The sequence below is a fragment of the Pseudogracilibacillus auburnensis genome (genome assembly GCF_003201975.1).
In the GTDB taxonomy this organism is placed as follows: domain Bacteria; phylum Bacillota; class Bacilli; order Bacillales; family Amphibacillaceae; genus Pseudogracilibacillus; species Pseudogracilibacillus auburnensis.
Map to the genome: position 1 here is coordinate 57,672 of NZ_QJJQ01000002.1, position 57,671 is coordinate 115,342.

Sequence of the window (57,671 nt, forward strand, 5' to 3'; positions counted from 1 at the left end):
ATCGTCGGTTGCACAACACCTTGAATATTTTCTTTCACCGTTTTTATATACTTTTTCGTCTCTTTTTCAGGATCAATTTCAAGCGCATAAAGATGATCGGCAATTTTTGTCGTCTCTCCCCCAACTTTTCTCTCAAAGATATGACCGATATTATGAGCGGGATCCGTAGAGATAAGCAATGTTTTATATCCTTTTTGCGCTGATTGAAGTGCCAAAGCAGCAGAAGATGTCGATTTTCCGACTCCACCCTTTCCCCCAACAAAAATAATTTTTTTATGTAATATTTCCATTGTTTTCACCTCTTTTCTAATGACCTAACAACATCTGAAACCTGTCAGTGGAGATTTTTCCATTCCCATTCGTAAATGCCAATCATGAAATTCTTCCATCATATATGGATATAATTCTAACGTATAATAGAAGACTGGATTTGGAATACCAATCATTTCGGAGTAAAGTAACAAGAGAAATAAATCATCTTCATCACGAAGCTCCCTAGCGATCTCCCCTTTATGTGGTAAACTAATGACATCTTCATAAAATTTGATCCATTTTTTAACTCGGTCTAACATACCGGGAAATCCCTCCATTTCATCTAAAAACTTTATCCAGTTTTGATTTTATATATCATCAAGACATCGTAACGTTTATTTTGCACATCAATATGCAAACGCTTATTTAAGGTGCTACATTATTCAACCGTTACGATTGTTCAAATTACTAAATATTATATTATGTAAATAAAGGGGATCCGTTGTAGCAATTCTACTACAATGTCAGATCCCCTTTCACGTTCTATCAATTAAGGTAATGTTTTATCTTGGTCAATAGTGTTGTTTTTATTTTCAGTTAACGCTTTAAATGCAGTCAACACAATCCAAATGGCAAACACAAAGATAATCGCACCGAAAACGAATAATAAAGTATCTGGATTTGAACCATACCATGCCCATTGCTGTAATACTTGCTGTCCTAGAGCAATCATCGTCGTTCCAAGGACGAAAAACATCGGAATTAATACAACTGCATAATTTCTACCTAACCGTCGTAGCCATACGGCAATAAGTAACAAACTAATCGCAGCTAATAACTGGTTTGCCGTTCCGAAAAGCGGCCAAAGGACATAACCACCGGAACCGAATCCATTAGGACCTTCAGGTAAAAGAGCAAGCGCCGCACTTGAAAGTACTGCAACCGAAGTAGCCACATGTTTTTTCTCTAATGCTGGAACTTTATATTCCATTCCTAGCTCCGCAATAATATAGCGCATTAAACGAACTGCTGAGTCTAATGTCGTTGCAGCGAAACTTACGACAATAATCGAAACAATCGTAGTTGCTATATCGGTTGGAATCATCAGCCCTTCTGCAAGTGTCGCTGCCCCTTGTACAAAGACACCAAGACCCGAACTACTTGCATCAGCAAAACTACTATATGTTGCTAAGAAATCTTCTTTAGAAGAGAAGAAAGTAACAACCGCTAAAATGGAAATGAGCGCTAATATTCCTTCCCCTACTGCCCCTAAGTATCCGACAAATCTTGCATCTGTCTCTTTATTTAATTGCTTAGACGAAGTACCGGATGAAACGAGTCCATGGAATCCTGATATCGCTCCACAAGCGATCGTAATAAAGAGTAGCGGAAACCAAGAAACATCATTCACTGCATTTGTTGTCGGTGCAGTAATACTAGGGTTCGTAAATAATAAACCTAAATATAAGATTCCTAGTCCAACAACTAATTGGTGTGAATTAATAAAATCACGTGGTTGCAATAATTTCCAAACGGGAAGAGTGGATGCGATATAGACATAAACCATTAAGATGACGATCCAAATAAAGAAAGCGGTACCAACTGTGGACAGTCCAAATAAACCAGTCCCATCTTCCCCACCCATATAGCGTACTAAGTCAATTTGTAAAAATCCAAATTTACTAGCCGCAATGGCCGCACCATACATGATGGCGAGCGCAATTAAGGATGGCACAAGCATTTTTTTCTGACGTTTATATACTGCAACTCCAATCCAAACCGCAAGTGGTATTTGGATAAATACTGGAAATACACTTGCTGGGAACGTTATAAATAAATTTGCAATCACCCAAGCAAATACGGCGTTAACCATTAAAACGAGAATAAGGATAATAAAAAGAAATAAGATCTTTGCCCGCTGTCCAATTAACTTATCTGCAATCGTACCTACTGATTGTCCTTTATTACGTACAGACAATACTAATGTCCCAAAATCATGCACCCCAGCTGCAAAAACGGTTCCTAAAATAACCCATAAAAGTGCAGGTAACCATCCCCAATATACTGCGATGGCTGGTCCTAAAATAGGTGCTGCTCCTGCAACCGAAGTAAAGTGGTGCCCCCATAAAACAAATTTATTCGTTGGAACAAAGTCTACCCCATCTTCATATTTATGTGCTGGTGTGACATAGTTAGGATCAAGTCTGAAGATTTTTTCCGCAACGAATTTGGAATAGTATCGATAACCTAACGCAAGAATCACAATTCCAATGAGTGCAACTACAATACCGTTCAATGTATTTCCCCCTTTAGTTTTTTACTAGACTGAATAGCTAGTTTTCTAAATTGATAGAATATATTAACAATATTGTAACAATTATGAGTTTATTTTACAACAACATTTTCAATTATTTTACAATTTTTTGAATAATTCTTCTTATATTTCCGTTTTCCCCCAACTCTTAAACATATGTTAAGCAATCGAAAAATAGTGTGGAAAAAGGGTTAACAGGTCCCTCTTTCATAACGTCACTTTGCCGGAGAGGACCCGGCACTTCAACAACAACATGGACAATATGTCATGGATCGTCAATGGCTATAACCTAAGCTTTGCCGTTTTCTTGATTACTCCTTCTCGGATTGCAGATCAGTTCGGACGCAAACGTCTATTCCTTATTGGTACATTGTTTTTCATCGTCACTTCGATTCTGTGCGGCGTGTCTACTTCTGTAGAAGCAATGATATTCTTCCGTGTCTTGCAAGGCTTGTCTGCTGGCATTGTTGTTCCGGTAACCATTCCTTTGGCGACGGACCTGTTCCCAAAGGAAAAACATGTCATGATCCTCGGCATTTGGGCCGCAATCCCCAGTTTGGCTGCTGCCAGTGGTCCCACCTTAGGAGGTATTCTTACGGATTCCATTGGTTGGGAAGCTATCTTCTTCGTGAATGTGCCAATCGGGATCCTTGTCATTTGTCTCACGATTCCATTGATCAAAGAATCATTCGACCCTTCTGCGGACCGGAAGATTGATTGGTTGGGCATATTGACTCTCTTAGTCGCGATGTTTTGTCTTACATATGGATTGATAAATGCGAATGACTGAAGATGGGATTCGGCGAAACTCATTAGTTTCATGGTCGTTTTTCTCGTTTTCATCATTCTGTTCTTCATCGTGGAGTTCCACACGACCGATCCAATGTTGCCCTTGTGGCTGCTGCGCATTCTTCCCTTCAATGGGGCGGGTGTTGCATTTTTGAAATCGAGATAATCTTGTAACGAACGGACATGCCCCTCAGTTGCCGTTTTATTGAAGGAATTCAACAACAAATGTTACGGGCTTTCCGCATGATCATCCGAATACCTCCTATTTTTTCATGCATTAATGGGAATACGAAGTTTAGGGGAAATGCTATGTTTGCGGGGGGAAAATGAGGAGCTTCACAAAAAAACGTACAAATTGTACGTTTTTTTGTCCACCCATTTATTTTATTCCTGCTAATAACGTTTCAAATTGTGATAATTTTTCTTCAAAAACATGTAATGCGTCTAAAACTGGTTGTTTGGAGGTCATATCAACTCCAGCTTTTTTCAATACTTCAATTGGAAAATCACTACTACCTGCTTTTAAAAATTCTTTGTATCGATTCACTGCTGCATCTTTTTCCGTTAAGATTTGATTTGCAAGAGAAGTTGCTGCAGAATAACCTGTCGCGTATTGGTATACATAATAATTGTAATAAAAATGTGGAATACGTGCCCATTCAAGTCCTATTTCTTCATCGATCGTTATATTATTTCCAAAATATTTTTTATTCAAATCATAATACATCTCCGTAAAGCTATCGGCAGTTAGTGGTTCACCGTTTTGTGAACGTACGTGGATTTCATGTTCAAATTCAGCAAACATTGTCTGCCGAAAAACAGTTGTACGTAAACCTTCTAAGAAATGATTTAAAATATATAGTCTTTCTTTTTCATCTTCTAAATGATTTAATAAGTATTCGCTTAAAAGAGCTTCATTACAAGTGGAAGCAACTTCAGCAACGAAAATGGAATAATTACCATAGCGATATGGTTGGTGCTTTCTCGTATAATAACTATGAAGTGAATGTCCGAGTTCATGTGTTAATGTATACATATCATTCACTTTATTTTGCCAATTAAGTAAAATAAACGGGTTTGTTCCATATGCACCAGATGAATATGCCCCACTTCGTTTTCCTTTGTTTTCAACCACATCGATCCAGCGACTTTCAAATCCTTCAGCGACAATATTAGTATATTCTTCACCTAGTGGTGCTAAACTTTTTAACACATAATCTTTCGCATCCTCATATGTAACTTTCATATCAACACCTTCAACGAGCGGTGTGTACAAATCATACATATGCAAATCATCTACTTGTAATATTTTCTTGCGAAGATCTGTATACCGATGTAATAAAGGCAATTTCTCATTAATCGCATCAACCAAATTGTCGTATACAGTTTCAGGAATATTATTCGTATCAAGCGCTGAATGTCTAGCTGATTGGTAGTTTCTCACTTTTGCATAAAAATTATCTTTTTTCACATTTCCATTTAATGTCGAGGCAAATGTGTTTTTAAACTGACCAAATGTTTCGTACATCGCCTTAAAAGCCGCTTTTCTGACAGAACGATCTTTTGATTCCAAAAAGCGAATATAACGTCCATGTGTTAGTTCCACTTCTTCGCCCTTTTCATCTTTAATAAACGGGAATGTTAAATCGGCATTATTAAGCATACCAAATGTTTGACTGGGTGTGGATAATGCTTCAGAGGCCTCAGATAAGAGCATTTCCTCTTTTTCACTTAAAATATGTTCCTTTTGCCTTACAATCTCTTCCAACGTCTTTTTATATCGTTGTAATTCAGCTTTTTCTTCTAGGAAAGCTGTCAAGGTTGCTTCATCAATTTTTAAAATTTCTGGAACGATATAGCTCATATTGCTAGAAGCAATGGTTAAAATGGATTCTGCTTTTTGATTCATTGCCTGATAAAAAGAGTTTGTCGTATCCTCATCATAGCGCATATGGGAATATGCATACAATTTACCAAGACGTTCTGACATTTCATCTTGAGTTTTAAATAGTTGGTAAAGCGTATCCGCAGACTCTCCTAATTTGTTTTGGAATTCTTTTATTTTTGGTATATCAGTGCTTAATTTGTCGAATTCTTCTTCCCATAATTCATCTGATGCAAAAATCGTTTCCAACTCCCAAGTTAACTCCTTAGGAACTTCCTCACGCTTTGGAATTTCTTTCGTCATTTCCGCCATCTTTTTTCCTCCTTTTTAATTAACTCTTTCTTATTATAGTGACTTTACTAAAATTCATTCTTGCCTTTGATTATACATGAATCTATTCAAAAGTTCATTGTCACCAATTATTGCCTCATCTATTCTCTTATAACAATGGATCGCTTTTCGCTTTATATAATGATGTTTTCTTATTTCATGGATTATCTTTATTTCTTTCAATAAGTTTAAATACTCTACAATTGGGTTAGCTTGCATAGACAAAAGCGGAAAATGATCGCTTTGATACGTAAATGGTCGTAAAAACTTTTTAGCTTCGCTTAATGTAAATGATTTTCCGCGTGGTTGTAAGTGTAAAAAATCAATGATGAATCGACTTTGCCAGTTCCATAACGGCACGTTCATTCGTTGTTGAGAAGGGATTGGAAGATACACAATTGATGGGAGAGTCTCATGATGAAGGCCTTTATCATATAGCCAATAGCGCCATTTTAATTCTTTTCCATAGGCTTGACTCCTTTTTAGTCTAAATTTACTTTTTTCTTTTTTCCATATAGTGAATAAATTTCGAGGATAAAATGGATCCATTGAAAAAAGACTTTTAAAATGTAATTGATGTAGTTTTCTAAAAGTAATCTTGGCGATGGCTCTTTTTGTACTTGCTGGATACACATCGTTAATGATGGAAAATTCTTTCGATTGTGGACAAAAATAAAAAAGCATTGTTGGAAGGTTAGGGGAAAATTGGTGAACAAACTGAAGAGTAAAACCATTGATTTGGAGATGGGTATAGGAGATGCGCTTGAACTGATTCGCTCCTAAGATCCAAATCGGCGTGATGTTTGCCTGTTGATACCCTATATTTCTTTTTTTTATTTCAGCTAACGAGATCGTGACACATTGAAATTCAATAGCAATTTTTCGCTTACCAATTTCCATCAGCAAATCGGGTCGCTGATTAATTTCTGGAATATGTACTTCAAGTTGCACGTTTTCGTACTGATGGCGTAGCCAATGAAACAACAATAACTTCCCTCGTTGATGATACGCACTTTCTCCTCCTTGATAAGAACAGTTTGTCTTCTTTTTATGGGCAAAGTGTGGAATGACTTTTGGTCCTGCTCTTACAATGACGTTATTTTTACATTCAGGACAGAAAAACTGTTTCTGGCGCATGTGCTCGATTTGATGTTCTGGTAGTATTGCAAGCGTAACAAAATCACCTTCTTTTGTTATAGCACGCAACATGTATAAGAATTCCCCCTTTTATTGTAGTTCTACTTAAGTGAAAAGACATTCATTTTTGCGAATGTCTTTTCATCTACCAACAATTATACTGAAAAATGTCCTCTCATTTGAGAAAATACATTGTTTTCAAAAATCACTTTTCCATATTCATCTAATACATGATAAGTTACATCAGACTCTGTGCTATATTCTAATATTTGACTTAAGATATCCTCTTGATATTCAAATAATTTCGGTGCAAGCTCAACGTAAATATAGTATTTGTTCTCATAAAAATAAAGTACTGTTATTAAGTCTGATTCATAATTACCTTGAAAGTAATGACTTAGTTGGATAACATCTTCTAAATCATGAAAGTTAGCTGTCATCCATAAACTAGAATCGTCATCTACTTCTTCATCATCGACTGCTTCATTTTTTCCAAACTTTTCTTCAATAATACTTTTAGCCTTTTCATTTATCGTAATATCAATGGTATCATCAATTTCATCAATAGAGTCAATAGGAGTGCCACCTTTAGATATTTGAGCTTTTGTTACGATAATTTCTAGCCCTTTTTCCAATGCTTGCACTTGAATCCATAATGGTCCTTCAACAGAAAAGTCCTCTTTATAATTAACTTCATCCATCATTTGCCAAAATAGCTGCTCGCTCCGTTCACGATTATACCAAATTTCTTCTCGTTCAAAGCCACGATCCTCGATATCTACATAAGAGATATAAAATTTAACCGTGTTTTCATTAATTCTTTCTATTTCCATCAAATACCTCTCCCTTCAATTAGAATAACTTAAAGCTCTGTTAAGCACCTTAAAAGAATGAGGTGGAAGAGATTACTCCAACAGTACATCATTATTCCATTAAACTCATTGTATGTTATTTATTTTATTTTGAAAATATTAATGCCTATATTTAGTGTATGAATATTAATATACTATTTTACCTTACTTTTTTCAATATTTCACCACTTTATTTCAATAAAATTCAGGAGATACGGTTATTTAATATAAAAATCGCAAACCGAAAAAAATATTGGTTTGCGATTTTTAAGAAAGTACAATCATAGTCAACGGACTAATTGACCATTTTTTGTGCTTCACGTAATTGAAATGTACGTACCGTTCTTGGTAAGAAACGGCGGATTTCATCTTCATTGTAGCCAACTTGTAGCCTTTTTTCATCAAGAATAATTGGACGGCGTAAAAGCCCTGGGTTTTTTTGAATTAATTCAAAGAGATCTTTTAAAGGTAATTGTTCGATATTAACATCTAATTTTTGGAAAACCTTTGATCTAGTTGAAATAATCTCATCTGTACCATCTTCAGTCATCCGTAAAATTTCTTTTATCTCGTCTAGCGACAATGGTTCAGAAAATATATTCCGCTCTTTATAACCTATATCATGTTCTTCTAACCATGCCTTTGCTTTGCGGCAAGATGTACAACTTGGCGAGGTATAGAGTGTTACCATGTAACTTCACTCCTCATTTCTACTAAAATATATCGAATATTGAACTTCTTAGTTCTATCCAACTAAGATTCCCGTACAATATGAACAGCGGGCTCACTCCGTAGTCCTTACGGTGAATATGATTACTCCATTTACGTAGTCATTAAGCTATGGAAGTAATAAACAATGTGATAGTCATCACATTGTAAAATACCTTAACAATTAAGAACCTGTAATTAACGCCCCTTGAAACGCATTACATATAAGGTATTTTTTTATTAAATAAGAATTACTTTAAATAAACTTTCAATATAAATTATACTATATTTGTCAAGTAAAAGGTAGAGCCTTTCGAATTTTTTTATTTGCTTTCACGAAATGTCATAATTCTGTTACAAACTGTAGCTACATACATATATACTACCCATTATCATCATTTATAAACATAAATTTACATTTATTTCCCGTTATTTTCATTCACAAAATGGACATATTTTCATATGTTCATTCTATTTTTAAGTAAGTGAGCGAATTTCATAATAGCTTTTTTACCAATACCTCTTATTTTCTCACCATTTATTGTTTACGTTCATACTTTTCTTGCTTTCACAAAAATCGTAGTATATCATTTACTTATGTTTATACAAGGTATTAAACGTTTATTTGTACCTTTTTTAAAGGATTAAATGGACTTTTTGAAAGTAGATGAATATTGGAGTGAATGAATGGTGAAAACGATATTTTCTGGCATCCAGCCAAGTGGAACACTAACGCTCGGAAATTACTTAGGCGCGATGAGGCAGTTTGTACAATTACAAGAAGAACATCATTGTTACTTTTGTATTGTTGACCAACATGCGATAACTGTTCCACAAGATCCCAAAACATTAAAGCAAAATATTAGATCACTCGCCGCCCTTTATGTTGCTTCTGGAATTGATCCTGAAAAGGCGACTTTGTTTATTCAATCAGAAGTTCCAGCACATACGGAATTAGGTTGGATGTTACAATCGATTGCCTATATGGGCGAATTAGAACGAATGACACAATTTAAAGATAAGTCAGAAGGTAGAAAAGCTGTTTCTTCCGCATTGTTTACTTACCCTACCTTAATGGCAGCGGATATTTTATTATACCAAGCAAATATTGTACCAGTTGGTGACGACCAAACACAGCATTTAGAATTAACACGTGATGTTGCTGAACGATTTAATAAACGATTTGGGGAAACGTTCGTCATTCCTGAAATTCGAATTCCCGACGTTGGAGCACGAATTATGTCTTTACAAGACCCCGTGAAAAAAATGAGCAAATCAGACGAAAATGCACGTGGGTATATTTCAATGCTCGATACACCGAAGCAAATGGAAAAGAAAATTAAAAGTGCTGTCACCGATTCAGAAGGTATTGTAAAATTTGATAAAGAAAATAAACCTGGAGTGTCAAATCTAATGACGATTTATGCTAGTTGCACTGGTGAGTCCATTGAAACAATGGAAAAGAACTTTTCAAATAAGGGGTATGGAGATTTTAAATCAGCAGTTGCTGACGCAGTTTTAGAAACAATTGAACCGATTCAAAATAGATATAATGAACTAATCGATTCCAAAGAGCTCGATGATATTTTAACAAAAGGTGCCGAAAAGGCAAATAAAGTTGCATTAAAAACACTTCAAAAAGCGAAGAAGAAAATGGGTCTTCTTCGCTAATAATAATAGAAGGGTGTCCAAAGGCGCGAAAGCAGGAAATATTTCATACTTACAAGCCTTAGACACCCTTCAAACACTTTTACATGTTTGTTCAAGTTCCATTGTTCCCTTTTTAAAAGTTCGAACAGTCATTTTCAATTGTTTTTGTTAACTTCTTTTTAATGAGATTTATTTTTATTTTCCACTTGTTCCATTTCCCAAAACTTTTCTAAAAATGGATTTCCTTTCACTAGCTGGGCACATAATCTTTCATGTCCCTCAGTCCACCCGTCTTTTATATCATCATATAATATATCCCATATTTCTTTAATACTTGATTGATACGTCGTATATGTCAGTTTTTTATTATCCCATTCTGAAAGCCAGTAAAGCATTTCATTTACATTATTCGTTTCCCTTAACTGCTCCATCGCGATCATTAATAACTTTTTTAGTTGCCTTTCTCTTCTTGTTAATCCGTACATATATTGTTTATCCATTGACATTAAGGAGTCTTTACGATCATCATTCTTCGATATCATGTCAAAATTTAGTTGTTTCGTCTTTTTACATAATTCAAACACTTGTTGTTCCTGCCTTGGGATTAGTCTACTTTTCCGGACTGGAATATGATACCCAATAGTATCAAAGACAAGTATTCCTCTCCCATCCGTTACGATACAAGCGTAATCAAGCACTTCACGTGTGTGACCCTTTCTCATATATGCTCGCTTATGTATTTGATCTAAAAGAGTTGAAGGCAAATCATATAAACTATTTTCAATTGTATTGTAAAGACATTCTGATATGTATAAAACTGGCACTTGTTCAAGAATTTCTATTTGGTCTTTTTTACGCCATTCATGATAATGACATACATTATACCCTTCTTCCTCTCCTTCGAACCAGTTTACCCAGACATCATAAAGATACAACATTGTTATTCCCTCACTTTAAATTACTATTTATGTAACATTATGACCACCATCTGGTAAAAATATTCGAGTTATCATGATCGTCACAATTTTTCAGGGAATCGCTGAATGGCAATCATCATAAGTAAAAAACCTATTGGTAAAAAATAACATTCAATTCTGCCTTTTATAAAAATAAAATATTCCATCCATGAAATACCAGCGGGTAAAAAGTTCATATAAGCGATAATCGTAACGCCACCTGATACAGCTAGTCCAAATCCAATTAAAAATAGAAGGATATATCCCATACTATTCACTCCATAACTTGTCCACCAATTTTATATCACTGAGGGGCAGAGCCAAAAAACATATTCCACCCTCTGCTTGTCCATTCCTCTATTTATTGAATGTTTATTCGTGATTCAGCTAAAATATGCTCTACTAGTCGGAATAGTGGCTGTTAGTGATAAAAAAATGGATAGGAGGAAAATTGCCGGGAAATTAATTAGGGGATAAACTATACTTAGAAACTCAACTTTCGCAGAGTGAAATGGACAAAGAAGCCTTCGTAGAATAAGAAAGTGAAGATACAGTACTCGAGTTGACTTTGGATTACCTGTTTGCTCTAAGCAGTCTGTTTACATCTAAAATCCACCTGCTCTTTTCGTTAAGTTTGTTGCTATTATCACGCATTTGAAATAAACTACGCAATAACTGGTAGGTTGTTTTCCGCTACGGACCATTGCTTTCCGTGGGCACGGCCTCAGCCTCCTCGAGAAAACCACTCTGCGGGGTCTTCGGACACGCGCTTTTCCCACAGGAGTCAATGGTCCTTCGCTCCAAACAACCATCAGAATAGTAAAATAAATGCCTCGTACTATTAACACATCCCAGCGAAGGAAATGCACGGAGACTCCTGTGGGAGGACAGGGAGGTCACTGAAAAACATCCGATTGAAAAATTCATAAAATTATAATGAGAAAATAAAGAAGAATTGAAGGGGTTTTTTCCTCTAATTCTTTTTTAAAAATTTTACACGGACGGTCGAGAGTATTTTATCCCCTTTTTTATCCATTAGTTTCAATATCCTTTTCAGATTGACGGCAAATATTGTCGTTGCACCTTGTATCTGCATACCAAACAGACCTGCGGCAATGGCTTTTTTATATCCGTGTCTTTGTTTTAATTCGCTATTTTTTGCTTCAATTTTGTACCGTTCCTTTGATAAGAGTTTAAACTCTTCCGTTTCCTGGAAGGCCTTTTGTTCCTGGTGCTCAGTTGATTTTATTGATACATAGTATGATTTTGTTTTTGCCCCATCCTTGTAACATCCTTTTCTGAATGGACATACTTTACACTTTTCTACATCAAACATGTACCGATAACGAACATTTTTCTTATCAGATTTGGATTTTCCACCTTCCTATTTGTGGCTAAATGTCCTGCCTTGCACATATATGTTCCAGCATCCTTATTATATACAAAACCATCAGCTTCCCTACGTGCCCCATTTGTAACAATTGGATGTAATTTAGAAACCAAATCTATGTCATGACTTTTTGTGTAGACAATATTATCTTTGGATGAATATGCTGTATCCCCGATAACTGTGTCAACTTTCATTCCACTTTGCTTACTTTTCTCGACTAATTCCTGTAGATATTTCCCATCATTTTTTTCACCTGTAGTAACAACAGCAGCTGTAATAATACGTTCATTACTCATTGAAATATGTGTTTTATAACCAAAAAAAGAAGAATCTTCTGCCTTATGTCCAAAACGAGCATCCTCGTCTGTCGAATAACTCAGTTCCAACGTAAAATCCTCCACGGCTTCTTTTAATACATTTAATTTTTCCTTTACTGCAGGAATCTCCACGTGTTGTGATTTATTTTCCACTGTTTCAATTACCTTTTTTGAATAAGATAATTCAGCAGCGATGGGACATCCCGCTATCTTAAGTTACTGCGCAGTTTATTTCTTCTATGTAATAAACAACAAATGCTATTTGGTAGGAGAAAGATTAGCAATCCCGACTTTTGGAAAACTATTTATAATACCAAGGTTGTCAAGGATATAATTAGAAGCATCCCAAGCTTAACCAAGCAACTATTTGAACTCATTTTAGTGGTGCGAAAGTTGAGTTAGAAAGAAAAAATGGAAAGGCAGCGATGTGATTAAGGGCTGTTCGTGGCCTTAAAACTAAAAATAGAGGAATAGAGAATAGAGGGCATGATTAGGAGCTATTCGTTACTACAAAACTAGAAAATAAATAATCGAGCGAACGATTAAATAGGTATAACCGGTACAATAGGGGATTGATCACTACACAATGAAAAAAACTGACCCAAAAGGATCAGTTTTCATATTTTTTAAATACGAGGCATGCATTATGTCCTCCAAAACCAAATGAGTTACTCATCACGACATTTACATCTTGTTTTCTCGCTTCATTTGGTACGTAATCAAGGTCACAATCTGGATCAGGCGTTTCATAATTTATCGTTGCAGGAATAATTCCATCATCGATTGCTTTGACCGAGATAACACTTTCGACTCCGCCAGCCGCGCCTAATAAATGACCTGTCATTGATTTAGTCGAAGATACTGCAAGTTTCTTTGCATGGTCACCATATATTGTTTTAATAGCTTGTGTTTCATATTTATCGTTCATATCAGTACTTGTACCATGTGCGTTAATATAGTCAACAGACTCTGGCTCCAAATTAGCATCCGCTAACGCTTGTTTCATTGCGCGAGCTGCTCCTTCGCCACCTTCAGCAGGTGCTGTAATATGAAATGCATCTCCAGTTGCACCATACCCGATAATTTCCGCATAAATTTTTGCCCCACGATCAAGGGCAGATTCCAATGTTTCTAATACTAAAATTCCTGCTCCTTCACCCATAACGAAACCATCGCGATTTTGATCAAAAGGGCGGCTTGCTGTTTTCGGATTATCATTAAATGTTAATGCCTTCATTGCTGAAAATCCTGCAAATGCCATATTCGTAATCGGTGATTCTGTCCCACCTGTAATAATATAGTCGACATCGCCACGCTGAACAGCTTTAAAGGCGTCTCCAATAGAGTTTGCTCCAGACGCACAGGCAGTAACTGTACAAGAATTGATTCCTTTAGCCCCAAGTTGAATGGAAACCTGACCCGCCGCCATATCTGGGATTAACATCGGTACAAAAAATGGACTTACACGACGATATCCTTTATCAATAAAACGTCTAACCTGCTCTTCATACGTATCCATTCCACCAATCCCACAGCCGATCCACACACCAACACGATCAGCATTTGATTCATCGATCGTCAAATTTGCATCTTCAACAGCCATTTTCGAAGCTGCTACAGCATATTGGGTAAACAAATCCATTTTTCTAGCTTCTTTACGATCCATATATTTTTTTGCATCAAAGTCTTTTACTTCTGCTGCTACATGTACAGGAAAGTCTTCTTTATTCACACGTGTAATAAAATCAATTCCAGATCGGCTATGAATAATATTATCCCATAACGTTGCTGCATCGTTCCCTAAAGGAGTAACAGCGCCGATTCCTGTAACTACAACTCTTCTATTTTCCATGAAAATTGCCTCCTTGCTAACATAGTAGATCATTGTATAAAATTATCATAACGTACCCTTAATAGTACCACAATTTACTATATTCTTCTCTTTAATTTAAGGATTAGTCCATTTGCTTTTACACATTTTATAAACCTAGTCTATTTTCCCCACCTTAAAGCAACAGCGCCCCAAGTAAGTCCACCACCAAATCCAACTAAGACAATAACATCGCCATCTTTAATTTTTCCTTTTTGAATGGATTCGGATAGTGCAATTGGAATCGAAGCTGATGAATTATTTCCAAAATGTTGAATCGTTTTTGCCATTTTATCTTCTGCGATCCCAAGTCTCTGTCTCGCCGCTTCCATAATCCGAATATTCGCTTGATGTGGCACTAAGTAATCGACATCTTCTTTACTTAAACCAGCTTTTTCAATGACATTTACAGAAGACTCTGGCATTTGTCTGACAGCAAATTTAAACACTTCACGCCCATTCATAATAAGATGACCTTTTTCATCTTGATATAAATCTTTTCCACCCGCACCATTAGAGCCAAGTTCAAAGGATAGGATTCCTTTCCCCTCTGATACTTCACTTAATACAGCGGCACCTGCGCCATCACCGAGCAACACACATGTATTTCGATCTGTCCAGTCTGTTATTTTGGATAATTTATCTACACCAACGATAAGCACTTTTTTATATGCTTTCGCTTCGATAAACTGTTGCCCAGTAATCAACGCATACATAAAGCCTGCACAAGCAGCGCCAACATCCATTGCAGCAGCATTTGTCGCACCAAGGCGATCTTGAATCATACAAGCGACCGATGGAAATGGTGTATCAGGTGTAACTGTCGCAACAAGAATTAAATCAATTTCTTCTGCTGAAATGCCGGCATCTGCTATCGCTATTTCAGCTGCAATAAATGCCATATCGGAAGAATTTTCATCATCTTTGGCAATCCTTCTTTCCTCAATTCCTGTTCTTGTTCTGATCCATTCATCTGTCGTATCGACTATTTTTTCCAAATCTTTATTTGTAACGATATTGTCAGGTGCATAATGCCCTGTTCCAATAATGCCTACCCCCATCTTGCCAACTCCTTTTTATTAATTAATAGCAAATATTATGACTTGGTATTAACTTTAAGCTATTTTTTCTGTTCTTGCAAGAGAAAAATTTTTTCCACCTCTTCAAGTATGATTAAAAAGGAACAAGGTGAACGAACGATAGAATTGCTTTTATTTAAAGAGTAAATTTGGTAATATAGATAAGGATATATTAAACGATCATTTAGATAAAAATACAACTGTTACGAAAAATGAGGTGTAATGAATGAGACTGATTATGACAATTATTTGGGCACTTTTAATTGGCGGAGCCTTAGCATATGTCCTTGCAAGCATGGCTGGCGAACCATTTAATGTAACGCAATCACTTGCATTTTCAATTAGTATGATCATCGGAATTGTCTTATTAGATGGGGTTTTACACGTATCCCAACGCGATTAAATGATTTTTTTACAAAAAATTAACATAAAATTAACATGAAAAAAACACCCTTACTGTATATTGTATAAAGTAAGGGTGTTTTTGTTAATACCATGGTAAAAGACTTAATGTAGCTAAAAAAGCAAGCGGAATAACGAGCCTTTGAAACCTTCTAGGTGATCCATAACCAAAACCAAAACCTGGTCCATAAAATGGGTCCGGGTATGCACCAAATTGATTTGGAAATTGTTGCGCAGATTCCTGACCTTGATTTAACGGAACTGCTAAATAAAGATTTTCTTCATCCAGTCCTGTGATGATGCCATCTGTTTTTAGACCGTCCATTGTTTCAACTAATACATATGAATGCATATGCTGTTTACATGTTTCATAGATATTTTGATAAGCAAGATTTTCATCCATAATATATTCCCTCCTCACCACCTAGATTATTCAACTAGGTCATGAGACGTTCCATCAGTTTATATTTGATGGTGCTAAAAAAATACGGGTTGTATTTAAGCTTTAATAGGATTTCCGTTCATTACTTCCATACAATTAATAGATAAAAAGGGTGGTACGAGTGTTAGAAAATGGAGCAGATTTAATTTTATTAATAAAATTTATTTTACTTGGATTTGTACAAGGATTTACCGAACCGATTCCAATCTCTTCAAGTGGACATGTCATTCTAATCAAAGATTTATTCGGCATATATACAACTGGTCTTTCATTTGAAATTATTGTGAATTTCGGTTCGTTGCTTGCTATTATGACTGTTTACCGAAATGATCTTATCGTTTTAATCAAAGAAAATATTGCTTTTCTTTTTAAAGGCGAAAAGCAATATGCACATAGTTTTAGGTTTACACTTTACCTACTTCTAGCAACAATGATTACTGGAGTACTTGGTCTTGCGATTGAACAATTTATTAGTGAAGAGCTGACAAAGCCACTTTTTGTTGGTATTTCGCTTCTAGTTACAGCCTTTTTCGTTTGGCTTATTCGGAATTTACAGGGAACTAAATCCGATATAGATATTACCATGAAGGACGCGATTATCATTGGACTTGCACAAACATGTGCACTAATTCCTGGAATAAGTCGATCAGGAGCTACCATTGTAGCAGCAATGTTAATTGGTTTAAAACGCGAAACAGCATTGCGATTTTCATTTCTCCTATTTATACCAGTAACAATTGGAGTTAATGTTCTATCATATAAAGATATCGTAAATGATCCGTTATTTTCAGCTAATTTCATTCCATACACGTTAGCTTTTATTACATCGATTATTACGACTTATTTTGCACTGAAATGGTTTATTGACGTCATGAAAAAAGGTAAATTAATTATTTTCACTTATTATTGTCTAGTCGTAGGAACAGCTGTCATCGTCTATCAATTATTTTTTAACTAAATGTTTACTTTTTGCCGCTTGCGCCAAGCTTTTGGAATATAGATACAATATGGCTCACTTTCCATATAGTCGCCAGTTACATTGTAAGCACGAGATCGTGAGCCTCCACAAACGTGACGAAATTCGCATACACCACATTTTCCTTTATATTTATCTGGATTTCGTAAGTTTTTAAATACTTCTGATTCCCGGTAAATCGTAGCCAGTGGTGTTGTGCGAACATTTCCTGCTTTAATTGGTAAAAGCCCACTCGGATAAACATCACCAATATGAGATATAAAAACAAATCCATTTCCATCATTTACTCCACGTGGTGCACGACCTAATCCATCAATTTGTGCAATTTCTCCGGTCGTTAAAGCATCTTCATATAAAATGGTATCTTGATTACTTTTACTTATTTTTTCCCTCATTTTATGTTGAATAACGACTCTTCGGTAATGTTGTGCGGCAGTCGTTTTAATATCAAATGGAGCTGTCTTGGACAAGCTATAAAGCCATCTCAATGTTTTTTCATGTTCAACAGGCGAAATCATATCCGACTCTTTCCCCCTGCCCGTCGGTACAAGAAAAAAGACACTCCATAGCACACAGCCAAGCTGCTCAACCATTTCTGCCAAATCATCCAAATAAGGGTAATTATATTTAGAAATGACTGTATTTATTTGTAGTGGCATCTGAAGCTCATGTAAATAAGAGATTGCTTGCATCGTTAGATCAAATGATCCTGAAACACCACGAAAATGATCATGAACTTCTGCATTATGTCCATCAATACTAAATGCCCATCTGGCAATACCGACTTCTTTTGCTTTTTCCATCGCCTCTTTCGTTACATTAGGTGTCGCGGAAGGCGTCATGGAAACACGAACCCCCTTATTAATAGCATAAGAAGCAATATCGAACATATCTGGCCTTTCTAAAGGATCTCCCCCCGTAAATACGAGCATTGGATTATTCATCTCATAAATGTCGTCAATTAATTTTTTACCTTCCTCCAATGTTAATTCTAGAGGATGGCGATGATACTGGGCTTCTGCTCTACAATGTAAACATTTCAATTGACAAGCCCGAGTTAACTCCCATATGACAATAAACGGATTTTCATGATAATCTGTCGGAAACATGAGGATCATCCTTTCTTAGATTGGAAAAATAAAAGGTGCCCAAAACCCTTATATTATAGTAGGTACAACTCATGATGTTATTAGGACAACCTTTCTATGTTTACTTATTTTTATCTTTTCCCTATGGCGACACGCCAAATAGCCGGACCTTCTTCTAAATATTCCCATGTAAAAAGGTCTGTTCTTTCTTGCATAAATTGATAGTGGAGCGGGCGTGGATCATGGTCATTTTTCAACTGCAAAAATTCACCGGATGCAAGACTATCAAATGTTTCTAGAATAAAAGGGTGACGATATTTGGACTCAATTTCAGGTGCATTAATTGTTGCCTTATATTTTGTTTCCATCATCAAAACCTCCATTTCATTAAATTCAACGTAAGTATATCGTACTAGCTTTTTTATTACTGTGATATAAATCACAATTTTATTAGTTAATAATTGTCTATCGGGAAAAAAATACATATGATAATAAGGAGAGGATTAAAAAGGGTGGAAAAAAGATGAAAAATAATGAGATCTATAATTTTTTGAAACAATTCCCTATTTTCAAAGATTTAAATGAGTATGAAATGGAACCAATTGTTGATTTCGCCCGATCAAGAAAATATGAGAGTGGAACGATCGTTTTTATGCAACATGAACCATTGACAGATGTGTACTTTATTCAAAGTGGGAAAGTGAAAATATACAAAACAGATTATGAAGGAAAAGAACAAATTGTGAACGTTTTGCAAAAAGATGATATGTTTCCCCATCAAGGGTTTTTTCGAAAAGGAAATTATCCAGCCCATGCGGAAATATTAGAAGATGCATTATTAATTAATATTCCGATTCTTTCTTTTGAAAACTTTTTACTGACACATCCAGAAATTAGTATTAAAATGTTTCGCGTATTAAGTGAAATCATTATTGATTTGCAAAAACGATTAGAGGAAAAAATTTTATATAATGTGTATGACCAAATTATTTTACTTCTGCTACGGCTGGCAAAGAAAAACGGAGAGCAAATAGATGAGAATTGGTCTAAATTGACCGTTCTTTTAACAAACCGTGAGTTAGCGAATATGATTGGTTCAAGTCGTGAAACAATTAGTAGGACTTTAACACAGTTAAAAAAAGAACATGTGATTAAAAACGATAAAAATGGCTACCTTATCGTTAATCACACGGAATTAGAAGAGAAAGTTTTCACTTGAAAACTTTCTCCCTTCTTTTATCCACCGCTAACCGGCGGAATGAATGCTACGACATCACCACTAAATACGACCGCATCTTCTTTTGAATACTCTTCATTTACTGCTATCATCGCTTCATTTAATAAATGATCCATCTTATATTTTGCTAAAAATTTTTCCTTAATTTCTTTGATCGAAATATCATTTGCTTCAATTGTTATCTTTGGACTACCGACTTTTTCTTGCAATTGTGCAAAAAATAGCAAATCAATCAATGCATTTCCTCCTTCGTCGGTATTTTATTTTCATATGAAGTAGTTTCTTTTTGATTACCAATCCATTTTGTCCCATCTACCCAATGTTCCTTCTTCCAAATGGGGACAATTTCCTTTATTCGCTCTATTGCATAGCGGCTCGCTTTAAACGCTGCATCTCGATGTGGTGTTGATACTGCAATTGCAACTGCTACTTCAGAAATTTCTAGCCGTCCAATTCGGTGGGCAATCGCAATTTCCGCTTCAGGACAAGTTTGTTTAATCTCCATTCCAATTCGTGCAAGCTGTTTTGTCGCCATCGGAACATAGGCATCATATTCTAAAAATAAAGTTTGTTTTCCCTTCGTAAATTCTCTCGCTATGCCGATAAAAGTACTTATCGCGCCTGCTTTTGGATGGGTTACTTTTCTAATACAATCATTCACTTGAATCGGTTTATCTGTTATCCAAAAGTTGTCCATCTATATCATCTCACCTTTAAAGAATATGATAAAAGGTTGATCCAACAAAATGATGAATCAACCTTCTTTTCTTAGTCTGGAATTCCTAAAGCAATTTTTGCGTAACGTGACATTTTATCTTTACCCCAAGGTGGATCCCAAACAATCTTTACATCTATATCTTTAATTTGCGGGATATCTGCAAGCACACCTCTTACATCTGCTTCAATATGTCCTGCAAGTGGACAACCCATAGAAGTAAGTGTCATCGTCACAGTACATAAACCTTCATCGTCTAGATCAACATCATAAATTAATCCCATATTTACAATGTCAATACCTAATTCAGGGTCAATAACATTTTCTAGTGCGCCCATTATATTTTCTTTCAGAGCTTCATCCATTTCATATTACCTCCTTAATAGATGCTATCTTTATTTAACCATATTTTTTATTTTTTTGGAATGAATAATGACAAATGAGCCGAATAAATAGCTTTTCGAAAAAGAATCCCTCTGATGTCAACATCTTGTTGGATAGAAAGTCTGCGATTTCTAGATCGATCAGCACTTTGATAGAATTTATGCGCCTTTAACTTTTCACTTCGTATGTAGCGGGTTTCAATAAAGTTCGGTAATACCACGGAGATTTAGGACTTTAGGAATACCTCTGGAAGTTCAGCGGTAACTCCAGAAAATTCAGCGACTTTGAGAGATATTTCAGCGATAACTACAACTTCACTCTAAATGACGAACGTAATTAATTTGCCCGCACATGCCTCCATATAAACCACTCGCTTAAAGGTGCTGATTAAACCAGTCCGCTGTTCCCTCCATCGAGAGACGGGTTATATTATGTATGCGATCTTTTTCAATGATTAATTTCAACTTTTCTTTGTCTTCATATTCATTCTCGATTTTGTTATAAAAGGTCTCACTATGTTTTAATGGAACGATAGCATCTTTTTCACCATGCCATATTAATAATGGACGGCTTTCAAGTTTCTCGGAATCGAATGAAAGATCATAAGGTTCAAGCTTGGTAAGCGTCTGTTTTGCTTCTTCTTCTGTAATTTTTCTTTCATTCAATCGATTATACCTTTCCAATAATATGGATGCATATGCTGTCATTTGTGGAGTCCCCATTAAGACTGTGGCTGCTTTAATCCAACGATATTTCTTTAGGGCGCCATAGGTAGTGATACCGCCCATACTTGTGCCACCAATACCAATACGGTCAGGAATCGTCAATCCTTCTCTTTCTAAATAATCTTTTATAAGCTGTAATTCTGAAATGTTTTGCATCACAATATTCCAAAATGCCAAATCCCTTTCATTTTGCGATGTACCATTTCCTCTTTCTCCATGGAGTATACTATCCGGTAAAATGACACGGAAGCCTTTTTTAGCAATTTTATATGCTAATGTCAAGCTACTCTCCTTTTCTCCATTAAAGCCATGATAATATATGACTGTCGGAAGCTTTTCGTTTATTTTTTCTGTTTGAACAACGTTTAATATGGAAATTTCTCCAACCGATTTTTTATCTATTTGTATCATTGTCATTTCCTTTCTGTTTTTACTACCTTCATTATGAATGAATGATAATTCATTTGTAAAGTCAAAGGAACTTTAGTTCATCTAAAATATGCTTTTTAGATAGTTTACAACCACTGTATCCCATTAAAAAGCTGTAAATTCACTTCGGGCACTGGAGAATTTAGCTCATTTTTGCTAAACTAATGATAGATGAGGTGATTTTATTGAGACAAAAGCATTTAATCGCAATCGATCTAGATGGAACACTTTTAACAGATGACAAGAAGATATCGCTGACTTCAAAAAAAATGATTGTAAATTTAATCGAACAAGGCCATATCGTAGTTATCGCAACGGGAAGATCGAATCGAATGAGTATCCTATATTATCATGAACTTGGTTTAAATACGCCGCTAATTAATTCAAATGGCGCTGTTTTACATCATCCACTTGATAAAAAGTGGGGAAATTACCACACCCCATTAAACTACAATACCGCTATTGAAATTGTCGAGGCATGTTATGAATTAAATTCGAAAAATGTTCTTGCTGCGGTTCACGATTCCGTTTATTTAGATCAATATGATAAAAATATTGCTCATTTTTATGGTCACCAAGACGATGCAGGTGATAAATCATTTGTCGTCGGACGAATAAAGGAAAAGTTAAAAGAAAATCCCACATTAATGTTACTTTACCCTGACAAAAATCATGTTGATACCTTAACCAATACATTAAATGATCTACATGCAGAAATCATCGACCACCGTAATTGGGGCGAACCTTTTCATATCATTGAAGTGATGAATAAACAAATGAATAAATCAGAAGCTTTAAAGCAAGTTGCGGATTATTATCAAATCCCTCGGGAAAGAATCATTGCTTTTGGTGATGAAGGTAATGATCTAGAAATGATTCATTACGCGGGTATTGGTGTTGCGATGGGAAATGCAATTGATGAATTGAAATCTCTCGCAAAATATGTAACTGATACAAATGAAGAACATGGAGTTGCATCGTTTTTAGCGGACTATTTTAAAATGAACTTGTCTATTGCTGAACCAATTAGCAAAAAACAGGCGGATAATTTGTAATAATTTACCTTTAATAATCGCTGAGCATTTTTCCATACTATAAGTGAACGTTTAAATCAGCAGATAGAATGAAAAATTTCTTACTGCATAAGGCTTTTCTCCAGCTAAGGCATGGCGATAAGCTCAGATTTACGAACGTTCACTTTTTCGCATATAAGAGACATGCTTATGAAAAAGCTGTCAATGCCATTTCTCCATTCATTTTTGTTGCTTTCTTCGGAGGGAATTTTGATGAAAAAACGTAAAAAACAGATATTGGAAACAAATAAGAAGGATAATTCCAAAAAATATTATGATCCACCTGTTCACGAAGATGAAACGTTAAGATCTGACGTAGAGCGAAAACGTGAAGAAATTAAAAATAGCACAATAGGAGGATTTTAATTGGAAAAGAATCTTTTTCAGCAAGCAAAAGACATGATGACAAGCTTTTTGGCAAATAGTCCAGTACATGAAGGTCATCAGCATACCGAACAAGAAAAAGAAGCTGTCCGAAAAGCAATCCAAGCAGCTTATAATGAAGCAACTCCTGAAGAAAAAACTCAATTACAACATTTTGAGCAACAATTAGAGGAGAAAATTAAATTGCATTAATCGCTAACTCTGCGGGTTCCCTTCATTCATTGCTTGCATAAATCCGAATTCATTTTATAAAATGATAACCGTTTTTATAAAAGCAATCGACCATTTCCATTATGGGAATGGTCTTTTTTCATGAAATATGATACATTTAAGATAAGTGACTAAATAGTAATGATTTATAGGAGGGATACAAATGGGAGTTAGACCTGAAGCAACACCTAATCCTAACGCAATTAAATTTACTACTGATAAAATGATTTTTGAAGGAACAAATAGTATCTCTGTCATGTCTGGTGATACGAGTGAACATGAAATTTTAAATGATTTAATGAAGTTAGATGGAGTGGATAATGTATTCGGCTATCAAAATTTCATTACCGTCAATAAGCATTTTGATGTTGAATGGGATGATTTAGTCGTTGAAGTTGTAAAAATCATGGAAGAGTATGGATACTAAATACATATAGAACGAAACCTTGGGCGACAATCATCTGTCGTCTTTTTATTTGTCTGCTGTAGCAAATTTCAAGCTTCTTTCTGCGAAAAAGTAGACTGGCCGATTGACTTTAGACAGGGGGTGTCGCCCTTATGCTCTCGGATGAAAGTCAATATTGATCCAGGATTTTGGCACATGCGTCGGCATCCCCTTAGGAAAGAGCATGTTCCCTTGATCTTATGGAAAAGGAAGTCGACTAAGTTCGTCCCTTTGCGTGACAACCAATCCACCCTACTGGTAAGGTGCAAGGTAAACGTCGCTGAATGAGTGCTTGCACTTATTGTTCTTTCCCCTCCTCTTTCCGAATCGCCGAACACGATATAGACGATATTGGAACATTAAAGGATTCTTTTTGTAATTGGCACAGTTCTTTCTTAGACATATCGAACAAATGATAAAAAGTTCTTTTTTCGCCATACAATTGTTATAGTTAAGTGAATTTTTATTTTTCCCCTTGTGCCTCATCACCTAAAAGCGCATGATAATTCATGAGGTGATATGTATGACTAGACTTAAATCTCTCACTCACTTCCCATTTCTTTTTTTCGGATTGACGGCCATTACTGGAGTATGGATGCGTTTTTTTATTATTTCAGGTAAAGAGTTTATTCCATACAACCACCTATTACACGGACATTCTCATATGGCCATTCTTGGATGGACTTTTTTAGCTGTATTCATTCTATTTATTAACATGAATTGGGATGAAATTATTTATAAAGGACAAGCGATTACGATCGTCTTTTCTACTGTATTTGTAACGATAATCATGTTTTTTGCTTTTTTATATGAAGGATACGCGCTATATTCCATCATCTTTTCTACTTTACATATTGGGATTGAATATTGGGTCATCATGTTTATTTTCATTTCATTGAAAACAATATCTACTATCCCAAAGATTGCTCAGCATTTTATAAAAGGTTCCTTATTTATGTTGTTTATTTCAACACTTGGTCCCTTTTCATTAGGTGCGATTTCTGCTCAAGGATTACGCGACTCAGTATTGTTTGATATAGCAATATATTTTTATTTACATTTTCAATACAATGGATGGTTGTATTTATTTTTGATCGGAATGTTTATAGCTTTATTAAAGAAAAAAGGGATAACTTTACGGACAAGCTTTCTGCAAGCGAGTTTTTGGATTTATATTATTTCCCTTTTCCCGGGTTTCTTTTTATCAATTTTATGGGTTGATGTCGGTTTTATCGGGATTGTTTTTGCTGTTGTTGGTGCTATTGGACAATTGCTCGGTGTTATTATCATTTGCATAGCTCTATTTCAAGTGAGGAGTCAGTTTCAACAAATATTTAGTCGTCGCATGAATCGAACATATTGTTTCATATTTGCTCTATTAATGAGTAAAAGTGTAATGGAACTTGGGCTTCTTCATCTACCATTTGCTTTACTCGTTTACGATTCACGATCTGTAGTGATCGGTTATTTACATTTAATGTTTCTTGGCTTTATTAGTATATTTATTTTAACATTATTTCAAAATATGCAGCTGCTCCAAGAATCAAGCACTTGGGTCCAAAAAGGAATGAACATTTTTTTGGCTGGTTTTCTCTTGAATGAGTTCGTTCTCTTTCTTTCCGGATATTTAACGTGGACCATAGGAAAAACTGTATGGTTCCATCACGAACTATTATTCGTGGCAAGTATCCTATTACTTTGTAGCATTGGCATCTTATGGACATCATTCGTTAAAAATAGTAGTACTGCTTAGGTCTTTATTGTTTTTCAAAAAAACTACCATTTACTGGTAGTTTTTTTACTTCTCTGCTTATTGACGTTTTTTCTGTTTTCTACTTAATAACACGATCGCTCCAACAAAAACGATAAATACTCCAGCAACAAATCCAATAAAGCCCCAATTAAAACCAACATTCGGCTGTATTATAAATACTTCCGCGGATTCCCGTTCCATTCCAATGAGAAATTCACCATTTTCATTTCCGCGAACGGTATCATCATGCAGTAAACCTTTTAACTGAAGGTCTGAATCAATTCCCGAAATGGTAACAACTCGGGATTCACTATCATTATTAATCGCAACATAAATTGATTTATCATCCAATGTTCGTTTAAACAAACTTAATCCACCATCAACTGCAACTTGTTCAATATCACCATACACTAACACAGGAAATTGATCTCTTAGTGATGCCAAACGGTCAAACACTTTTTCTAAATCAGGATCAGCACTCGTAAAATCAACAATATATTGATTTTCAGGGTAGCCTGGTCCATACATCGGCACTTCAGAACCTTGATAAATAATCGGTACACCAGGTGTTAAATACATATAAGCGAGTGCAAGTGTCCATGTTGTCACTGCATTACGCCCATTATCGGCAAAGTTATTAGAAAAACGGGCCGTATTTATATTATCGACAAAAAGTAAATCACGATAACCTTTTTCCCTTTCCTTATGATCAAACAACTTAGAAACAGGTTCATCTGCTTTTGTAAATACATGATTCATTTCAGTGGACAACTTTTCATTTGCAACTGCATCAATCGTGTCAATTTGTAGTACATCAGCTACATCTTCATTGCCTTGTAATGTTGTAGCTAACACATAAAAATTGGGATCTTTTTCTTTTATTTCTTGTGTTAAATTTTTTAAAAATGTCGGCGAAGACTGATCAGCTGCATGTAATTTAAACCCATCAATATCCACTTCATCCATCCAATAAAGGGCGACATCGATTAAATAATCCTCAACATTTTGATTATGTTGATCCAAGACATATACATCATTAAGCCATTGGGTCGAATCGATTGGTTCGATCTCATTTTCCAGAAACCAATCTTGTTTATCCGCGTCATCTACGATTGGACTCGTTTTCGCCACATAATTCGTTACAAATTCCAAGATAACTTTCATATCTTTTTTATGTGCTTCTTCTACCAATTCTTTCAAATCATCCATCGTTCCAAATTCTTCTTCCACTGAATAAAAGTCTTCAATCCAATATCCATGATATCCTTTTTTAGCATTCTCCATTATTGGAGATAAAGATACCACTGTTATTCCAAACTCCTGCAGCGAATCAAGTTTCATCGTCACTCCTTGAATATCTCCCCCATTATAAGTAAATGGGTCATGAATATCGACTTGATCACTAGGAGCTTGACTTCCATTATTAAAGCGATCAACTAAAATATCGTAAATAATTTCTTCCGGAAGCGTCGATTCATTTTCAGCGTTCACTTGCGCAGGAAAAGTAGCAAATAGTAGAAATGGAATGGCGAATAGCGATATAAATATTTTTTTCATCATTAGCACTCCGAATCATTTGTAGTAGTAGAAAAACTCCTGTTTTTATTTAAAAACGTACTTGTCCTCATGGAACAACATTCCTATTTGAAAAAAAGACTATCCTACCAAAAGGATAGCCTTTAACAACGTTTTTCTTAAGGAAGAATTCCTAAAGGTAAGCGACCAAACCCGAGAATAATAGCTATTAAAGCCGCGACTACAAACTGAATCCAAAAGGCTTTTGTCGGCTTTCCTTTATTCGTTCGAACTGTAATCATTTCCATTGCAACAATAGCCCATAATCCAGCAATCACTTTAATAATTAATTCACCAGAGATACTGCTATAAGAAGCAAATAAACTTCCCCCAGAATATAAAATAAGTAAATAATCAAGTCGTAAAATCATGTGAAGAATTTTTCCAGGTTTCGTTTTGCCGGATTTATAAAATGCAGTTACGACGAATAATAAAATAAACGCTAGAACCCAAGCAGTAATATGTAAATGTGCCAATTTTTTTATCTCCCTTCCTCTAAAGTAATATCGTGTATAGCAATATTATTGGTATAATGTACCTTTGCATTATATCATGTACATCATTCAAATTCATTAAATATACATCATGGTTAAAGCATAAAAGGTACATTTTTAAAGAAGTTTGGCAAAATGGTGAAACACTTGCTAAATGTATTGACCTTATTCTGATGAAAATCTAATATGTTATTTTTTCGGGCATTCGCATTATCAGATGGAAGTTTACTTTTATAGGAAGTACTAGCCTATGCGGGAAAGCTGAGACCCTGCAGGAGGTAACGATGAAGCGGCTCAGCACTCGCCTGCGGAAAGCATGCGCCTGACGGCTTTGAGAAAGTGCTAGATGAGGTCCCACTAGCCGTAACCTGAAGAAGCTCATCACACCACCTAGTCGGCTAAAGGCATCACGTCCTGGGACTGCGCCCACTCGTCCTATCGAAAAGAGTTTGGGACTGCGCTAAATGCTCGTCCCATCGAAAAGAGTTTGCACTTACGCTCATTTCACCATAAAGATTTGTGACCTGTGCGCCACTAGTACGTCCTGTCCATCATGGAAAGCAAATATATTCTATTTGCGGTAGGATAGATAGAAGCGCTTATTTTCCCCTTCTTTTATGAATACCCATTTTCTTCTTGGCAATTTAAAAAACAGGGGACAGCATTGTAAAATGAAGGAAAGTTTCCTTCTTATTTGTTATAAAAACTGCTATACTTGAAGCATCAATCTTATATGACGGAGGGATCTTATGATACAAACAAGTGAAACAGTTATCCGGCAAACTGAAAATTTCGGAGCGAATAATTATATGCCGCTTCCGATTGTTGTACATAAAGCAAAAGGTATTTGGGTAGAGGATCCTGAGGGGAATAAATATATGGATCTACTTAGTGCCTATTCCGCTGTAAACCAAGGACATTGTCACCCCAAAATCATTGCAGCATTAAAAGAACAAGCGGATCGTGCCACACTGACATCGAGAGCTTTTCATAATGATCAACTTGGACCATGGTATGAAAAAGTATGTACATTAACGAAAAAAGATATGGCTTTGCCGATGAATACTGGTGCAGAGGCAGTTGAAACAGCTATTAAAACAGCTAGGCGATGGGCATACGATGTAAAAGGCGTTCGGGAAAATCAAGCGGAAATTATCGCTTGTATCGATAATTTCCATGGTAGAACGATGGCAGCTGTTTCTTTATCATCTGATCCTGATAATAAACGTGGCTTCGGTCCATTGCTTCCAGGCTTTAAAGTTATCCCATACGGAGATATCGATGCATTAAAAGAAGCGATAACGGAAAACACAGCTGGATTTTTATTGGAACCAATTCAAGGCGAAGCTGGCGTCAATATTCCACCTGAAGGATTTTTAAAAGAAGCATATGAAGTTTGTAATGAAAATAATGTGTTATTTATTGCTGATGAAATCCAAGCTGGGCTTGGTAGAAGTGGGAAGCTGTTCGCATGTGATTGGGAAAATGTTGAACCAGATATAATTATTTTAGGAAAAGCACTTGGTGGTGGAGTCTTCCCTATTTCATGTGTCGTCGCTAACAAAGATATTCTCGGTGTGTTTAACCCTGGCTCACATGGATCAACTTTTGGAGGAAACCCTCTAGCATGTGCCGTTTCTATTGCAGCACTCGATGTCATTATAGATGAAAAGTTACCTGAAAAGTCACAAGAACTGGGTGAATATTTTAAAGGGGAATTACAAAAGATCACAAACCCAATAATTAAAGAAGTGCGTGGAAAGGGATTATTTATTGGCATGGAACTGACAGAACCGGCCCGCCCTTACTGTGAAGCATTAAAAGATAAAGGACTTTTATGTAAAGAAACTCATGAAAATGTGATACGTTTTGCCCCACCATTAATCATTGAAAAAGCTGATATTAACTGGGCCTTACAAAAAATAAATGAAGTTTTAGGTTAATAATGATTCGTGGCGGCTAAGATAACTTTAGCTTTTTTACTGCTTTTATCTTGGCTGTCGCATCGAATGAATTGCGGCAGCCAAATTTTTGAACATAGATGAAAGCGTATTTTTTTGCAAAGAAATGGAGGATTCAGATGAGAAAGAAAGTAATAGTTGTAAATAGGCTGGAGAAAGAAGTTTTAGATGGGTTAAAGGAAAAATGTGATGTGACATATTTTTCAACTTCTTCTCCACTGATGGATGATAATTTTAAAACAGCTTTAGCAAGTGCAGAAGGTATTATTGGATTAGGATTGCCTGTTAATAATGAATTACTAGATTTGGCACCAAACGTAAAAATCATTAGTAATGTTTCTGTTGGGTATAATAATTTAGATATCGATGAGATGACAAAACGAGGTATTATGGCGACCAATACACCTGATGTGCTAACAGATACGGTAGCAGATACAATGTTCGGTCTTTTGCTAGCAACAGCAAGACGAATGCCCGAACTTGACCAATATGTAAAAACTCGTCAATGGAAAGCTGATCTATCTGCAGATTTTTACGGTGTAGATGTCCATCATAAAACATTAGGAATTATTGGAATGGGGAAAATTGGTTTTGCGATCGCACACCGAGCTCATCATGGTTTTCATATGAATATTTTATATCATAACCGTTCGAAAAAGCCAGAAGCTGAGGCCAACGTAAATGCTTCATACCGAAAGCTTGACGATCTTTTAACAGAGTCTGACTATGTTCTACTCATTACACCGTTAACAAAAGAAACGCAAGGAATGCTTACTTTACGTGAATTTAAATTAATGAAAAAAACTGGAATCTTTATTAATGGGTCCCGTGGTCATACGATTGTTGAAAAAGATTTAATTACGGCATTACAAACGAAAGAAATTGCCGCCGCAGGACTTGATGTATTTGAAAAAGAGCCAATTGAACCCGATAATCCCTTACTAGATATGCCAAATGTTGTAACGTTGCCACATATCGGTTCATCTACCTATGAAACAGAATTAAAAATGTCCAAGCTTGCCTGTGAGAACTTACTCGCTGGGCTCAATAATGAAAAGCCACCTAGCTTAATTAACGAATCTGTTTGGAAAGGATAAGCACCTAATTGTACATATTTCCTGAGATAAAAGTCTCGATCGGCTCAACTTCGCCATCATCGTTTTTAATTTATCCTATTTTCTCAAAAGTCGTTCCGTCTTCGTGCGGGGCGATTTTTTATATAAGGTTTATATGGGAAGTTATCCACAATGATTATAAGGGTATAATTATATGTTAGTTGCACCATAAAACCCGGAAACAGCACATAATTGAATATTTCAACACATAAAAGAATTTCTCGGTACATAAGGCACAACTTTCGCCTAAACAATACATAAGTGGGTTCTGTGATAAGGTAATGCTTCTTCGATGATAAAAACAATTCATTACGTTTTGTTAGGTAAAAGTAAAAAGTAGGCAGAGAATCGAATTCTCTACCTGCTTTTTATAGTGCTTTTTCAATTGCTTCTTTTATTCGGTCATGTGTAAATGGTTTCACGATAAAATCTTGAGCACCTGCTTGGATCGCTTCTAAGACCATTCCTTGTTGTCCCATTGCAGAACACATAATGATTTTTACGTCTGGATCGGTCTTTCTTATTTCTTTGACTGCATCTGTGCCACTCATTTCTGGCATCGTAATATCCATTGTAATCATATCTGGATTTAACTCATTGTTTTTTTCAACTGCTTCTAAGCCATTTGTTGCTTCCCCAACCACTTCATGTCCTAACTTCGTCACTATATCTTTTAATTGCATGCGCATGAAAGCAGCGTCATCTGTTATTAATATTTTAGCCATGTTTTTCTCCCTTTTGTCCTAGTACGTTCATACTACTCAATAGTAATCGATTTACTTCTATAATTCAAATGATTTTTCCTCGATTCTTTATGAATCGCTCTTATTTCAAGATAAATTTCGTTTTACTATATCCTTCTTTCAACTTTTTCACTTCAAGCATTGCTGGAAAAACAGTTTTTAACTCATCCACATGAGAAATGACACCAATCATTCGACCTGTTTGTTGCAAGCTAATAAGTGCATCGATTGACTTTTGAAGTGACTCTTCGTCAAGTGAACCAAATCCTTCATCGATAAACATCGTCTCCACGGAAATATTCCCCTGGAAACTTTGAATGACATCAGACATTCCAAGTGCTAGACATAGAGATGCAATAAACTTTTCTCCACCAGATAATGTTTTCACATCACGATTTTGTCCAGTATAAGCATCATACACATCAATAGCAAGCCCACTTTGCCGCCCATGTGTTTCCTGGCGATCACTTCGAATTAAATAAAACTGGCCATTTGTTAGTGATTTAAAACGTTCATTTGCCGCTGCGATTATTTGGTCCAAATAATCAATTTGTAAAAACCGTTCAAACGATATTCGTTTCATATTTTGTCCCCGCAGCACATCAAAAAGATCTGTTACTGTTGCCACTTCCTTTTCCAATGCTGCTACCTCGGATTGCACAGTCAAAATATTTTTCTTTATATCCATTGCTTTTTCAGCATTATTTTTTGCCCTATTTAATCGTTCAAATGCTGTTTCATATAACTGTTTTAATTTTTTTAATTGCTCTTCGATAACGCTTATATCGACTTGTTCTTTTCCTTGTAATTGTACGGATAGCTCTTCTATTTGCTTTTGTAATGTAGCAATTTGCTGTTTATATAATTCTATTTCTTTTTGCAACCTTTCACGTTCATGGACAGATAATTTTGCCTGCTTATACATTTGTTCATCTAAAAATTGGGCTTCTTTTAACCGTTCCTTAAATAAAGCTTCGACTTGTTGCACAATCGTTTTGATTTTCTCGAGTTCGATCTTTGCATGTGCAACATTCACCTGTGCAGTCGTATATGTTTTATCAGCTTGTTGGAGTTGTGCTTGAATTTCTTTCCACTGCTTGTCTAATTTGTTTTTTAATGTTTCCGTTTCCGTGATTTTCAATTGTAATTGCTGCAAATCTTGAATGTTTTCCGGGATATTGCGTACGCGTTCGTTAAAGGTCGCATGAATTGTTGTAAATTCAGTTTGTTGTTTAGACAAAGATGCTTCAAATTGCTCTTTTTCTTCTCTAGCTTGTTTTACTTCACGTTCTAACCTTTCAATCGATTGCTTCTCTTTTTCAATTTCTTCGGCTAGCTTGTCTAAAGCAACTACTTCTTCTGATAGCTTTTGTCCTTCTTGGATGGTGTTTTCCATTTCCGTATCGACATGTTCTAAAGCAACTTCATACGTAGCCACCTGTTGTGATTGTTCCTTTAACTTGGAAGTACATAGACGGAAATCGGCCAATATTGCTTGGTATGCTTGGTGCTTTTCACTTTGATCCACTTTTACTTTATCTAGCTCTTCCTTCGTTACTTGATCTTTATCGATCAGCGCTTTTTTCGGGTGACTAATGCTACCACAAACTGGACAATGATCCCCATCATGTAGATGACTTGCTAAAACAGCTGCTTGATTTTGAAACCAGATTGTTTCATATTGTTTATACCGCTTCTCTGCTCGCTTGTATATGCTTTCCTTCTGTTCTAACTCCTTTTGGATATACCATTGGTTTTTTCTTAGTTTCGTATACTCATGGAATACTCGATACTTTTCGCGTAAGTTATGAACTTGATCTTGCTTCTTTGCACGGTCATTCATACGACTTTCTTTTTTAGATAATCCTTTTTTCAAGCTGTCTATTTCTGATTCTTTTCTTTTTAGCGTTGAATTTGCGTTCGATATGTCATTTGTCAACTTTGTTATCGATTGTTGTAATGTTTCTAGTTTTTGTTTCGTTTCATCCATTTCACGAACCGATGGCAAAAACTCTTTAAAACGCTCGACATCGATTGTCAGCTTTTTTCGTTCCTCTTCTTTTCTTTCTTCTTCTATGTATGCTTTTTTTGTTTTCTCGACTACTTTTTCAGCTGCCTCTAATTCATGTATCGCTTGGTTGAACGTATTTTCTTTTTCTAGACACTCCTTTCGACGATCTCTTACTTGCTGTTCGTATGGCTCCAATTGATCTGCACGTTTAGCTGCTGCAACTTGTTGTTCTTTTCGTAAAAATTCGATCCTTTTATTTTGTAAAATTTCTACTTCTTTCTTTTTCTCGTCCAATGAAACAAATTGCTTATTGATTTCCACTGTTTGGTGGTAATATGTTTACTTTTGTTCGTATTTGTTTAAGCTTTCCGTATACTCTTTATTTGCTACTGTTATATGTTTCTTTAAATGAAAAATTTCTTCATCTAAACTAGTAATGATTTGTTCTACATTGTAAAACTCATTATCTAATAAAGTAAAAAGAGTGGAATCCTCTCGCCTTTCAAGTGTTGCATGAATACTGTTCATATAATGATCAAGCATTTGTTGTTCATGAAGAAAGCGCTTATGAACCGTTTCCTTCTTTTCTTTTAATAGTGTATTCATTTGTTTGTATCGTTCTGTCTTAAATAATCTTCTTAAAATAGCCTCTTTATTTTCTGTTTCCGATGTTAATAATTTACGAAATTCACCTTGTGGCAACATCACAATTTGTTTAAATTGGTCTTGTGTTAATCCGATAATACGTTCTATTTGTTCATTTATTTCAGAGACGATTTGTCTATCAACAGATGGAATCTCTGTGCCATCAGCTAATTGTTCAAAAAATTCATATCGTTCCCCAGTCCGGGTTTTATTTCCTTTTTTTACATGCCCCAGCTGTCTGAGTACACGATACACTCGTCCCTTTAATTGAAATAGTAATTCAACGGCCGTATGAATTTGATCATCGGCAAAATGACTTCGTAGCATGACAGTATTTTCACGATCTGAACCACTTGCCGTTCCGTAAAGAGCAAAACAAATCGCATCAAAAATCGTTGTTTTACCAGCTCCTGTTGCACCAGAAATGACAAATAAATGGTGGTCATGTAGCTTCGTAAAATCAATTATTTCTTTATCTTTATACGGTCCGAAAGCTGTCATACTTAATTGTAATGGTTTCAATTTTACCACCATCCTTTTCCATTAATTTGTTACTACTTCTTCCATTCGCTCCATCGTTTCATTTTCAACCTTTAACCATTCATCAAGAACTTCGATGAAAATCTTTTCCGTTTCTTCAGATGCTTCAAATCCTTTTACCTCTTTATAAAATGCTTGAAATAACTCGATATCGGTTAATTCGTGCCGCTGCTTGTCGCTTGCACCCTCTACTGACTGGATCAACCCATCATATTTTCGTTCCACATGCATCGCATTGGGAAAAACGGATCGTACTTTTTCCATCGGTGATAATACTGGTGTCTCATCTATTAATTTTACAAACACATAATCCTCGTTGATCGGCATATTAAGTAGATCATCTATTTTAGACGTTACAGTTCTAACATCTCGTCGCGGTGTAAGTGTCCGCTTTTCAATTGTTGTTTTCCCTTCTCTATCTAATTCAACGATATAGAAGCCTTTATGATGATGTTCTTCTGAAATGGAATATTTTAAAGGTGACCCACTATACCGAATCGTATCATGTTTTACTTTATGTGCCTGGTGAAGATGACCAAGTGCTGTATAATGAAAGGCTTCAAAATGAAGGGCATTTACATGTTCAGCTCCACCAATTGACAGCGGTCGCTCAGACTCACTCGTATTATCCTCTTTTTCACCGTATGGAGTGACAAAAGCATGTCCAACATAAACATGACGAGCATGTTTGTCCATTTTTTGTTTTAAATGGCGAGTAATCTGTTCTGCTGCATCATCATGTGTTTTGATAGAATCATCTTGGAATGTATGTCGAATAACGCTAGGATCACAATAAGGAATTAGATGAAAATGAACTTCACCATATTCATCATGCAAAACGACTGGCGGACTATCTGTTTCAAAATGACCGACAATATGAAATCCTTTTTTGGTCATGATGTTACTTCCAAAATGGAGCCGACTTGGACTGTCATGATTTCCAGCTACTGCAAGTACAGGAGTGTTTAATGTTAAAACAATTTCATCTAGTACTCTATTTAAAAGTTGTACTGCGTCTGTTGGAGGAACTGCCCGGTCGTATAAATCTCCTGCAATGATCACTGCATCAGGTTTTTCTTCTTTCACCGCTTCAATAAACTGCTCTAATACATATGCTTGATCCTCTGTCATATAAACACCTTGAACTAATTTCCCTAAATGCCAGTCTGCTGTATGAAAGATTTTCATTTTATCCATCCTTTCTTTCCTAGTTTTCAAATAAAATCTTCTGCTTCTATTTTACCATGTCTTTCTCCCTTCTTCCTATTAATCGAGTAGATCGTGTAAGGCATCATCTTTTTTGTAGCAGCATTTTGAAAGTTACATATTCATTTATGCATGGTTTACCAAAAATGACAAAAACTATTGTGAGGTGTTATCCATGTATAAAAAACATGAACGAAATTTAATTGTACTTACTTTGATTGTTGCACTGATCATGCTTATTTCACTTGTTAGTCGAACGATCCATTAAAAAGGGAGAGAAAAATCACTTGGGCAATGAAGATGCACTATTTTATAGTCGAATTTTAACAGAGCTTACCCTCTCTTTTCATATTATTTACGCAACGATCGGTGTTGGCGTACCACTGATGATAATGATCGCACAATGGGTAGGGATTAAAAAAAAGGATGAACATTATATTTTACTTGCCAGACGTTGGACACGCGGGTTTGTTATAACAGTAGCAGTTGGGGTCGTAACAGGGACAGCAATTGGACTACAGCTGACTTTACTATGGCCTAATTTTATGGAGCTTGCCGGAAATGTCATTGCGCTTCCACTTTTTATGGAAACATTCGCTTTCTTTTTCGAAGCAATATTTCTCGGGATATATTTATATACGTGGGATCGATTTCGCAATCAACGAAAACATTTACTATTACTCGTCCCAGTTGCTCTTGGTGCTGCTTTTTCTGCGGTATTTATTACGATGGTCAACGCTTTTATGAATGCCCCACAAGGGTTTGAACTTGTTAATGGTGAGCTTGTAAATGTGAATCCAATTGTTGCGATGTTTAATCCTGCAATGCCAACTAAAGTTGCCCATGTTGTCTCATCCGCGTTTATGACATCGGCATTTATTCTTGCATCCATAGCAGCTTTTCGGTTATTGCGGGGGTCTAATCATTTGTATCATAAAAAAGCACTATATTTAACGATGAAGGTTGGACTTATTTTTTCTATTGCTACTGCATTGATTGGCGATTTTTCAGGAAAATATTTGGCAGAATATCAACCAGAAAAACTCGCTGCTGCAGAATGGCATTTTGAAACGACAGAAAAAGCACCGCTAATTTTATTTGGGGTACTTCAAGAAGGGGAACCTCGCTACGGTATTTCTATTCCTTATGCATTAAGTATTCTAGCTTATAACAATCCATATGCGGAAGTAACCGGTCTTGACCAATTCCCGGAAGACGAAATTCCTCCGCTTTATATCCATTATTTATTTAATATTATGGTTGCGATCGGAATGTGGTTGACGATTTTATCTTTTATTTTCTGGCTTGGAATAAAACGTGACTGGAAGTTCGTAACAGGCAGTTGGTTTAAGCGACTTATCGTATTAGGAGGGCCATTGTCTATCATTGCGATTGAAACGGGTTGGTGGTTAGCAGAAGTTGGTAGGCAACCGTGGGTTCTTCGGGGCTTGATGCGAACAGCTGAAGCGGCGACATCAAGTGATCAAGTCGATCTTATGCTCCTATTATTTGCATGTTTATACATTGTTTTAGCTATTGGCTCTGTCGTCGTCTTAAGAAGAATGTTTAGAAAAAACCCCGTGGAAAAAGAATTAAGCGACCGAAATAATAACAAAGAGGAGGAGCGAACATGAATATAGATATTGAAATTGTAGGAATAACGGTACTTTGGACCTTTTTATTCGGTTATTTAATCATTGGTTCTATTGACTATGGAGCTGGATTTTTTAACGCTTACAATTTACTTACAGATAAAGAACATGTTTTAACTAAAATTATTCAACGATATTTATCGCCTGTATGGGAAGTGACGAATGTTTTTCTCGTTTTCTTTTTCGTCGGAATTATTGGTTTTTTTCCTAAAACTGCTTTTTATTACGGAACCGTTTTACTTGTTCCAGTTAGTATAGCTTTACTGTTACTTGCTATCCGTGGTTCATACTATGCTTTTGAAACATATGGTGCAAGAGGACATAAAGGATATTCGTTTATGTATGGGTTGTCGGGTTTATTATTACCTGCTTCCTTGTCAATCGTTCTCACAATCTCGGAGGGCGGTTTCGTACATCTTGACCGTGGGAAGCCTGTGTTAAATTATTTTATTCTATTTATTAGTCCGTTAACATGGAGTATTTTTCTTTTAAGTATCACCGCTGTTCTCTATATTTCCGCCGTTTTTTTAACTTGGTATGCACATAAAGCAAAGGATACACTCGCCACAAATGTAATGAGGAAATATGCATTAATTTGGTCGCTTCCATCCATTATTACAGCTAGTAGTATTATATATCAATTAAAATTTCATAATGATGAACATTTTAACCGCCTTATGCATCTATGGTGGATGTTTGCCCTGTCACTTTTATTTTTTGTTGGTACGGTTTTATTACTTTGGGCGAAAAGAAATTATGGATTTGCTTTTATTTCATTAATCGCTCAATATGCACTTGCTTTTTACGGCTATGGCATTTCACATTATCCGTATCTTCTTTATCCATTTTTAACGTTGTACGATAGCTTTACGAATGAAGCGATGGCTATCTCGCTTATTATTGCCTTTATTTTAGGTTTAGGCTTGTTAATTCCATCTTTATATCTTTTACTCCGATTATTTCTGTTTAATAAAGGATATGTTAAAGGTAACTCAGACTATTATTAGAAAGGAAACGTGACATGACAAGCTTTATTATATTTATTGCACCTTTTATTGTGTTACTGATCGCTGTTGTTGCTGTGTTCCTAGTTGCACCGCGGGATAAATCTGTGAAATAGACTATCCCTTTATCGATATTTATCGTACTTCTTGAACAACGTGTAAAAGGAAATGGTAGTACTCTTTCTTTTCCCCCCTTTTCCGCTTCTTACTGGATACTTTCTGGGCCCCCTACTTAGGTTGAACTTTTACCACGAAGCAATTACCGACTTCATGGACGCGCTTAATGAAAAAAGCCGAACCATTTGGTCAGCTTTTTGTTCATTCACTTGAAAACTTCCTATTACCAATTTTCTTTTCGAAATTCCTCTAATTTTTCCAACCACATCAAAATTAACTCCCTTAGTTCCTTCGTATCGATATGATAGGAATCGAGGCTATTAACATCTTCCATATCCTCAAATAAATCAGTAATCATCGTTTCATCCGCTTTAATCTTTAATACACATCGATTGCCGCTTGATTCGATATATTCTTCTTCTCCTAACAACACTTGATCAATTTCTTCTATTATTTTACCACCTAAAAGATTTGCATCCGCCATCAAAAATTCACTAACAATTGCCAGTTTCGGATCATCAAAATCGATTGCCAACACTTTTCTTTCCTGAAAACCATTTTTCAATACTACTTCTCTAAATTGATACAAGTTTCACACTCCTTAATAAATCGGAAAGGCAGATATGATTTTTTCCTGCTCATCTACATACATTCGAATAACCATACCTTCTTTTGTTAACCCTTCATATGTATTACCTGAAATAAATTCCTTTGATTCATATGCCTCATTAATAGCATCCACCACTTGCTGGGTATCCCAATCTTTTGGAAAAAAGGTAGACTTACCACCGTTCGATGTTTTTTCCACATGATTCACAACAACTTCAGCTTCATACACGCCTAATTCATTTGGTTTTGTTTCTGTTCCCTCGATTACCTCCCCCTTTTTGGTAGGCAATCGATCATAATGAAATCCAACCGCAGCCCCTTTTTTATTTATTTCCCCTTCCAAAATATGTTCTAACGCCAGATTTCGAAAATATTCCGTATGTTCCAAATCAGTTATTGCAGTAACCTCATTTATCTCAATAACTGTTGATTCATTTTCGATCCCTTCCTCTAAATCACAACCGAATAACATGAATAAAGTAAAAGTAAGCAAAAATATAGTTGATCGTTTAATAAACATCTTATTCACCTTATGTTATAAATATTTAGTCAAAAATTAATTATTGCTACAATAAAGATCGTAACTCTTAACATCATTTACCAATATTTGTTTCAATCCAGCTTGTTGTTTCTCTATTTGAATCAAAGTTTTTATGACTTGCTGGATGACAGCTTTTCATTCTTCCATCTATAGAAAAAAGCAAAAATCATATCATCACTTTCTTTCGTCAACTTTGTATCAAATTGATTTCGTTCAGTAAAACAATTTGGATTTTAGGTTAGTGCAAATTAGCAAATTGTGTACGTTTCATTTTTTAACAATCGTTTTTATCGTGAGAATCTCCTCCTTCGCTTATTATTCTATCATTCTTTATCACTTATCTTGAAATATTTATGGTACCATAAGAGGAGCTATTTTTAAAATGAAAGAAATAACCTTTAACAAGTGGGGGGAGTATGATGAAACGAGTATTTATTTTCTTTATCGCCATTTTGTTTCTTCTTTTTGGATGTAGAGCCGATGTCACCTCAGACGAAGTTGACTTAACGAAACAACGTACACAAATCGAAATGCCTGACAATATGCCAGATGACTTCCATTTTTCAGTCAAATTCGGCATTTATAAAAACAATGAAATTAATACATTTGATCATACAGTGACAAAGGATTTAATAGAAGATGGAACGGTAACTACAGATCTTACTCTTTCTAATGAAGAAATGGAAGAAATTTATGGAAAAATGAAAGCGCTAAATATAATGGAAAATAAAAATCTAACTGCTGATACAAATTGTATGCAGGAACCACACGAAGAAGACGAATGGATTATTTCATTGAACGGTGAAAGTATCAGACATTACTATACAGAAAAAAATTGCGAATTAACCTATGATGCTAAACAATTAATGGAATTACGAAATGACATTTTTCGAATTGTAAAAAGTAAAGACGAATACAAAGACCTTCCAGAAGCTAGTGGAGGGTATGATTAACTCAACTCAATGTAGTTGTTTTCATACTGCCTAATCCATTTAAATGACACGTGTTTCCCGTCATGATCAGGCTGTATCGTGACTAGTAGTTAGGGTCTGCTGAACAATTAAATTGCGTTTCATCTTACCGTTGTCTTCCGCGAAATGTGACATGCTTTTTAGCGGGCACGGCTTCAGCCCTCCGACGCACAATGTTTATTGCGACGAGTAATCGCAGTCGCAGGACGTGCTAGTGCAAATCTTTACGGTGGGACGAGTAATCGCAGTCCCAGATGTTGCGACAAAGCTTTTCGATGGGACGAACAAAAGTGCAAACTCTTTTCGATGGGACTAGCATTTAGCGCAGTCCCAGTCCCAGGACGTCGCGTACTTAACCTGCCTCGGAAGAAAACCACTTCCTGCGAGGTCTTCCGACGTACAGGATGTACTAGCGCAGACGAAGATATAAGGACGTGGCGTTCTTAGTCTGCGTTCATCTGTTGCTTTTCCCGCTGGAGTCAGTCACTTTCGCTCCAGACAACTAGAGTAGTTCATTGCATATGCAAAGGTTTTTTGGTGAAAAAGTCAAAAATATTGCACTTTATATCGAGAAAAACGGGTATAAACTATCGATATAGATGGGATTTCTATTTATTCAGTAAACCCTAGTTAGACCTTTCGCATTTTTAGGAATAATGACGAAACGACGATAGTACAGCATTCAACAAAATAAATTAGAAGCTTCAAGCAAAAACACCCAGATTTTTTTCTCTGGGCGTTTTCGTTTCTTCTATTCTGAGTGTTCACTTTTGTTTAAATACTGGCGCATATGCTCCGTAATTCCTGTTAAACAAATAGCAGCAGGATCATTTACAGTTTCAAATTCGACTGTTGAACCATCCGTCGGTAAACTTTCTGTGAAAATCTCTTCATACTCAGCAACAGTTACTCTTTTTCTATTGGCAAAAAGCTCTTGATGTTTTTCCACGATTAAATAGTCACGATAGTTTGGCTGTAGAACACCACTAAAAAATTCGCCAACCGCACCAGATCCATAACTAAACAATCCGATTCGCTCGCCTGCTTGTAAGTTTTCATTCATTTCAAGTAAAGATAATAATCCTAAATAAAGAGAGGCCGTATAAATATTCCCCACTTTTCGGCTATATTTAGTACTTAATTGGAAGTTTTCTTGAAGACGCTCCTGGGTCCTTTCTTCGCCCTCTTCCAAAATAGTTCGCAATGCCTTTAGCCCCATTTTTGTATAGGGAAGATGATAACAAATGGCAGCAAAATCTTCTATATTTTTATTTGCTTTTTCTTTATATTGCGCCCAAACAGTATTAAAAAATGCTAGATACTGATCATTTGAAAATTTTCCATCTACAAAAGCGATATCCGAATAGGTCGGACGCCAAAAATCCATTATATCTTTTGTTACATATGCTTGTTCATTTTCCAACACCATTATTTTAGGATCAGCACTAATAATTAAAGCAACAGCTCCTGCTCCTTGTGTCACTTCACCTGGTGTTTGTAAGCCATATCTAGCAATATCGGATGCTAGTACTAACACTTTACTTTCAGGATTTAATGCAATATGTCCCTTTGCAAGTTGAATTGCTGCAGTCGCTCCGTAACAAGCTTGTTTCAATTCTATCGTACGCGCACTCGGATTAAGTCCTAGTAAATGATGGACATAAACACCCGCAGATTTGGAATGATCGATCCCTGTTTCAGTTCCAAACATAACAAAATCAATCTTACTTACATCTTCCTCGTCTAAAATATTTAAAGCAGCATTCGCCGCAAGTGTTACTGGATCTTGTGTGATTGGAGCAATTGCCATTTCGTCTTGTCCAATCCCGATCGTAAATTTTTCTGGTTCCACATCTCTTGCGACAGCTAATTCATTCATGTCTACATATAAATGCGGTGTATAAAACCCTATTTTATCAATTCCTATTTTCAATGCAGTAATTCTCCTTTACATTTCATCTAAAAATCATTGTGATGTATTGCACAACCTGCGCAAAACATATGTATTATTTTCTCATATCAGTAGAATAAAGAAAAGTATTATAACGGAATTTATGATGAAACAAAAAACAGAATGGAAATCGGAGCTTTTTTCACTGTAGTAAAGATCAAAATCAAATAGTCTTAAACATTTTATTAGAAAACTCGGCTTATCGCAGAGTTTTTTATGGAGAGCACAAAAGTTGCACCTATGTAGTTAGTCAGTTTTATACTATTTACAAGAAAAAGAACTACCGTGGATAATATGGTATGATAATGAAAATGTTTAATCTATTGATAGGAGAATTCATATGGCAGTAGTGTTGTTTAACCAAGAAGAAAATAAAAGGACTGAAGTGAAGATACATAACGGACATACTATATTACGAGCGGCAAAACAAGGTAGAGTTGCACTAAAGCATAAATGTGGAGGAAAAGCATCCTGTACGACATGCAAAGTAGAAATCAAGGATCAGGCAAACATTTCTCCCCCGCTTCCAATCGAAGAAATGCGGCTCGGGGAAGAAAACATTAAAAATGGTTTTCGGCTAAGTTGTCAAACAAAAGTGTATGGAAAAGTGGAAGTGAAAATGCCAGAAGATCCGTTTAAAGCAAGAATTCGGGAATTATTGAAACAACAGGAAAAATGAATAGTAAAAACAAAGTGGAAAGCTTTTTCGGAAGTTGAACAAGAATCCTTTTATATCACCTACATAAAGCTTTTCTCCAAATAAAAGGAATCAATCCTTCTTTCGCCGAATAATATACGAAAGGGGGTTTTAATATGAAAACATTGTATTTACCATTGTCCATCTTACTGACAGGCTTTCTTTATATTTTCATCATACCAGCGGAACCTTTTAGTATAAAATTACTTTTTAAACTCATTCCGATGGCTCTAATTATCTTTTATGCGTATAAACAATGCCCAGCAGAAAAAACTGTAACTCATTGGCTCCTACTCATTGGACTATTTTTCTGTTCGATTGGAGATGGGACACTACACTGGTTTGTAGTTGGGTTATCTGCATTTTTAATTGGTCATCTCTTTTATATCGCTGGATTTGTAACCAAGTTTACATTTTCCTTGATTCGATTTTCGGTTATTATACCACTCGTAGCTTATGGGATTTTTTTCGCGAACAAGATGGTTAAGAACCTACATCAATCTGGACAGGAAACGTTGATTTTGCCTGTCATTTTTTATATTACCGCCATTTTGCTTATGGCATTATGTGCATTCATGACGCAAAATATTTGGGTCATTGCTGGCAGCTTGCTCTTTGTCCTTTCCGACTCCATTTTAGCTTGGAATAAGTTTATCGAGTCAGTAAACTTCGCAGGCCCTTTCATTATGATCACTTATTATGGCGCACAATTTTTGATTGCTCATAGTTTAAAGACAATTGTAGTCAAAAAAAAGGATACAAAACAGGAATCTGAATTTATCAATAGATTTGCTTAATTATTAATGAAAATTCTGCGTAATAAGGAAGAAAAAGCTAGGACATCACTAAAACGAACAATGCATTACCTTAACGGAGGAAATATACGTAGACATCAGGGTCCGCTAGAAACCGTCACGTCCTGTACATCGGAGGCTCACTAGCCTCCCTTGGATGCACGAAGTATCTTTCCAGTACGGGTTATATCAACTACCATTGTCCGGATTTTTCTTTGGCAAAAACACTTTTGTCCCAGCTTCGAAAATATATTCTCCTTAAAAGAAGTAGCCAATGTATATTAAAATTAAAATCCTTCATAAAGGAAACGAAACACTTTTACGATAAAAAAGCGTTTAGTTTTTTGCCTTAAATTCATGAACCCAAACTTTGTATTCGGGATCCCAAACAGACCCTTCGTGGATCGATGTGATCCCATTTATATATTCATCTAAATTAGGGTAACCTTCTTGTTTAGCATTTTCTTCTGTAACATTACCAAGTTTTTGTTGATATACATTCACCAAAACAAATAATTCCCCGTCAAGCTCCCAAGTATCGCCAACTTCGCCAAACCGATTGCTTCTACGGACAGCACTTTTTTTGCCTGCTTTAATCTTTTTAATATCATCTTTTCTTGTGACTAAATTTTTTAATTCAAATGTATCATTCATGTGTAAAACCCTCCCCATACTTGCTTTTATTATACAGTGTACATTTTTAACATGCACGGAAGTTGAAATAACTTGTAGATAAAAACGACGATTACACAAGTAGTACAATGGATCAAAGCACCACCAGTAAATTAAACTGCTAGGTGGCAGAAAAGAATAAATCTAGCGAAAATGACCACGTAATTAAATAGTAAACCTTCGCACAAAACCGTCTAATTGTTCAGCTAACTTCGCTAAATCAGTTGAGCTTTTGGCGACTTCTTCCATTGCACTACTTGATTGCTGTGATTGTGCTGAAGTTTGTTCAACTCCTGCAGCTGCTTCCTCTGATATCGCTGCAACCTCTTGAATGGAACTATTCATCTCTTCTGTATTTGTTAAAATTTCAGCTAAATTAGAGGATGCTCCTGAAATATGGCGAACCATTTCTTTTACAGCGCTACTAATTTGATCAAATGTTTCCCTTGTCGTTCTAATTTGATTTGTTCCTTTAGCTACATCGATATAGCCATTTTTTAATGAGGTTGATACACTACTTGACTCCCTTTGTATATCATCTACAATTTTCGTAATGTCTGTAACAGAAAAAGAGACTTGCTCCGCTAATTTTCGTACTTCATCAGCAACTACGGCAAACCCTTTTCCATGTTCACCCGCACGCGCTGCTTCAATCGCCGCATTTAAAGCTAATAAATTCGTTTGTTCTGCGACATCTTGGATCACTAAAACAAGTGAAGAAATTTCCTTTGAGTGTGCATCAAGCCCTTCCACTTTTTCAACAGCTTCATGGACAATGTTATCAATCATTTCCATTTGCACAAAGGATGTTTTCATTAGCGATGAACCTTCCGTCGTTAAATCGAGCACTTGATTAGATGCTTGTTGAATCTGTTCACCATTTTTCGTTGTATCAGCAACCTTATTAGCAAACATTCCCATCATATGAGATACATTGCCAATATGATTTGCTTGTGATTCCGAACCAGATGCAATGTCTATCATCGTATGTGCAACTTGTTCTGAACTTGCTTTCACTTCATTTGCAGCGTTTGCTAATTCTTCACTCTCTCTATTCATTTTTTCAGAAACAAAATGGATCTGTTGAATTAATTCCCTGCTATGATGATTCATCTCATTTGTCGCCTGCATAAGCTGGCCAATTTCATCTTTTGAATTGGTTACGAGTGGTTCAATCCTTAAATCACCTTTTGCTATACGTTTCATCTGCTCCATGACAGAAACCAATGAATTGGTAATACTTCGTGAAGTTGTAAGCGCTATGAAAGTGCCTAAAACGACAACTAAAATGGTAATCACACATACAACGACAACCGTTGTATAACCACTAACAATTACTTCATCTCCTGAACTTTTTATTGATCCTTCCCCACTTAGAGCCCAAGACTCAAAATCTTTCATCATCTCTTCTGCCAATGGGATTAATTTATTCATATTTTTATTGACGGTTGCATGGTTTCCTTGGTCATATTCATTAAAAACATCATTTACCATGCTTTCTTCCCATTCATAGGTAGCGTTTACGGCTGATGGGTCAAATTTAGTCGATACGAGGGCTTCTTCCATTTGGGTTGCATATTGTTTAGCCATCTCACTATACTCATCAAACATTTCACGATAATAAGGATCACCTGTTGTCACATAGGCGCGAGCAAGTCCAATTCGATTGGCCAATGTATAAGCAATTTGTTGATTAGAGATTAATACTGGTACTTGCTCTTCAACAATATAAATCGTTTCATCATTCACTTTCTTTGCAGCAAAAAGCATATAACCACCAATAATGAGGATGAAAAAAATAATCAGTGAAAATCCAAACAACATTTTATACTTTACACTTCGAAATCTAAATTTGCGAAACATGCTTATCCCCTCCCAATCATTTCAATAAAAAAAGATATACAGGACAAATTACCTATATATCTCTATATCGACATAATTTGGAATATGTTAAATGAATAATCCGAGTGAACTTGCGTGATCAGTTACACAACTAGTTGTATTTTGTTTCCTGACGGGTCTGTTGTCATATAATGATCTTGATATTTAACTACTTGCGTACCTATATTTTTAAGATTTTTCACTGTTTCTTTTCTCACTCCTTCATTCGCAAAAACGATGGTATACCAATTTAGACCAACACTATTTTCATCCGGAGCGGGGATACCAGTTCCCTTCCAAATATTTAACCCTACATGATGATGGTATCCACCTGTTGACACAAAGAGTGCCCCTGGATAATGACTAACTACTTTATAACCTAACCCGCTAACATAAAAATTTTCCGTCTCTTCTAAATCTGCCACATGTAAGTGGATATGCCCCATCGTTGTGTTCTTTGGAAGTCCATTCCATCCTGCATCATTTTCAGCAAAAAGACTTTCGCTATCTAAGGGATTTGTAGTCATTTCCACTTCCCCATTCGTCCAAATCCAATCTGAAGCTGGTCGATCACAGTACACTTCTATCCCATTTCCATCTGGATCATCCAAGTATATCGCTTCACTTACGAGATGATCTGATGCTCCGATTGTTATTTTCTTATCCACTGCATGACGCAAAAAACTTGCTAAATCAGCCCTTGTTGGAAGAAGCAAAGCAAAATGATATAAACCAGTCGTGCGATTTTCCTTTGGATGTACTTCATTAGGTTGCACAATCGTCAGTAAAGGTGTTACTCCATCTGCTGATAAAGTTACCTCTCTTTCATTTTGTGCCATTATTTGAAAGCCGATTATTTTTTGATAAAATGCAAGTGATTTTTCTATATTTGTTACCTTGATAGAAATTTGACCTAGATAAAGATTCGGCTTTTCATGAAACTTTCTCATATTTTCTTCCCCTTTCTTACTGAAATATATTGCGTAAAACACTGCAAATGATTTTGAGTCCCATGTGTGTCTGCCCCTTCTACTATTATTAACTATATATTGTAAAATAGTAAGGAAGTAGCTCGACGCGTTGTTACCGTACAGATTTCCACGGAAAAGGATAAAAAGTGACCCACAGATAAAATAGCCGTTCTCATTTCATACAACATCGAAGAAATTCTACATCGTATTAACAATTAATCCGATATGAGTAAAATAATTCATGACACCAAAAGCAACAAATATGGAGCCTGCAATAAAGAAAAGTGTTGTGACTATTTTTACCGAGTTTCGATTTGGTTTTTCCCGTAATATAAACGGAAGCATTGCTGCACCAATTCCGGTAATCGCGTATAACCCAGAGATAAAGATAGCTTCGATCAGCGGATAATCAGCAAAAGCTCCTGAAATTGGTTCCTCTGGTGGCGCGGCAAACAATTGATATGTTACACCTGCGATTGCAATTGAAATAAGTGCATACCCCATTGCTGCCGCAAAATAGGAGGCAGGTTTTAATACGTGAGGTAATTCCTCTTTTAACTTACCCGAAATAGCTCGTGTATCGTGAATATCAATTTCATTTCGAATATATTGATTTGACTTTCTCCACAATAGGATCGATGCCCCTAACGCAATCACACCAAAAGCAAATGTTGGCTCCCCAAAAATAATATCGTCAAATGGAAAACCGATCTGTGAAAGTGGCCAAGTAAGAGTCATATGCATCCCCGTAATCGTTAAGATAAACCCCGGGATCGCAAATCCGATCGCCCAACCATCAAGATGAGCAATTTTGGATCTTTGTAAATTCCGAATAAACATCACTACTAAAAGTAAGATAATACCTGTAGATACCGACATAATCGTATTATATACTTGTGTAACAGACCAATCAATAACCATTTTTTATTCCACCTTTTTTATTTTATCGTCGAGTTTTATTTTTTACTTCAACTGGAAAAATATGCACATTAGTTATCCACAAAAAATAATTGGTAATAACGATACGATGTTTTGCGAAATGTATGATGGGAATTGGAGATATAGGTGTCATTGCTGTAAATAAGGTAGAATGCAATAATCAATACAAGAAAGAGGCATATAGAGAAAGAATGTTGAAGAGATAGAAAGAATGCTTGATTTAAAGGTAGGAATACTGAGATCAATACGGAAATGCGAAGTACTGGAGAATAATGCTGGGGTAAAAGTGGAAATGTTCGATTCCATACAACACTTGAAGAAATACATGGAACATTAGATTCAAACGACTAATCGAAGGTAGATGTAAAAAGTAGAGCATCAATTTATTAAAAATTCAGCTCTACTCCTTTGTTGCAGGATCATTTTATTTATAAATTCATCTTTTTAGCTATGATTGTTTTCATTATTTCATTAGTTCCTGCGTAAATTGATGAAACCGCAACATCACGGTATCTTCTAGCAATTTCATATTCTTCCATATAGCCATATCCACCGTGAAGTTGTACACAACTTGCCGCTACTTTTTTTACTAAATCAGTGATCCACCATTTTGCCATCGATACTTCTGTAACGATGTCTTCTCCGTTCTTATGAGATTCAATTAAACGATCAACATAAACTCTACCAATATTTATTTCTGTTTTCATTTCCGCAAGTTTAAACTGCGTGTGTTGAAATTGACTAATTGGTTTGCCAAAAGCTTTTCGTTCTTTGACATAATCGATCGTTTGCTCTAGCATTAATTCCGAAGATGCCATCGCTTGAATCGCAACCATCAGTCGTTCTTGTTGCAATTTTTCCATTAAATAATAAAACCCTTTTCCTTCTTCCCCAAGCAAATTTTCTGCTGGAACTCGTGCATCTTGAAAGATTAATTCACATGTATCGCTTGCATGCATTCCTACCTTCTTTAATTTTTTTCCTTTCGTAAAGCCTGTTGTTCCAACCTCAACGACGAGCAAACTAATCCCTTTATGGGCTGGGGAAGCTTTTGGATCTGTTTTACAAACGAGTACAACGAAATCAGCGGAATAACCGTTCGTAATAAATGTTTTTTCTCCGTTTACGATATAATGGTCACCATCTCTTATGGCGGTCGTTTGAATCGCGGCTAAGTCTGATCCTGTGCCTGGTTCTGTCATAGCAATAGCTGATATGAGATCTCCACTAATCGCTCCTGGAAGCCAGCGCTCCTTTTGTGAGTCACTACCAAAAGTTTCAATATAAGGAATCACAATATCATTATGTAATCCAACCCCAACTAGCCCAACACTTACCCGATCAAATTCCTCGTTAATAATGACAGAATAAGCAAAATCGGCTTCAAGTCCACCATATTCCTCACTCACCTGTGGACATAGAAAACCTTGTTCCCCAACCTTTTTCCAAAATGACCTTGGAACTTCTTTTTCCATTTCCCACTGTTCGATATTTGGTTTTGCTTCCTTTTCTAAAAACATTCTTAAAGCCCGACGAAAAATGTCATGTTCTTCTTGAAAAAAATTGCCCCTTTTCACCTTATCACCCCTCGATCATTTTATTAAAAAAAGTGAGCCGTCAAAAGTTAAAGTGATCGATTCTGTAATGCCTGTTTTAGCTCCTTCAATTCATTTTCCGATATGGTTACTCCTTTGCCCATTTTTGTATGATCCTCCGACCAGTCCCGAATATCATACTTGGGTTCTCTTCCATTCCAACTTATTAGATTTAATTCTTTCTTCCACCCTTTATTACCTTCAGAAAGAACTGCAATCGTTTCTACGATCTCAAAGCTGAATGTTGACATTCAAACCACTCCTCACCTTATTCATTCTTTACAATATTTATTTGTAGTATAGCAAGAAAAGCAAACAAATTCATTCCGTTATTTTGTCAACCCTATAATATTACTGTTGACATATTACTGTTTATTCATTTATTCTATTAGTATTACATAAGAATGAGGGAAGTAAATTGACATTAAAAGATATGATGTATATTTCATTATTTGCAGCAATTGTGGGAGCTTTAGCATTTTTTCCACCAATTCCAATTCCGTTTATCCCTGTTCCAATTACAGCACAAACACTTGGTGTTATGCTAGCAGGTGGAATTTTAGGGGCACGACGTGGAGGACTTAGTTTATTGCTTTTTGTTCTTCTCGTTGCTATCGGGGCACCTTTAATGGCCGGTGGTCGTGGTGGTTTAGGAGTTCTATTTGGTCCAGGTGGTGGGTATATTTTGGCATGGCCAATCGCCGCATTTGTCATTGGGTATTTAACAGAAAAAAGTATCCATCATTTAAAGTATTGGAAATTAATATTAATTAACACTTTTGGCGGAATTATTATTGTTTATCTTATTGGAGTTACCTATTTAGCAATTTTAACTGATGTTCCATGGGGAGCAACTGCAATTTCATCCTTAGTCTTTTTACCAGGAGATTTTACAAAAGTGCTGATTGCAAGTGCCATTACAATCAAATTACATCAAGCATATCCAATAATCGATAAAGTGAAGCAAGCTGCATAAAAGAGTTAACTCCCGCCTATTTGGTGGGAGTTTTTCCGTTCAATTTGCTAAAATACATGCATAAGGTGGTGGAGCCAATGACAATAGGAAATCAGTTAGAAACATTTGCCAAAGAACAACCAGATAAGGTGGCTATTTATTATCAAGATAAAACGATTTCATATGACGATTTCTATGCAAAAGTTCAACAATATAAAGCAGCTTTACTGAAAAAAACAACTACATATGAGCCACAAAAAATTGCCCTTCTCATCGGGAATGAACCTGCTTTTTTAGAAGTTTATTTTGCCGTTATCACGTTGGGATGGATCGCTATTCCTTTCGATTCAAAATGGAGTGAATGTGAAGCAACACGCATCATGGAAATGGCTGACCCTCACATGGTTGTTGCCAGTTCCTCCTTTACAAAACTAGCAAACTATCATTTTCCAGTCACTTTATTTACAGAAGAGAGATCTGATGCAAAAGTACTAGAGATAGAAAATGAGGCTAAAGACAGGGCTTTTTATCTCGGTTTTACATCAGGATCAACAGGTAACCCAAAAGGTTTTATTCGCAGTCACACATCATGGCTTGCAAGTTTTACAGCTGGAGAAGATGCTTTTCATTACGGAAAAAATGATATCATTATGGCACCTGGTCCGCTCTGCCATTCGCTGTCACTGTTTGGTGCTACACATGCTCTTCATATTGGGGCAAGTTTCTATATGACGACATCCTTTTCAGCGAGAGAGATGATACAGTTGATCCAAACGGAAAAAGCAACGGTTGTTTATGCCGTTCCAACGATGTTAAGCAGCTTGGCGAAGCAAAAAGAAGTTGTGGAATCATCTGTTACTTTTTTATCATCAGGTGCAAAACTGTATCCATCAATTAAACAAGCTTTATCAAACGTCTTTCCAAACAGCTCAATTTATGAATATTATGGTGCTTCTGAATTAAGCTATGTTACTTATACGACGAGAGAAATGTCAGATAAGTACCCTAATAGTGTTGGAAAACCTTTTCCTGGGGTCGATATTTTGATTCGAGATGAGAATGGAGCACCTCTTCCACCAGGAGAAATTGGGAATATTTTTATCCAAAGTGATTTTTTATTTAACGGTTATGTACATGATGACACAGCAACAAAACAAGTGTTAACGAAGTACGGTGCAACGATTGGTGATCTAGGCTTTTTAAATGAGGAAGGATTGCTAACGATCATTGGTCGTAAAAATAATATGATCATTTCAGGTGGACAAAATATTTATCCTGAAGAAGTCGAAAAAATATTGAAAGATGTACCGAACGTAAAGGAAGCTGTCATTATCGGAATGGAAGATGAGCACTGGGGACAAAAAGTGATAGCACTTATTGAATGGAAAGAAAAAAGCCCGGACAATTTGAAACGATTAAAAGCCCATTGCCGAAAAAACGTAGCGATCTATAAGCGGCCACGAAAATATTACTCTGTTACAGGGTTACCGTATACTCCAACAGGAAAAATTGCCCGAAACAAAATCATAGCAAATCTTACGGGGTGGATACAATGAACAAGCCTGTTATCGTCGCAGCTAAACGAACTGCAATCGGAAAAATTGGTGGCATGTTTAAACATGTTCCACCCGAAAAATTAGGTGCTTGCGTCATTCAGGCACTTTTAAAGGAACAAAATATTTCCCCTGAACAAATTGATGAAGTCATTTTAGGAAATGCGATCGGCCCAGGTGGAAATATTGCAAGACTTACCACGTTGGAATCCGGACTTCCAGTAGAAGTTCCAGCTGTGACAGTGGATCGTCAATGTGGTTCAGGCCTTGAGGCAATTAATATGGCGTGCCGTCATATTCAGGCGGGTGCAGGTGACATTTATATTGCAGGAGGTCTGGAAAGTAGTAGCCTTGCTCCATGGAAGCTTGAAAAACCGACTAGCCTTTATGGAACACCAACCTTTTTTACGCGGGCTCGTTTTTCACCAGATATAATCGGTGACCCTGAGATGGGAGTTGCCGCAGACAATGTTGCTAAAACATTCCATATTTCAAGAGAAGCCCAAGACAATTTTGCCTACGAAAGCCATCAAAAAGCAGTACGTGCGCAAAAAGTGGGTAGATTTGCAAAAGAAATCATCGCCATTCAAGGAAAAGAACTTGATGAAGGGCCTAGGGAAAGCTTAAACATGCGAACACTTTCTCGCTTTAGACCAGCTTTTACAGAAAACGGGACTGTCACAGCTGGAAATGCTTGTGCGATAAATGATGGTGCTGCTGCGGTACTCCTTATGTCCGAAAAGAAATGTCGTGAGTTAGGGTTAACACCAATCATGACATTTATGGATGCGGCAAGTGCTGGCGTAGACCCGAATATACTTGGTATTGGACCAATTCCTGCGGTAAAAAAACTTTTGGAACGAACAGGAAAAACGATAAACGATATCGATCTAGTTGAATTTAATGAAGCATTCGCCTCCCAAGTATTAGCATCGGTAAATGAACTTAACATTCCACATGAACGGCTTAATGTTGGTGGTGGAGCAATTGCTTTTGGTCATCCATATGGAGCATCAGGTGCAATTCTTGTCGTCAGATTGTGTACAGAAATGCAACGAACAAGTGCAAATTGTGCACTAGCAACGCTTGGTATTGGTGGTGGGCTTGGATTAGCAACCCTTTTTGAAAGGTATGATACGAATGATAGATGAAAGTAAGGTCGGAACTAAGACAAAGATTGTTAACGTCAAAGTGAAAAGAGAAGAAATACAACAACTTTGTCATGTAATTGACGAAAAAAATCACGTGTTCCATGATGTGAATGCGGCAAGTGAAGCAGGGTTTGAAGATATCCTGCTTCCTCCGACTTACCCAATATTATTTTGGCAACATCTTGAACCTCCGTGGCTTGAAACAGATGCAACAATCATTCAAAGTGAGCAAATCTTTTCCTATAAAACTCCGCTCGTTGCCAATAAAATGTATCAATGTCAAATAGAGTTACTAAAAGTACGTACTAGGGAAAACAAACAATTTGTAGTGAACCGACTATATATTAATGACGGAGAAAAAGTAGTAGCCACAAGCGATACAACGCTTGTACTTCTGTACTAGGTAGAGTTAGGAGGATTTATGTTGAACAGGTGCTGTGAAATAATCAAGATGAAAATAACAGAGGAATTGATTACACAATATGCTGCTGTGTCCGGTGATAAAAACCCAATACATCTTTTAAAATCAGCCGCAAACCAAGCCGGATTCCCCCATCAAGTTGCCCACGGTATGTTATCGATGGCAATTGGGGCAAAATTAGTTTCACCTCTGATCCAAATTGGGTGGACTCTTTCTCATTACGGTGTTAAGTTTTCCTCCCCCCTTTTCGTAAATGACATGATAACAATTGAAGCTTCATCAGTTACACAGTCGGATAAGAAAATAGCGATGAAAGTAATCGGAAAAAATCAAGAACATAATAAAGTGATGCATGGAAAATTGGAACTAATAAAATAATTGTAAATGAATCGTGCATATAAGCGTTTCCTTACAAAATCGACTCTTTTCGTTAAGTTTGTTACTATTACCTCGCAATTGAAAGAAACTGTGCAGTAACTAAGTTAGCAGCACCGTTGATTTTCGCTATGGACAGTTGCTTTCCACGGGCAACGCCTCAACTAATTTCATCCGTTTTTGTCAAAACGGATGAAATGGATTTTCGGCTGTTGCTTTTCCCGTAGGAGTCAACTGTCCTCCGCTCCAATCAACTATACGTTAGATTAGGTGAATGATATCCGTTTTTAGCCGACTAGGAGTCTACGTGCATTTCCTTCGCTAAGGAGAATGTAATCAATTTAAAGTAAGATGAACTACTCTAGTTGTCTGGAGCGAAAGTGACTGACTCCTGTGGGAAAGCAAATGTTCTTTGATGGGACGAGTAAGCGCAGTCCCAGTCCCACGTGTCTGAAGACCCCGCAGCGGAAAACAACTGTGCAGTAACTGGATTCTAGTCGGAAAATCAAATTAAGTTACTGCGCAGTTTATATCTTATGTGTAACAAACAACAAATCTATTTGGTAGGAGAAGTATTCGCAGTCCCAAGTTTAACTAAGCAAACTGTTTGAACTCATTTTATTGGTGCGAAAGTTGAGTTTATTAGAAAAATAGAGAGTGGATAACAGAATAAATGGTGTATAATCAACCAGTTGAATTCATTTATATTCCTTTTTAACATGCTAATGTTAGAAAATTGTCAAGCCGGGTGGAGTCTAGATGTAAACGGACTGCTCCTGAGCAAACAGTTCATCCAAAGTCAACTTGAACACTGTATCTTCATCCCACTTCACTCTGCGAAGGATTTTTATCCATTTCATTCTGCAAAAGGCTAGTAATAAATCAAAAAAACTTGACTTATAAATTTGTTCTGCTAGCATAATAGTCAATCAAATAAAATGATCTTTTCTACTAGGGGCGCCGTGATGGCTGAGATAAATGTAAATTTAGCACCCTTAGAACCTGATCTGGTTAAGACCAGCGGAGGGAAGTAGAATTCGTTAGAAAACATGCGTATTTTTGCGCGTGCATGTTTCCGATGCATATACTTCCTTCTACTAGTCTTTAGAAAAAAAGATTAGAGGAGGATTTTTTTATGAAGTTTACTGATGAGTTACGCACAGCAACAAAAGAAAGTTGGGAGCAAAGTTTACATCATCCTTTTGTTCAAGGGATTGTGAAAGGGGATTTACCGTTAGAAACATTTAAAAACTATATTTTACAAGATATTTATTACTTAAAGCATTACGGAAAAATCCATGCAATTGCCGCTTCCCAAGCAGATGACTTTAAACTGACGGCAATTTTAGCAGATAAAGCTCGTTTTACAGCAGAAGCGGAATTAACCGTTCATAACGAACATGCTGAGATTTTAAATATTACGAAAGAAGATATGGAAAACTTCAAACCAGCTCCAACAGCATATGGATATACTTCTCACTTATACCGTGCAACAATGGCTGGGAATCTAGCCCATTCCGTTGCTGCTATGCTGCCATGTTACTGGCTATACGCAGATATCGGAAAAGTGAATGAGCATGCGAATCCGGAACCGGAAATTTATCGTAACTGGATTAAAATGTATGCAAGCGACTGGTTCCAAGATTCAACAAATGAAATGATCGATCTACTAAACTCGCTAGTCGCTGATATGAATGACAAGGAAAAAGAAAAGGTGAAAGAACAATTTATTATTGCGAAAGAATATGAACTACATTTTTGGGAAATGTCGTATACATTTGAAACATGGCTTTCCAAAAGTGAAAAAGTAAGTAATCGTTAACGAGAAAAATGAATAGAAGAAGCTGAGGCATAACTAAAACGTTCTAATCTAAAGATGAACAATGCATTAGCGTAGGAAATATACGTAGACTCCTCGTCGGCTAAAACGGTCACCTCCATGTGACCATGCCGACACTGGTACGTCCTCTACTTTGGAGGCTCACCTGCTACTTAGTACGCGAAGTGTATTTCCGGAGTAAGTTATATACAGCGATCATTGTTCGGATTTCTCTTTGATAAAAATACTTTTGGCTCAGCCTCTTCTATAAAAAGGAGAATATGATGAAACGTTTGTTACAATTATCGCTTACATTGCTGCTAAGTATGTTACTTATTGCGTGTAGTAGTGAGCAAGTAGACAAAGAAGAAACAGAAGTAAAAACAGATGAAACAGCAAAGAAAGAAGTGTCTCTTTTTCTTGATTGGACACCAAATACGAACCATACGGGAATTTATGTTGCGAAAGAAAAAGGCTACTATGATGAACTTGGCTTAGATATTAACATCTTGTTACCAGGTGAAGTAAGTGCGGAACAATTAGTCGCAACGAATAAAGGCGAGTTTGGCATTAGTTTCCAAACAGAAGTAACCCAAGCACGTGCGCAGGATTTACCGGTCGTGTCGGTTGCTGCAATTATCCAACATAGTACAAGCGGATATGCTTCTCCAATTGAAAAAGGCATCGAATCACCGAAAGATTTTGCCGGAAAAGCATATGGCGCATACGGATCCATGCTAGAAGAATCGATGGTTGACCTTGTCATGAAGCGTGATGGTGCTGATGTAAAAGATGTGGATATCGTCCAATTAGGAAACTCCGATTTTTTTGTTGCGACACAAAAAGATATCGATTTCGTTAGTATTTTTTATGCTTGGACTGGTATTGAAGCAGAGATCCGGGATGTAGAGTTGAATTTCAT

Annotated in this window: 58 protein-coding genes, 1 pseudogene and 1 riboswitch (2 of these 60 cut by a window edge); of the genes and pseudogenes, 25 read left to right on the top strand and 34 right to left on the bottom strand. The window is 36.2% G+C overall.

Going from position 1 to position 57,671, the window contains the following annotated elements:
• The 3 genes from DFR56_RS03355 to DFR56_RS03365 all read right to left on the bottom strand — a co-directional run.
• Positions 1 to 290 carry the 5' portion of an ArsA family ATPase gene (locus DFR56_RS03355; protein ID WP_110394023.1) on the bottom strand. 643 nt of this gene lie to the left of the window's left edge, so 290 of the gene's 933 nt are visible here — the first part of the coding sequence; it begins with the start codon at positions 288 to 290; its stop codon lies off the left edge, out of view.
• Between the two features lie 24 nt (positions 291 to 314).
• Positions 315 to 572 carry a cory-CC-star protein gene (locus DFR56_RS03360; RefSeq protein ID WP_110394024.1) on the bottom strand — a complete coding sequence of 86 codons (258 nt, stop codon included), beginning with the start codon at positions 570 to 572 and terminating at the stop codon, positions 315 to 317.
• Positions 573 to 802: 230 nt separating this feature from the next.
• Positions 803 to 2,548: a carbon starvation CstA family protein gene (locus DFR56_RS03365; RefSeq protein ID WP_110394025.1), complete on the bottom strand. Its 1,746-nt coding sequence runs from the start codon at positions 2,546 to 2,548 to the stop codon at positions 803 to 805.
• A 238-nt stretch (positions 2,549 to 2,786) separates the two neighbouring features.
• Here DFR56_RS03365 and DFR56_RS03370 point away from each other — a divergent pair, with 238 nt between their 5' ends.
• Complete coding sequence (locus DFR56_RS03370) at positions 2,787 to 3,356, top strand: MFS transporter (RefSeq protein WP_158525482.1); 570 nt, start codon at positions 2,787 to 2,789, stop codon at positions 3,354 to 3,356.
• A gap of 378 nt (positions 3,357 to 3,734) precedes the next feature.
• On the opposite strand, the gene pepF is transcribed toward DFR56_RS03370, so the two are convergent.
• From pepF to spxA, 4 genes are all read right to left on the bottom strand, one after another.
• A complete protein-coding gene (gene pepF, locus DFR56_RS03375; protein WP_110394027.1) occupies positions 3,735 to 5,552 on the bottom strand; it encodes an oligoendopeptidase F in 1,818 nt (605 codons plus the stop codon).
• Between the two features lie 54 nt (positions 5,553 to 5,606).
• Positions 5,607 to 6,779, bottom strand: coding sequence for a competence protein CoiA (locus tag DFR56_RS03380; protein WP_110394028.1), 1,173 nt, complete (start codon positions 6,777 to 6,779; stop codon positions 5,607 to 5,609).
• An 83-nt stretch (positions 6,780 to 6,862) separates the two neighbouring features.
• Positions 6,863 to 7,540, bottom strand: a complete 678-nt coding sequence (gene mecA / locus DFR56_RS03385; RefSeq protein WP_110394029.1) for an adaptor protein MecA — start codon at positions 7,538 to 7,540, stop codon at positions 6,863 to 6,865.
• 313 nt (positions 7,541 to 7,853) lie between these two features.
• Positions 7,854 to 8,249: a transcriptional regulator SpxA gene (gene spxA, locus DFR56_RS03390; RefSeq protein WP_110394030.1), complete on the bottom strand. Its 396-nt coding sequence runs from the start codon at positions 8,247 to 8,249 to the stop codon at positions 7,854 to 7,856.
• 707 nt (positions 8,250 to 8,956) lie between these two features.
• Here spxA and trpS point away from each other — a divergent pair.
• On the top strand, positions 8,957 to 9,937 hold the full coding sequence (gene trpS, locus DFR56_RS03395; protein WP_146214253.1) for a tryptophan--tRNA ligase: 981 nt from the start codon (positions 8,957 to 8,959) through the stop codon (positions 9,935 to 9,937).
• A gap of 158 nt (positions 9,938 to 10,095) precedes the next feature.
• Here the strand turns inward: trpS and DFR56_RS03400 are convergent, their stop codons facing one another.
• From DFR56_RS03400 to DFR56_RS03425, 5 genes and pseudogenes are all read right to left on the bottom strand, one after another.
• The gene (locus tag DFR56_RS03400; RefSeq protein WP_110394032.1) at positions 10,096 to 10,854 is read right to left on the bottom strand and encodes a DUF3603 family protein; all 759 of its coding nucleotides are present in this window, start codon (positions 10,852 to 10,854) and stop codon (positions 10,096 to 10,098) included.
• Positions 10,855 to 10,934: 80 nt separating this feature from the next.
• Positions 10,935 to 11,141 (bottom strand): YuzI family membrane protein, encoded by a 207-nt coding sequence (locus DFR56_RS03405; protein ID WP_110394033.1) that lies wholly within the window; start codon positions 11,139 to 11,141, stop codon positions 10,935 to 10,937.
• Positions 11,142 to 11,845: 704 nt separating this feature from the next.
• Positions 11,846 to 12,774: pseudogene (locus DFR56_RS23415) on the bottom strand (transposase); the annotation flags it as partial.
• A gap of 415 nt (positions 12,775 to 13,189) precedes the next feature.
• Positions 13,190 to 14,431: a beta-ketoacyl-ACP synthase II gene (gene fabF / locus DFR56_RS03420; RefSeq protein WP_110394036.1), complete on the bottom strand. Its 1,242-nt coding sequence runs from the start codon at positions 14,429 to 14,431 to the stop codon at positions 13,190 to 13,192.
• Between the two features lie 140 nt (positions 14,432 to 14,571).
• A complete protein-coding gene (locus DFR56_RS03425) occupies positions 14,572 to 15,510 on the bottom strand; it encodes a beta-ketoacyl-ACP synthase III (RefSeq protein WP_110394037.1) in 939 nt (312 codons plus the stop codon).
• Positions 15,511 to 15,754: 244 nt separating this feature from the next.
• Here DFR56_RS03425 and DFR56_RS03430 point away from each other — a divergent pair, with 244 nt between their 5' ends.
• The gene (locus DFR56_RS03430) at positions 15,755 to 15,931 is read left to right on the top strand and encodes a DUF2929 family protein (RefSeq protein ID WP_242694712.1); all 177 of its coding nucleotides are present in this window, start codon (positions 15,755 to 15,757) and stop codon (positions 15,929 to 15,931) included.
• 84 nt (positions 15,932 to 16,015) lie between these two features.
• Here the strand turns inward: DFR56_RS03430 and DFR56_RS03435 are convergent, their stop codons facing one another.
• A complete protein-coding gene (locus tag DFR56_RS03435) occupies positions 16,016 to 16,333 on the bottom strand; it encodes a hypothetical protein (protein ID WP_110394038.1) in 318 nt (105 codons plus the stop codon).
• Between the two features lie 160 nt (positions 16,334 to 16,493).
• Between DFR56_RS03435 and DFR56_RS03440 the strand changes: the two genes are divergently transcribed.
• Entirely contained in the window at positions 16,494 to 17,330 is an 837-nt protein-coding gene (locus DFR56_RS03440) for an undecaprenyl-diphosphate phosphatase (RefSeq protein ID WP_110394039.1), read from the top strand.
• On the opposite strand, the gene DFR56_RS03445 is transcribed toward DFR56_RS03440, so the two are convergent.
• Both DFR56_RS03445 and DFR56_RS03450 read right to left on the bottom strand, forming a co-directional pair.
• Entirely contained in the window at positions 17,327 to 18,457 is a 1,131-nt protein-coding gene (locus DFR56_RS03445; RefSeq protein ID WP_110394040.1) for a TIGR04053 family radical SAM/SPASM domain-containing protein, read from the bottom strand. The two genes, DFR56_RS03440 and DFR56_RS03445, sit on opposite strands and share 4 nt — an antisense overlap.
• Positions 18,458 to 18,567: 110 nt before the next feature.
• On the bottom strand, positions 18,568 to 18,807 hold the full coding sequence (locus DFR56_RS03450) for a DUF2249 domain-containing protein (protein WP_110394041.1): 240 nt from the start codon (positions 18,805 to 18,807) through the stop codon (positions 18,568 to 18,570).
• A 152-nt stretch (positions 18,808 to 18,959) separates the two neighbouring features.
• Here DFR56_RS03450 and DFR56_RS03455 point away from each other — a divergent pair, with 152 nt between their 5' ends.
• The gene (locus tag DFR56_RS03455; RefSeq protein ID WP_110394042.1) at positions 18,960 to 19,655 is read left to right on the top strand and encodes a Crp/Fnr family transcriptional regulator; all 696 of its coding nucleotides are present in this window, start codon (positions 18,960 to 18,962) and stop codon (positions 19,653 to 19,655) included.
• A 17-nt stretch (positions 19,656 to 19,672) separates the two neighbouring features.
• Here DFR56_RS03455 and moaD read toward each other — a convergent pair whose 3' ends face one another.
• The 4 genes from moaD to DFR56_RS03475 form a co-directional block, all read right to left on the bottom strand.
• Positions 19,673 to 19,909, bottom strand: a complete 237-nt coding sequence (moaD, locus tag DFR56_RS03460; protein ID WP_110394043.1) for a molybdopterin converting factor subunit 1 — start codon at positions 19,907 to 19,909, stop codon at positions 19,673 to 19,675.
• Positions 19,906 to 20,370, bottom strand: coding sequence for a molybdenum cofactor biosynthesis protein MoaE (locus tag DFR56_RS03465; RefSeq protein WP_110394044.1), 465 nt, complete (start codon positions 20,368 to 20,370; stop codon positions 19,906 to 19,908). Before DFR56_RS03465 ends, moaD begins: the two co-directional genes overlap by 4 nt.
• Before the next feature lie 71 nt (positions 20,371 to 20,441).
• Positions 20,442 to 20,753, bottom strand: coding sequence for a metal-sulfur cluster assembly factor (locus DFR56_RS03470; RefSeq protein ID WP_110394045.1), 312 nt, complete (start codon positions 20,751 to 20,753; stop codon positions 20,442 to 20,444).
• A gap of 393 nt (positions 20,754 to 21,146) precedes the next feature.
• On the bottom strand, positions 21,147 to 21,908 hold the full coding sequence (locus DFR56_RS03475; RefSeq protein WP_158525484.1) for a prolyl oligopeptidase family serine peptidase: 762 nt from the start codon (positions 21,906 to 21,908) through the stop codon (positions 21,147 to 21,149).
• Positions 21,909 to 22,102: 194 nt separating this feature from the next.
• On the opposite strand from DFR56_RS03475, the gene DFR56_RS03480 reads away from it, so the two are divergent.
• From DFR56_RS03480 to DFR56_RS03495, 5 genes are all read left to right on the top strand, one after another.
• The gene (locus DFR56_RS03480; RefSeq protein ID WP_307786865.1) at positions 22,103 to 22,981 is read left to right on the top strand and encodes a Cof-type HAD-IIB family hydrolase; all 879 of its coding nucleotides are present in this window, start codon (positions 22,103 to 22,105) and stop codon (positions 22,979 to 22,981) included.
• Between the two features lie 231 nt (positions 22,982 to 23,212).
• A complete protein-coding gene (locus DFR56_RS22790; RefSeq protein WP_158525485.1) occupies positions 23,213 to 23,365 on the top strand; it encodes a hypothetical protein in 153 nt (50 codons plus the stop codon).
• The gene (locus DFR56_RS03485) at positions 23,366 to 23,575 is read left to right on the top strand and encodes a DUF3813 domain-containing protein (RefSeq protein ID WP_110394048.1); all 210 of its coding nucleotides are present in this window, start codon (positions 23,366 to 23,368) and stop codon (positions 23,573 to 23,575) included.
• A gap of 181 nt (positions 23,576 to 23,756) precedes the next feature.
• On the top strand, positions 23,757 to 24,020 hold the full coding sequence (locus DFR56_RS03490) for a NifU N-terminal domain-containing protein (protein WP_110394049.1): 264 nt from the start codon (positions 23,757 to 23,759) through the stop codon (positions 24,018 to 24,020).
• A gap of 541 nt (positions 24,021 to 24,561) precedes the next feature.
• On the top strand, positions 24,562 to 25,791 hold the full coding sequence (locus DFR56_RS03495) for a hypothetical protein (protein ID WP_146214240.1): 1,230 nt from the start codon (positions 24,562 to 24,564) through the stop codon (positions 25,789 to 25,791).
• Positions 25,792 to 25,848: 57 nt separating this feature from the next.
• On the opposite strand, the gene DFR56_RS03500 is transcribed toward DFR56_RS03495, so the two are convergent.
• Positions 25,849 to 27,348, bottom strand: a complete 1,500-nt coding sequence (locus DFR56_RS03500; RefSeq protein ID WP_110394051.1) for an alpha-amylase family glycosyl hydrolase — start codon at positions 27,346 to 27,348, stop codon at positions 25,849 to 25,851.
• A 137-nt stretch (positions 27,349 to 27,485) separates the two neighbouring features.
• The gene (locus DFR56_RS03505) at positions 27,486 to 27,842 is read right to left on the bottom strand and encodes a YisL family protein (RefSeq protein ID WP_110394052.1); all 357 of its coding nucleotides are present in this window, start codon (positions 27,840 to 27,842) and stop codon (positions 27,486 to 27,488) included.
• A 767-nt stretch (positions 27,843 to 28,609) separates the two neighbouring features.
• On the opposite strand from DFR56_RS03505, the gene DFR56_RS03510 reads away from it, so the two are divergent.
• Positions 28,610 to 29,803 carry an ornithine--oxo-acid transaminase gene (locus DFR56_RS03510; RefSeq protein ID WP_110394053.1) on the top strand — a complete coding sequence of 398 codons (1,194 nt, stop codon included), beginning with the start codon at positions 28,610 to 28,612 and terminating at the stop codon, positions 29,801 to 29,803.
• A gap of 137 nt (positions 29,804 to 29,940) precedes the next feature.
• Positions 29,941 to 30,918 (top strand): 2-hydroxyacid dehydrogenase, encoded by a 978-nt coding sequence (locus DFR56_RS03515; protein ID WP_110394054.1) that lies wholly within the window; start codon positions 29,941 to 29,943, stop codon positions 30,916 to 30,918.
• Positions 30,919 to 31,304: 386 nt separating this feature from the next.
• On the opposite strand, the gene DFR56_RS03520 is transcribed toward DFR56_RS03515, so the two are convergent.
• The 4 genes from DFR56_RS03520 to DFR56_RS03535 all read right to left on the bottom strand — a co-directional run bounded on the left by DFR56_RS03520 (position 31,305) and on the right by DFR56_RS03535 (position 36,063).
• Positions 31,305 to 31,661: a response regulator gene (locus tag DFR56_RS03520; protein WP_110394055.1), complete on the bottom strand. Its 357-nt coding sequence runs from the start codon at positions 31,659 to 31,661 to the stop codon at positions 31,305 to 31,307.
• A 100-nt stretch (positions 31,662 to 31,761) separates the two neighbouring features.
• Positions 31,762 to 33,984, bottom strand: coding sequence for an AAA family ATPase (locus DFR56_RS03525; RefSeq protein ID WP_211320603.1), 2,223 nt, complete (start codon positions 33,982 to 33,984; stop codon positions 31,762 to 31,764).
• 45 nt (positions 33,985 to 34,029) lie between these two features.
• Positions 34,030 to 34,857: an AAA family ATPase gene (locus DFR56_RS03530; protein WP_211320604.1), complete on the bottom strand. Its 828-nt coding sequence runs from the start codon at positions 34,855 to 34,857 to the stop codon at positions 34,030 to 34,032.
• Between the two features lie 21 nt (positions 34,858 to 34,878).
• Positions 34,879 to 36,063, bottom strand: a complete 1,185-nt coding sequence (locus DFR56_RS03535; protein ID WP_110394058.1) for an exonuclease SbcCD subunit D — start codon at positions 36,061 to 36,063, stop codon at positions 34,879 to 34,881.
• Between the two features lie 305 nt (positions 36,064 to 36,368).
• Here DFR56_RS03535 and DFR56_RS03540 point away from each other — a divergent pair, with 305 nt between their 5' ends.
• From DFR56_RS03540 to cydS, 3 genes are read left to right on the top strand one after another with little or no spacing between them, the layout of a single operon-like run.
• Positions 36,369 to 37,715, top strand: a complete 1,347-nt coding sequence (locus DFR56_RS03540; protein ID WP_110394059.1) for a cytochrome ubiquinol oxidase subunit I — start codon at positions 36,369 to 36,371, stop codon at positions 37,713 to 37,715.
• A gap of 2 nt (positions 37,716 to 37,717) precedes the next feature.
• The gene (locus DFR56_RS03545; RefSeq protein WP_110394313.1) at positions 37,718 to 38,740 is read left to right on the top strand and encodes a cytochrome d ubiquinol oxidase subunit II; all 1,023 of its coding nucleotides are present in this window, start codon (positions 37,718 to 37,720) and stop codon (positions 38,738 to 38,740) included.
• 14 nt (positions 38,741 to 38,754) lie between these two features.
• Positions 38,755 to 38,853, top strand: coding sequence for a cytochrome bd oxidase small subunit CydS family protein (gene cydS / locus DFR56_RS23935; protein ID WP_372442913.1), 99 nt, complete (start codon positions 38,755 to 38,757; stop codon positions 38,851 to 38,853).
• 224 nt (positions 38,854 to 39,077) lie between these two features.
• Here cydS and DFR56_RS03550 read toward each other — a convergent pair whose 3' ends face one another.
• A complete protein-coding gene (locus DFR56_RS03550; RefSeq protein ID WP_110394060.1) occupies positions 39,078 to 39,443 on the bottom strand; it encodes a hypothetical protein in 366 nt (121 codons plus the stop codon).
• A gap of 12 nt (positions 39,444 to 39,455) precedes the next feature.
• Positions 39,456 to 39,983, bottom strand: coding sequence for an EndoU domain-containing protein (locus DFR56_RS03555; protein WP_110394061.1), 528 nt, complete (start codon positions 39,981 to 39,983; stop codon positions 39,456 to 39,458).
• A 440-nt stretch (positions 39,984 to 40,423) separates the two neighbouring features.
• Between DFR56_RS03555 and DFR56_RS03560 the strand changes: the two genes are divergently transcribed.
• Positions 40,424 to 40,957 (top strand): hypothetical protein, encoded by a 534-nt coding sequence (locus DFR56_RS03560; RefSeq protein WP_110394062.1) that lies wholly within the window; start codon positions 40,424 to 40,426, stop codon positions 40,955 to 40,957.
• A gap of 769 nt (positions 40,958 to 41,726) precedes the next feature.
• Here the strand turns inward: DFR56_RS03560 and DFR56_RS03565 are convergent.
• Entirely contained in the window at positions 41,727 to 42,908 is a 1,182-nt protein-coding gene (locus DFR56_RS03565) for a hydroxymethylglutaryl-CoA synthase (RefSeq protein ID WP_110394063.1), read from the bottom strand.
• 358 nt (positions 42,909 to 43,266) lie between these two features.
• Between DFR56_RS03565 and DFR56_RS03570 the strand changes: the two genes are divergently transcribed.
• Both DFR56_RS03570 and DFR56_RS03575 read left to right on the top strand, forming a co-directional pair.
• Complete coding sequence (locus DFR56_RS03570; RefSeq protein WP_110394064.1) at positions 43,267 to 43,605, top strand: 2Fe-2S iron-sulfur cluster-binding protein; 339 nt, start codon at positions 43,267 to 43,269, stop codon at positions 43,603 to 43,605.
• A gap of 134 nt (positions 43,606 to 43,739) precedes the next feature.
• A complete protein-coding gene (locus DFR56_RS03575) occupies positions 43,740 to 44,420 on the top strand; it encodes a lysoplasmalogenase (protein ID WP_110394065.1) in 681 nt (226 codons plus the stop codon).
• 333 nt (positions 44,421 to 44,753) lie between these two features.
• Here the strand turns inward: DFR56_RS03575 and DFR56_RS03580 are convergent, their stop codons facing one another.
• From DFR56_RS03580 to DFR56_RS03605, 6 genes are all read right to left on the bottom strand, one after another.
• The gene (locus DFR56_RS03580) at positions 44,754 to 45,071 is read right to left on the bottom strand and encodes an ASCH domain-containing protein (protein WP_242694465.1); all 318 of its coding nucleotides are present in this window, start codon (positions 45,069 to 45,071) and stop codon (positions 44,754 to 44,756) included.
• Between the two features lie 183 nt (positions 45,072 to 45,254).
• A complete protein-coding gene (locus DFR56_RS03585; RefSeq protein WP_110394066.1) occupies positions 45,255 to 46,952 on the bottom strand; it encodes a methyl-accepting chemotaxis protein in 1,698 nt (565 codons plus the stop codon).
• Between the two features lie 122 nt (positions 46,953 to 47,074).
• Positions 47,075 to 47,920 carry a VOC family protein gene (locus DFR56_RS03590; protein ID WP_110394067.1) on the bottom strand — a complete coding sequence of 282 codons (846 nt, stop codon included), beginning with the start codon at positions 47,918 to 47,920 and terminating at the stop codon, positions 47,075 to 47,077.
• Positions 47,921 to 48,139: 219 nt separating this feature from the next.
• Positions 48,140 to 48,862 (bottom strand): DUF981 family protein, encoded by a 723-nt coding sequence (locus DFR56_RS03595; RefSeq protein ID WP_110394068.1) that lies wholly within the window; start codon positions 48,860 to 48,862, stop codon positions 48,140 to 48,142.
• Positions 48,863 to 49,308: 446 nt separating this feature from the next.
• Entirely contained in the window at positions 49,309 to 50,457 is a 1,149-nt protein-coding gene (locus DFR56_RS03600) for an acyl-CoA dehydrogenase family protein (protein WP_280523436.1), read from the bottom strand.
• A gap of 47 nt (positions 50,458 to 50,504) precedes the next feature.
• Positions 50,505 to 50,726 (bottom strand): YdbC family protein, encoded by a 222-nt coding sequence (locus DFR56_RS03605; protein WP_110394069.1) that lies wholly within the window; start codon positions 50,724 to 50,726, stop codon positions 50,505 to 50,507.
• Between the two features lie 167 nt (positions 50,727 to 50,893).
• Here DFR56_RS03605 and DFR56_RS03610 point away from each other — a divergent pair, with 167 nt between their 5' ends.
• The 7 genes from DFR56_RS03610 to DFR56_RS03640 all read left to right on the top strand — a co-directional run.
• Complete coding sequence (locus DFR56_RS03610) at positions 50,894 to 51,451, top strand: biotin transporter BioY (protein ID WP_110394070.1); 558 nt, start codon at positions 50,894 to 50,896, stop codon at positions 51,449 to 51,451.
• Between the two features lie 77 nt (positions 51,452 to 51,528).
• Positions 51,529 to 52,986, top strand: a complete 1,458-nt coding sequence (locus tag DFR56_RS03615) for an AMP-binding protein (RefSeq protein ID WP_158525487.1) — start codon at positions 51,529 to 51,531, stop codon at positions 52,984 to 52,986.
• Positions 52,983 to 54,134 carry a thiolase family protein gene (locus DFR56_RS03620; RefSeq protein ID WP_110394072.1) on the top strand — a complete coding sequence of 384 codons (1,152 nt, stop codon included), beginning with the start codon at positions 52,983 to 52,985 and terminating at the stop codon, positions 54,132 to 54,134. The genes DFR56_RS03615 and DFR56_RS03620 overlap by 4 nt, the downstream gene beginning before the upstream one ends.
• Positions 54,124 to 54,537 (top strand): FAS1-like dehydratase domain-containing protein, encoded by a 414-nt coding sequence (locus tag DFR56_RS03625; protein ID WP_158525488.1) that lies wholly within the window; start codon positions 54,124 to 54,126, stop codon positions 54,535 to 54,537. Before DFR56_RS03620 ends, DFR56_RS03625 begins: the two co-directional genes overlap by 11 nt.
• A 21-nt stretch (positions 54,538 to 54,558) precedes the next feature.
• Entirely contained in the window at positions 54,559 to 54,933 is a 375-nt protein-coding gene (locus tag DFR56_RS03630) for a MaoC family dehydratase (protein ID WP_158525489.1), read from the top strand.
• A gap of 940 nt (positions 54,934 to 55,873) precedes the next feature.
• Positions 55,874 to 55,976, top strand: a riboswitch (TPP riboswitch).
• Positions 55,977 to 56,065: 89 nt separating this feature from the next.
• On the top strand, positions 56,066 to 56,752 hold the full coding sequence (tenA, locus tag DFR56_RS03635; RefSeq protein WP_110394075.1) for a thiaminase II: 687 nt from the start codon (positions 56,066 to 56,068) through the stop codon (positions 56,750 to 56,752).
• Between the two features lie 281 nt (positions 56,753 to 57,033).
• On the top strand, positions 57,034 to 57,671 hold the 5' portion of the coding sequence (locus tag DFR56_RS03640; protein ID WP_110394076.1) for an ABC transporter substrate-binding protein. The gene runs 370 nt beyond the window's last position; only the first 638 of its 1,008 coding nucleotides appear in the window; its start codon is at positions 57,034 to 57,036; its stop codon lies off the right edge, out of view.

What these genes read in the sequence shown, in the direction of transcription:
- DFR56_RS03360 (WP_110394024.1), bottom strand. Translation starts at nt 572, where the DNA reads ATGTTAGACCGAGTTAAAAAATGGATCAAATTTTATGAAGATGTCATT.
- pepF (WP_110394027.1), bottom strand. Translation starts at nt 5,552, where the DNA reads ATGGCGGAAATGACGAAAGAAATTCCAAAGCGTGAGGAAGTTCCTAAG.
- DFR56_RS03380 (WP_110394028.1), bottom strand. Translation starts at nt 6,779, where the DNA reads ATGTTGCGTGCTATAACAAAAGAAGGTGATTTTGTTACGCTTGCAATA.
- mecA (WP_110394029.1), bottom strand. Translation starts at nt 7,540, where the DNA reads ATGGAAATAGAAAGAATTAATGAAAACACGGTTAAATTTTATATCTCT.
- spxA (WP_110394030.1), bottom strand. Translation starts at nt 8,249, where the DNA reads ATGGTAACACTCTATACCTCGCCAAGTTGTACATCTTGCCGCAAAGCA.
- DFR56_RS03400 (WP_110394032.1), bottom strand. Translation starts at nt 10,854, where the DNA reads ATGTTGTATCTTTATGATGTCTGGGTAAACTGGTTCGAAGGAGAGGAA.
- DFR56_RS03405 (WP_110394033.1), bottom strand. Translation starts at nt 11,141, where the DNA reads ATGGGATATATCCTTCTATTTTTAATTGGATTTGGACTAGCTGTATCA.
- fabF (WP_110394036.1), bottom strand. Translation starts at nt 14,431, where the DNA reads ATGGAAAATAGAAGAGTTGTAGTTACAGGAATCGGCGCTGTTACTCCT.
- DFR56_RS03425 (WP_110394037.1), bottom strand. Translation starts at nt 15,510, where the DNA reads ATGGGGGTAGGCATTATTGGAACAGGGCATTATGCACCTGACAATATC.
- DFR56_RS03430 (WP_242694712.1), top strand. Translation starts at nt 15,755, where the DNA reads ATGAGACTGATTATGACAATTATTTGGGCACTTTTAATTGGCGGAGCC.
- DFR56_RS03435 (WP_110394038.1), bottom strand. Translation starts at nt 16,333, where the DNA reads ATGGATGAAAATCTTGCTTATCAAAATATCTATGAAACATGTAAACAG.
- DFR56_RS03445 (WP_110394040.1), bottom strand. Translation starts at nt 18,457, where the DNA reads ATGTTTCCGACAGATTATCATGAAAATCCGTTTATTGTCATATGGGAG.
- DFR56_RS03450 (WP_110394041.1), bottom strand. Translation starts at nt 18,807, where the DNA reads ATGATGGAAACAAAATATAAGGCAACAATTAATGCACCTGAAATTGAG.
- DFR56_RS03455 (WP_110394042.1), top strand. Translation starts at nt 18,960, where the DNA reads ATGAAAAATAATGAGATCTATAATTTTTTGAAACAATTCCCTATTTTC.
- DFR56_RS03465 (WP_110394044.1), bottom strand. Translation starts at nt 20,370, where the DNA reads ATGGACAACTTTTGGATAACAGATAAACCGATTCAAGTGAATGATTGT.
- DFR56_RS03470 (WP_110394045.1), bottom strand. Translation starts at nt 20,753, where the DNA reads ATGGATGAAGCTCTGAAAGAAAATATAATGGGCGCACTAGAAAATGTT.
- DFR56_RS03475 (WP_158525484.1), bottom strand. Translation starts at nt 21,908, where the DNA reads ATGATACAAATAGATAAAAAATCGGTTGGAGAAATTTCCATATTAAAC.
- DFR56_RS22790 (WP_158525485.1), top strand. Translation starts at nt 23,213, where the DNA reads ATGAAAAAACGTAAAAAACAGATATTGGAAACAAATAAGAAGGATAAT.
- DFR56_RS03490 (WP_110394049.1), top strand. Translation starts at nt 23,757, where the DNA reads ATGGGAGTTAGACCTGAAGCAACACCTAATCCTAACGCAATTAAATTT.
- DFR56_RS03495 (WP_146214240.1), top strand. Translation starts at nt 24,562, where the DNA reads ATGACTAGACTTAAATCTCTCACTCACTTCCCATTTCTTTTTTTCGGA.
- DFR56_RS03500 (WP_110394051.1), bottom strand. Translation starts at nt 27,348, where the DNA reads ATGAAAAAAATATTTATATCGCTATTCGCCATTCCATTTCTACTATTT.
- DFR56_RS03510 (WP_110394053.1), top strand. Translation starts at nt 28,610, where the DNA reads ATGATACAAACAAGTGAAACAGTTATCCGGCAAACTGAAAATTTCGGA.
- DFR56_RS03515 (WP_110394054.1), top strand. Translation starts at nt 29,941, where the DNA reads ATGAGAAAGAAAGTAATAGTTGTAAATAGGCTGGAGAAAGAAGTTTTA.
- DFR56_RS03520 (WP_110394055.1), bottom strand. Translation starts at nt 31,661, where the DNA reads ATGGCTAAAATATTAATAACAGATGACGCTGCTTTCATGCGCATGCAA.
- DFR56_RS03535 (WP_110394058.1), bottom strand. Translation starts at nt 36,063, where the DNA reads ATGAAAATCTTTCATACAGCAGACTGGCATTTAGGGAAATTAGTTCAA.
- cydS (WP_372442913.1), top strand. Translation starts at nt 38,755, where the DNA reads ATGACAAGCTTTATTATATTTATTGCACCTTTTATTGTGTTACTGATC.
- DFR56_RS03555 (WP_110394061.1), bottom strand. Translation starts at nt 39,983, where the DNA reads ATGTTTATTAAACGATCAACTATATTTTTGCTTACTTTTACTTTATTC.
- DFR56_RS03560 (WP_110394062.1), top strand. Translation starts at nt 40,424, where the DNA reads ATGAAACGAGTATTTATTTTCTTTATCGCCATTTTGTTTCTTCTTTTT.
- DFR56_RS03570 (WP_110394064.1), top strand. Translation starts at nt 43,267, where the DNA reads ATGGCAGTAGTGTTGTTTAACCAAGAAGAAAATAAAAGGACTGAAGTG.
- DFR56_RS03575 (WP_110394065.1), top strand. Translation starts at nt 43,740, where the DNA reads ATGAAAACATTGTATTTACCATTGTCCATCTTACTGACAGGCTTTCTT.
- DFR56_RS03580 (WP_242694465.1), bottom strand. Translation starts at nt 45,071, where the DNA reads ATGAATGATACATTTGAATTAAAAAATTTAGTCACAAGAAAAGATGAT.
- DFR56_RS03585 (WP_110394066.1), bottom strand. Translation starts at nt 46,952, where the DNA reads ATGTTTCGCAAATTTAGATTTCGAAGTGTAAAGTATAAAATGTTGTTT.
- DFR56_RS03590 (WP_110394067.1), bottom strand. Translation starts at nt 47,920, where the DNA reads ATGAGAAAGTTTCATGAAAAGCCGAATCTTTATCTAGGTCAAATTTCT.
- DFR56_RS03595 (WP_110394068.1), bottom strand. Translation starts at nt 48,862, where the DNA reads ATGGTTATTGATTGGTCTGTTACACAAGTATATAATACGATTATGTCG.
- DFR56_RS03605 (WP_110394069.1), bottom strand. Translation starts at nt 50,726, where the DNA reads ATGTCAACATTCAGCTTTGAGATCGTAGAAACGATTGCAGTTCTTTCT.
- DFR56_RS03615 (WP_158525487.1), top strand. Translation starts at nt 51,529, where the DNA reads ATGACAATAGGAAATCAGTTAGAAACATTTGCCAAAGAACAACCAGAT.
- DFR56_RS03620 (WP_110394072.1), top strand. Translation starts at nt 52,983, where the DNA reads ATGAACAAGCCTGTTATCGTCGCAGCTAAACGAACTGCAATCGGAAAA.
- DFR56_RS03625 (WP_158525488.1), top strand. Translation starts at nt 54,124, where the DNA reads ATGATAGATGAAAGTAAGGTCGGAACTAAGACAAAGATTGTTAACGTC.
- tenA (WP_110394075.1), top strand. Translation starts at nt 56,066, where the DNA reads ATGAAGTTTACTGATGAGTTACGCACAGCAACAAAAGAAAGTTGGGAG.